Here is a 57098-nt window from a genome sequence, read left to right on the forward strand (position 1 = left end):
GATCGGACCCGCTCGACCAGCAGTCGCCTCCCGAAGACGGTCAGCCGGGCATTACGGTGGGACACGAAGACCTCCGTGTGTGGTGTGGAGCCTAGACACCTCCACCACATCGGAGGTCTTCGCTCTTGATCAACCCCCCACGAGTGTCAACAACGCTCATGGTCAGAACACCTAGGGGGCCGCCGTGCCCTACGCACGAGGTACCTGGCGTTCCCGTCCCGAGCAGCACAAAGGCCCACGGCGAATACACCGGAGCCATCGATGGGGTACAGTTTGCGGCGGTAAGACGCCGAGGCGCCTTATTGCGCGGGTGTAGTTTAATGGTAGAACATGAGCTTCCCAAGCTCAGAGCGCGGGTTCGATTCCCGTCACCCGCTCCACGACGAAGCTCCAGGTCAGCAGCCTGGTGCTTGTTTATTGTCTAGACCTATCGGTCACGGGAGACATCGGCTGGGCGAATGCCTTCGGCCCGTAGGGCGGCGAAGACCTTCCCGAGGACCTGCGAGGTCTCCCGCCCGAGACGACTTTGTGGCTCGTCCCTGCGGTATCCCAGTCGACTGAGCTCAACGCAGTGGGTCCGGTACTGCCACTCTGTTGTGAGGTTCAGCTCGTGAAGGCGGTGAGCCAGTGCCATTGCGGCGACCTTCCAACGTCGCTTCGCCTGCAGGATCCAGTTGGTGCTTGGGTTACGCGGTGCGTACGCGAGTACGTCAGCAGCCGGCATCAACAAGGCAGCAGCGAATCGGTGGGCTTCCCCCTCTGCCTGAGGGCCATGCGGTACTTGCTCTTCACCATGCATGACCAGGTGACCGAGCTCGTGAGCCGCATCGAAGCGTCCCCGCTCCGCGGTTTTCTCCGTGCTCAGCAGGATGAACGGGATGCCTCGATCCCGGAATGAGAAGGCGTCGACCTCTGGGCAGTCCCGAGAGAGCGAGAACACTCGAACCCCGTGGGCCTCCAGGAGGCCACGGGTGGTCCGCCAGGCGCGTATGAGAAGCACGAGCTGAACGACGCACCAGGCGAGCCCGGCTATGCCGAACCACATCAGGACCGACGGTCCGATGCCTGTGGTGAAGGACTCCTGCAGACCCTTGGTCAAGGTGAACGAGCCGACGCCCAGGAAGAGCAGGGACGGCAGCATCAGTACGAGCGGGATGGCCAGGAGCGGCCAGCGGCGCCGCCACGGTCGGCTGTGGCGGGTTGCCTTGAGATGGGCACGTATTCGCCCCGAATTCCATACGCCCTCGCGGTCCGCTGCGTCGATCCGTGCCGCAGTATCCGCCACGGCCTGGTGCAGCAGTTCAAGACGCTCGGGGTCGGTTCGCCCGGCGGCGTAGAGGAGAGCCCTGCGCATACGGGCGAAGCGCAGCGCGATCACCGCCGTCCACGGCAGACACCGGCCGCCGAACCCCGCGAGCGCCCCGGTTCCCGTGCGACCGGCCCGCTCGGCATCCAGCAAGACCGTCGGCATGCCTCGCTTGCTGCGCTGCAATTGACCGAAGTCCAGCGCAATGGCTATGAGCAGGCACACCAGTGGCACGTAGGCGACCAGGTCGTCGGCGGTGCCGCGCAGCGACGTGGCCCAGCCGGGCGGTTCGGCATCACGCCTCCCGGTGTAGTTGACCAGCGTGTGATGGCCGATCGAGTAGCCCATCGGCAACAGGCCGAGCAGGCGCCGCCAGCCTCGGCCACGCAGCACAAGCCCGGCACCCAGTGCTCCGACAGCGCCCCAGGCGAGATGCTGGACCGGCAGCCGCGCCCGCCTCCATGACACGCAACGGGGTCGGAAGCGTGTTGCGGGTGATCGGCGGTCCACGTCCATGCGGTCGACGTGCCGTGTCACGGGCCAGTGGTGCCCGGCGTCTTCACACCCGCCCTGGGCCGTGTCATCCGCCCGCGGCGTCCTCGGTCTCCCAGCGCAGCAGGTCGCCCGGCTGACACTTGAGCACCTCGCAGAGCGCGTCGAGCGTCGCGAAGCGCACCGCCTTGGCGCGGCCGTTCTTGAGCACCGCCAGGTTGGCGGGCGTGATCCCTACGCGGTCCGCCAGCTCGCCCACGGACATCTTCCGCCTGGCGAGCATTACATCGATGTCGACGGCGATCGGCATCAGATCACCTCGTCCAACTCGGCCTGCATCTGCGCCGCTTCGAGGTCGCGCGCGACAGCCTGGGCAAGCAGCATCCGTAGCACGAACACGATGAGCGCGACCCCCAGGATGGCCACGCCAACCCCGCCCATGATGACGGTGACGCCTGGGTCGGCCCGCTGGCCCGGCGCATTGAGGACCGTGATCGCGAACCACACGAGGGCAGCCGCCACGATCGCGCCGATCACGACGTCCACGTACCGGAAGGCGGCGTGGGAGAACACGGTTCCGCGTCGCACCATGGTCACCAGCCGCCATACGCAAACCACGGCGACCTGGACCGACACCATGCCCAGGATCGTGACCACGCGCAGCGGGGTCAGCGGGAGCGACCCGTCCTCCGGGTCGCTCCCGCTGACCAAAGCCCACAGCATCCCTGCCTGTACGAACACGGTGCCGGTGAGCACCACCACGAGCACCGCGCGCAGCGCACGCACTGTCAGCTTTCCCATGGCCCATCCCTCCACCGAGTCACGATGGAAATCTATCGACTTTCGATAGGTGACGCAAGGGCTGGGTCCGAGAACGGGCGGCGGTTTCGCACCGCGACGGGATGCTGCCGCCCCCTCCCACGGCATGGCGTTCGCGCGGTGTGTGTGGTTCGCCGTAAAGGAGGGCCGCATGATGTTGCGCCTCCGCCGTTACGGCCTCCCGGCCCCGGGGCTTGTGGTCAACAACGTCCGGGTCGGACGCCTCAACCGGTCCGACAGGCGGACCCGGCACCAGGTGCCGGTCATCGAGTTCTTCGACCAGCACGGCCACCGCGTGGAGTTCTCCCCGAAGATGCATGGAAAGGGAATGGGAATCCCCACCGGCCGCAGGGTCGCGATGCTCTATCTGCCCGACCGGCCGCAGAAGGCCCGGGTGCACGCCTTCCGCCACACGCTGGTGCCCCCGATCATCCAGATGATCGTCGGCCTGGTCTTCACCTACGTCGGGATCATGGTCGCCCTCCATGCCTGAGGCACGGCCGGCCCACGACGCCCGAAGTCCCGCTACGCTTCCCGCCGTACGAGGTCGCAGGAGCACGTGAACCGAACGCGTACACCTGGATCTCAGGCCGACGCGGCCGAGGCCAGCAGCTCATCCAGCTTGTTGAGACTCTGGGCCCAGCCTTCCTCGTGAAGGGTTCGGCGCCGTTCAGTGGCGAAGTCGCCCTGGTTGAAAACCAACTTGGCCGATGAATTGCCGAGTTCGTGAAACGACAGCGTCACGACCGTCTCCCGATCCTCGGGATCGGGATCCTCCCACCGGAAGGTGTAGGACAGGCGTTCCGGAGGGTCGACCTCGAGGAATTCCCCCACTAGACAGAACACATCGCCATCCGGAGGCTGCATCGCGATCCGATAGGCACCGCCTGGCCGAAGGTCACTTTCCACACTCGGGATCGCGAACCCATCCGGCCCCCACCACTTGGCCACTTCTCGGGGTTCGGTGAACGTCCGGAAGACGACCGAGCGCGGTGCGCGGAAGACATGCTGCAGGTGCAGCCTCAGCCCGCCATCGTGTGTCAACGCGAAACCTCCTCCATCCGAAGGTGTCGAGCCTGAACACAAGGCTTATTCTATACTTTGCAGCTGTTTGCCACGATCTCACTGCTCTTCCAACGGTGACGGGCGACGGCGGATCGGATCGGACCCGCGGTTCAGCTTCCAACGAGTGAATCCAGCCGCTCGGTGAGTGGCGGCCGACGCGATAGCGGGAAGGCCATCGTCGTACCGGACAAGCAAATGGTCAGGGAGCCTCCCCATGCCGAAGTTCCTCATCCAGGCCAGCTACACAACCGAGGGCACGAAGGGTCTGCTCAAAGAGGGCGGGAGTGGCCGCCGCGCTGCCGTCGACCAGATCGTCACCGACCTCGGCGGAACTGTGGAGGCTATGTACTTCGCCTTCGGCGAGGACGACGTCGTGCTCATCGTCGACTTCCCCGACGCGGTCTCCATGGCCGCCGTCAGCCTCACGGTCAAGGCCAGCGGCGCTCTCCACACCCGTGCCACCCCCCTCCTCACCCTCGACCAGGTCGACGAGGCCGCCCGTCGAAAGGTCGCCTTTCGCGACCCCGGCGCGTGAATCTGCGAAACCAGAAGTCGTTCGGAAGCCGGGACGGCCCGCGATTCCCAGGTCCGCGGCGCGGGTTCGATTTCCCGCCACCCGCTCCACAGCAAGCCCCAGGCCCACGGGCCTGGGGCTTGTGGGTTGTCCGGACCGCGTCCGCGTCGTTGGTTCCCCGCAGTCCTGGGGAATGCCTCGTGGACGCAGGTCCTGGGCGCGGCTAGCAGCGGCGGGTCTGATAGGGAACGGGGGCGGGTGCCGGTTCGGGCGGTGTCGGGCAACGGCGCAGGGCGACGAAGAAGGTCAGCACGATTCCGCCGGACACGACGAAGAGCGTGGTGCTGATCCCGTCGGCGGTGGCGATGCGAAGCCGTTCACCGGAAAGGCCGTCAAGGCGGGCGGTCGCGATCAGTACGAGGATGGCGAGGCCGACAGCTGCGCCCACGCCTGAGCCGGTGGAGGCGATGCCGGAGGCAATGCCCTGTTGCCGGTCGGGGACTCCGGTAGCGGCGGCGATGAACATGGTGGTGAAGACCACCCCGTCGCCGATGCTCAGCACCACAAGGCCGGGGATGAGCTCGATGTACGTGCCGTTCGGCGAGATCGCGAGGCCGAGTGCGACCGCACCGAGCGCACCAACGGCGAGCGCCGCGGCCGACGTGCGCCGGAGGCCGAACCGCGTTACGAGCCGGCCCGCGGATGTCGAACCGGCCACCACCACTGCCGTGGGGATGAGGAAGCCGGCGCCCGCCTGCAGAGCGTCGTAGCCCAGAATCTCCTGGAAGTAGATGGACAGGAAGTAGAGCACGGAACCGAATGTCGCCATGAACATGAACGCGATGACGACGCCCGTGATCAGATTGGGGTTGGAGAGCAGCCCGGGCGGCATGAGTGGGTCGTAGCTGCGCCGCTCGATGATGGCGAAGGCTCCGATCAGCAGGAGACCCGCCGCAGCGCTCAGCAGGATGCCCGGCGAAAGCCAGCCGAGCCCGGGGCCTTGCACCAGGGCGAACACGACGAGCGTGACTCCGAGGGTGACGCTGAGCGCCCCGGGCAGATCGAATCTGCGGCCCTTTTCGCGTTCACCGTCCCGTGGGATCACCACGAAAGCGAGCAGCAGCGCGGGGCCGGCAAGCGCGACGTTGACGAGGAAGACCGCTTCCCAGCCGAACGCCTGCGTCAGAAGTCCGCCGAGCAGCACACCGATGACGAGTCCTGCCGCGCCTGACCCTCCCCAGATTCCCAAAGCGCGGTTTCGGGCGCGGCCTTCGACGAATGCGGTGTTGATGAGTGCCAGGGTGGTCGGGAATACGAGGGCTCCGCCGAGGCCCTGGAATGCGCGAGCGGCGAGGAGTATTCCGGCGCTGGTCGCAAGTCCTCCCGCGAGCGCGGCCCCAGCATAGAGTGCGAGGCCGGTTGCCAGGATGCGGCGTCGCCCGAGGAGGTCGGCGGCTCGTCCGCCGAACAGGAGGAAGCCGGCCGAAGCCACGGCATAGGCGCTGATGACCGCCTGGAGCGTCCGCGCCGAATAGCCGAGGTCACGTGCGATGTCGGGCAGTGCCACGACCACGATGTACTGGTCGAGCGAAACGACCAGCATGGCGAAGGAGAGGAGCGCCAGCGTCGCTGTCTCGCGGTTCCGGCCGAGGCTGCCGGGCGCAGATGATGGCTCTCGGGGTCGCACGGCTGTACTCCTGGTGATCGGCCGCGTCTGTGCTCACGGCCTGCCGGGGAATTCCGTCCGACGGGTGGCGGACTTCGCGGAGAAGAGAGAAGGACGGTTGGGAAAACCCTATCCAGCTCGCCCCCACCCATGCCGTCAACGACCCATGCTCGGCCGTCGACGACCCATGCTCGTCGGACTATTCGGCGCTGGTGCGGACCAGTGCCGTTCGTGGGCGGTGATCGATGGCCCGGAGCCCACCCGTGACCCGGCGGGGCGGGCGAAGAGCGCACCCGAGCCGGCGCCGGGTACGTGCTTGATGCCCCGGGGCTCGAAGCCGAGGCCCCGGTAGTAGGAGTGGAGGCGCCGGTTGGTCTTCCAGACATCGATCCGGAGCCAGGACTTTCCGGCCTTCTGGGCCTGCTCCCCCGACCAGTCGAGGAGCGAGACGCCCAGTCCGGTACCCCTTGGAATCACGACCAGACGATGTACGAACAGGGCGTCGGTGCATTCAGCCGGCCAGAACGGAGTTCCCTCCTTGTTGAGTGTGACGGTCGCGACCTCGCCGACCCCGTCGTCGACGAGGTAGGTCTCCTGTCTTCGGATGCTCGGCAGTATGAGGTCATCCGGCATGGGGAGAGACCATTGACCGAAGCCCAGGGGCCGTAGTCGCCGTTCGGACATGGCGAGGAGCTCCCGCACCGTTTCCAGGTCGCTTTCTCGAGCTGTTCGGATGGTGAACAAGGCCACCGTGACTCCTTGCGTGGTGATGCGTGGTGAAGGGGTGGCGCAGAGGATCGCGAGGGCCCTCCGGGGGCGGTCCTCTCCGGGGGTGCTGGAGTCGGGGACCAGGCTTCTTCCGAGCGCCGGTTCGCCGACCGTACGGCACGGGTCTGACAACACGCGTCTGACACTGGACGGCGGCGAGGCGATGCTCCCCAGTCCGGTTCCCCCGTCCCCGGGCCGGGCCGTATGGGCATGAATCCGAAGCAGCGGGCGAGAACCCGGCGGACCCACATGCGAATTGGATGATCCGGTACTCATGGAACGAGGAAGATCACGCTGAATCGAGACCGTCATGACGGCCTCGTCGGCGAGTTCCGTCGGCTCGAGGAGCCCGGCGACGTTCGCTCCGCACCAGGGGAAGTCTTTCCGTGGCTCGGCAGTTCTGCGACGTGGGCCTCGTCGGCCGGCTGGGCCTGACGAGGTTTTCCTTGCTCGTGGGAGAATCGGGCCGCGAGCCGTTCTTCTCCGACGTGCGGGCGAAGAAACGGCTGCCGTCGGCCGGGGTCCAAACTTCTTTGCGGGAGCGGCACATGACCGCCTCGTACCTGGTCCGGTTGCACAACGGCCTGGCGGCACCCGGCCGGGGCGGCACGGGTGGCACCCGCCTGCGGCGCCACCCGGTCCGGCAGCGTCAGTCGCCCCGCCAGATGTTGTCGAAGGCCGCCTGCTCGATGTCGTGTCGCTGCCGTACGGCCTCGAGTTCGAGCAGCGCGTCATTGACCCCGGCGAGCACCTCTTCCGCCGCGTCGTCGGTCTCGCTCAGTGCGCCGTCGGGCCCCGCCTCGCCGCGGAGGCCGAGGGCCGTCCCGAGCGCGGCGAGGACGGGCTCGTCAGCTGTCCAACGCTCCTTCGCCGTGCGGCGGTCGGGCGAGTCGGTCAGCTCCGTCCGGCCGGTACGGAAAGGCAGTCGGCGGCGGCGCCGCCGGGCGACCTGTCCTTCCCTTTCGAGGGCGGCCAGATAGGCGGAGGACAGGTTGCGGCCCCGCCGCCAGAGCCAGTCGGCGACCGATTCGTACGGGGATTCGCGTACGAGTGACTCCTCGGCCTCGTTCAGCAGGCGGTCCGACAGGGGCACCCGGAGGCCGGGCACGATCCGGTCGCCGTCCAGCGTCACGGTCTCGGCCGCCAGGAGGTCGATCAGCTCGGCGCCCGCGAGGGCGAGCGAGAGCCTGCCCCGCTCGAGGGGGTGGCCGGGCGCCACGTCCATGGCGGTGATCATCAAGTCCCGGGATGTGGTCATGTAGGGCTCCGCGTCAGCGACATCGGCACACGCCGCGACACCGTAAGCGGCCGGTCCGTCGGGCCCGTGGGCCGGTGGCTCGGGGCGAAGGGCGGCGCAGGACGAGTGCTCCCGCTTACGAGCCTACGGAGCGACACCGACGGCTGCACGACCTGCCCTCTCACCGGCTCCGGCACGAGGAGACCCCGGATCGATGCATTCCGGACATGGTGCCCGCGAACCGGCCCCCTCCCGACCCCCTATGAGAAACGCCACGCCCTTACTTATTGCTAGTGAAACCTCTGAGAAACCTCAGATCCATTTCCGCGTGACGTTCACCACTGCCAAAATCCCAGGGATGCCGTGACTATGGCCCCCGGGCGCCCCTGCCCTCCCCCGGTCTCTCGCGGTGATCGCCTTCCTCGCCGTGGAAGGCCGCCGGCCGCCGGCCGGATACCGCACATCCCCTCACGAAGGTGAACAGCCCCATGAGTGACCGCACCATGACTGCGGCCGACAAGCCTGCTGCCGGGGTCCCGGCAGCGAGGTCCCCCCACGTGGACGCCGGTGACGCCGGGTACCGCAAGGACCTCAAGTCGCGTCACATCAACATGATCGCGATCGGGGGTGCCATCGGTACGGGCCTGTTCCTGGGTGCCGGTGGCCGCATGGCCGACGCCGGGCCGTCGCTCTTCATCGCGTACGCCGTCTGCGGTGTCTTCGCCTTCTTCGTCGTGCGAGCGCTCGGCGAGCTGGTGCTCCACCGGCCGTCCTCCGGTGCCTTCGTCAGTTACGCCCGCGAGTTCACGGGCGAGAAGGGCGCCTACGCCGCCGGCTGGCTGTACTTCCTCAACTGGTCCACGACCGCCGTCGCCGACATCACCGCGGCAGCCACCTACGCGCACTTCTGGGGCATGTTCAGCGACATCCCGCAGTGGGTGCTGGCCCTCATTGCGCTCGGCGTGGTCCTCACAACCAACCTGATCTCGGTGAAGTACTTCGGCGAGATGGAGTTCTGGTTCGCGATCATCAAGGTGGCGGCGCTGGTCGCCTTCATGCTGGTCGGGATCTACCTCGTCGTCACGCATCACGAGATCGACGGCCACACTCCCGGGCTGTCCACGATCTCGAGCAACGGCGGCATCTTCCCCAGCGGCGTCATGCCGATGCTGCTGCTGATCCAGGGCGTCGTCTTCGCCTACGCCTCCGTCGAGCTGTGCGGTGTCGCCGCCGGTGAGACCGAGAACCCCGAGAAGATCATGCCGAGGGCGATCAACTCGATCATGTGGCGCGTGGGCCTCTTCTACGTCGGCTCCGTCGTGCTGCTGGCGCTGCTGCTGCCGTACACCGCCTACAGCGGCGACGAGAGCCCCTTCGTGACCGTCTTCGACAAGCTCGGCGTCCCCGGTGCGGCCGGCGTGATGAACCTGGTCGTGCTCACCGCCGCGCTCTCCAGCCTGAACTCGGGGCTCTACTCCACCGGCCGGATTCTGCGCTCCATGTCGCTGTCCGGCTCCGCGCCGAAGTTCACGGGCGTCATGAACAAGCGCGGCGTGCCCTTCGGCGGCATCCTGCTGACCGCGGCCTTCGGTGTCGTGGGCGTGTTCCTCAACTTCGTCATGCCCGAGGATGCCTTCGAGCTGGTGCTGAACTTCGCCTCGATCGGCATCATCGGCACCTGGTCGATGATCATGATCTGCTCGCTGCTGTTCTGGACCCGCTCCAAGGAGGGCCGCGTCACTCGGCCCGACTACCGGCTGCCCTGGGCCCCCTACACCCAGCTCGTCACCCTCGCGTTCCTCGCCGCCGTCCTCGTGCTGATGTGGATGGACGGCGGCGTCGGCCGAACGACGGTGAACAGCCTTCCGCTGATCGCGCTCGCGTTGGTCGGGGGCTGGTACCTGGTCCGGAAGCGGGTCAAGCAGATCGACGAGGAGCGCTCCGAGATCTGACGACCGCCCCCGTCGGGCCCGTCGTGAACCGGCCCCACGAAAGGCGGAAGAGGGTCCCCGTGGGATGTCCCGCGGGGACCTTCGTAAGCGGCAACGCAAACGGAAATGGGCAGGGCCCGGGCTGTTCGCCCGGGCCCTGCCCGCCCCTTCCTTCGTTCGGCCGGTGGCCTCAGCCCGCCAGGGCCGGGGATTGCTCCCTGGCCCGTCCGCCCGCGGTCGTACGGGACTTCTTCCGCACGCCCACCGCCGTCGCCAGCGGGAAGGGGGCCGGGACCAGGAGTTCCGCGTTCCGGTCGGCCACTTCGCCGCGGCGGGTCTCGTCGAGCTGGATGTCGTTGACCGCCAGTTCCCGCGCCAGCGATGCCAGCGCCTTGGGGCTGCCGAGGTCGCCGCCGTTGGACAGGGGTGCGTCGATGTCCAGGATCGTCGTGAAGATGGAGATGCTCTCCTGGCCCGACGCGTCCTTGCCGGCCGTCATCTCGATCACCCGGCTCTGGATCGGCCAGTCGATGTGGGCCGCCGCGGACACCTCCCAGAATCCGCCCGGCTTGGCGTGGTTCGCGGGACGGGCGTGCGGCCGGATCTCATTGCGGTGGGTATGGCCGTTGGCCATCAGGACGACATTCGGGAATCGGAGCAGCAGGGCTTCGACTTCCTCGCCCGAGAGGTGGTCGTCGTGGGTGTTCGTCATCGTGCGCAGCGGGTGGTGGCAGAAGATGACGATGAGTTTGTCCTTGACGTCGCGCTGGTTCACGACGTTTCCATCCTCGTCGAAGTACGTGCTGCTGCATTCCTTGAGACGTTCCTCGAGCCAGACGAACTGGTCCTCGTCGATGCCGCCGTCGTTGTTGTTCTGGATGTTGGTCAGCCCGCCGGGATTCGTCGAGTCGAGGGTGATGTACTGGATCGGGTCGTCGGCTCCGGCGGGTATCGCGTAGTACGCCTTGTCGCTGCCCTCGGTGAAGCCGTGGCCGACCGGCAGCCCGCTGGTCCTGTGGTGCTCCGCGATGAATTCCGCGGGGCTGAGCGGCCGGCGGTTGGCGTCGGCAGTGACGTCCTCGGAGTCGATCCCCGCGAAGACGGCCTTGATCACGTCGAAGAGATCGATGTCCTCCATCTTGCCGGGGAGTTCCGGGCCTTCGGACCACTTCTCCGCATTGACCGTGTGGTACTTCAGCGAGTGGAAGAAGGGGAGATCCGTGTCGGTCCGGATGTTTCCCTGGACCATCACGTCGTGGTTTCCGTACACCGCGTACCAGGGCATGCCGAGTCCCGCGGCGTCGAACGGCGTACGGGCCGCCCCCAGCAGGCCCTGGATCTGCGGGAATCCCCGCTCGCTGTACTTGTTGCCGGGCTGCGGGGGTTCCTCGGGACGCCAGTAGTGCTCGGCCGGGCCGAAGACCCCGTTCGAAACACTCTCGTCCTTGTCGGGAGAGCCGGAGTCGGCCTGCACCGACGCGCCGCCGTCGAGCAGATCGATGTACCAACGGGTCTCATTGAGCTGGGCGTTGTCCACGGCGTCGCCGGTCACCACCGTGAATGCCAGCGGCAGGCCGGTCTTCGGGCCCTTGCCCAGTTCCCTCAAGGAACGGCACATCGCGTCGACGACTTGCAGCGACAGGAATTCGTGCGCGCGGTACGCCGCGGCGAAGGGGTAGCCGGATTCCGGGTCGTCGTTGTACCGGTCGAGGAATTCGACGCGTGACGGCGACTGGTCGTCGATGACATGCAGATCGCTGAGATGCCCGAACGCCACCAGGGGTTTCGGGTTCTCGGCGCGCGAGGAGGTGATGTCGGTACGGAGCGTGTGCCCTTCGCCGTTCGCCTCGACGAGCTTCCGGTAGCCCTTGGCATCCGGTGGGCCGGGCACAACCGTCTTGGTCAGCGTCGTACCGGCGCCGAAGGCCGATGTCGAGGGTGCCTTTCTGGGACCGGCGAGAGCGGCGCGTGCCACTCCCCCCGGATCGATGGCCGCCGCGGCCACTCCAGCCGCGGCGAACGTCAGCATCCTCCGACGTGAAACCGACACGTGGTCACCATTCCTCACTCGATCCGGTAGCCGCGGCTACGGCGTCGAATCCACCGCCGCCCGGCATGGACTCCGCATTCGCCCCCCGCTGTCACCCGTCGACCGGCATGGCTCTCGCACGTATGGAGATGTAGGCCCGCGCGAGGCGCTCCGCCGCCGTTCCACCCCCTGCATTCACCCGTACTTGGACATACATGGACGGACGCGGACGGGCGTGAACTTCCCCGACGCCTTCGGAACGCGCGGTGCGGTCGTGGCGCCGGGCACGGTCAACGCCCTTCTGCGACCGGCAATGGATTCTCGAACGTGTCCCGGGCCGCGGACATGAGTAATGGCTACTGCCTTGGCGTCGCCCGGACCTCCGAGGAGGATGCGGTTCACGGTTTCCGACCCTTACCGCTGAACGAAAGCCGTGGTCGAGCCGTACAGACATCGGCGGCCCCGGCCTCCCGAGCCGGTTCGCCGCACCGCACCGGGCTTCGCACGGAAGGACCTTCGGGTGTCCCTCTTCACACGCTCCCATCAGCGAACGAATGCTGACAAAGCGCCCATCGATGAGGGTGGTTCGGCCAACGGTCCGGAGGAAGGCGGCCGTGACGGCGCCACCGGCACCGACGCTTCCGCCCCCGGACGCGACACTGCCGACGCCACCGACGCCCCGGGACCCGACGCCCCGGACACCCCCGACGCCCCGGGGCCCGACACTGCCGACGCCACCGACGCTTCCGTTCCCCACGGCTGGCGTGCCAAGTACCCCGTCATCGCAGGGATCCTGGCCTGGGGGGCCTCCCTCGTCGCCGGCGGGCTCATATTCGCCGCGCTCCTTCTGCCGAGTTCGCTACCGGCCCTCGCCCCTGAGACGTTCCTGCACCTGCCCGTCGAGCCGATATTCGGAGCCGCCGTACTGATCGTCCTGCCGCGCAGGGCGCGGTGGGTGGCCACGGTGACGGCCGGGGTGGGCCTCGGCCTGCTGGTCATCGTGAAACTGCTCGACATGGGCTTCAACGAGACGCTCGGCCGCGGGTTCAATCTCGTACTGGACTGGCCCCTGCTCGACGACGGCCTGTCGTTCCTGAAGGACTCGATCGGGGAGGGCGGCGCCGACGGCGTCGTCATCGGGGCCGTGGTCCTCGTCCTCGCCCTGTTCGTGCTCATGACGCTGTCGGTTCGGCGGCTCAGCAGCCTCATGTCCCGGCACAGCGTCGTCGCGACGCGTACGGTGCTCGCGCTCGGGACCGTCTGGGTCCTCTGCGCCCTCCTGGGCCTGCAAGCGGCGGGCGGAACGTTCGCCACCCGCAGTACGGCCGCGCTCGTGCACGACCGCTACAAGCGCGTGAAGGCGACGCTCGAGGACGAGCGGGAGTTCGCCAAGGACGCCCGCGTCGATGCCTTCGGCGACGTCCCCGGCGACCGGCTGCTGACCGGACTGCGCGGGAAGGACGTCATGTTCACGTTCATCGAGAGCTATGGGCGCAGCGCGATCGAGAACCCGGAGAGCGCCCAAGGGGTCGGTGAGGAGCTGGCGAAGGGGACCGAGCAGCTGCGCAAGGCGGGTTTCTCCTCGCGCAGCGCCTGGCTGACCTCGGCGACGTACGGCGGCAGCAGCTGGCTCGGCCACTCCACCTTCCTGTCCGGCCTGTGGATCGACAACCAGCAGCGCTACCGCACCGTCACGGCAGGCGATCACCTGACCCTGACCGGCGCGTTCAAGCGCACGGGCGCCTGGCGGACGGTCGGCATCATGCCGGGCGTCACCAAGGACTGGCCGGAGGGGAAGTTCTACGGACTGGACAAGGTCTACGACTCCCGCGATCTCGGCTACCAGGGCCCAAAATTCAGCTGGTCGACCATGCCGGACCAGTACACGCTGAAGGCGTATCAGCGCCTGGAGCACGGCAAGCCCGGCGACAAGCCGCTGATGTCGGAGATCATCCTGACCTCCAGCCACAACCCTTGGGCGCCCCTGCCCAGGACGCTCGGCTGGAACGATATCGGCGACGGGTCCGTGTACCGCCCGATCGAGAAGGCGGGCAGGGATCCGGTGGAGGTATGGAAGGACACCTCGCAGGTGCGGCGGGAGTACGGCCGTTCCATCCAGTACTCGCTGCGCAGCCTCATCTCGTACGTCGAGAAGTACGGCAACAAGAACACCGTGCTGGTCTTCCTCGGCGACCACCAGCCCGTCCCCAAAGTCAGCGGCGAACACGCGAACCGGGATGTGCCGGTCGCGATCGTCGCCCACGACAAGGACGTTCTGGACCGGATCTCGACGTGGGGCTGGGCGGACGGTCTCAACCCCGGGGCAAAGGCCCCGGTCTGGAAGATGGACAGCTTCCGCGACCGCTTCCTGACGGCCTATGGCCCGCAGCCGGGCGCGGCCGCGCCGCCGTCATCGTCGAAGCGGTAGGCGGACATCGCGGCAGACCGGACACAGGCCCTCTCACCCCCGTGAAGAGGGCCTCCGTCCGAAGCGGCTCCATCGTTGCCAAACGCCGGGACCTCATCAAGAGCGATGTTCTGTACGATCGGTAAGTGGCATTTACCGAACTGGCGGAGATCGAGGCCTTCCTGACTCTCGCCGACGAGCTGCATTTCGCCAGGGCCGCCGAGCGTCTGGGGCTGTCCCGGCCGCGGGTGAGTCAGCTCATCCAGTCGCTGGAGCGGCGCATCGGGGGCAGGCTGTTCGACCGTACGAGCCGCAGGGTGGCGCTCACACCCACCGGGCAGTTCCTGCTGGCGCGCGTGAAGCCGAGCTTCGAGGGCCTGCAGCGGTCCATCGATGAGACCCGGGCGTTCGCACGCGAGCTGCGCATCGGATTCCTCGGACCTTTCGCGGGTGCGGTGAACGCGTCGGTGGCCAACTTCCGCCGTACGCACCCCGAGTGGTCGATCAGCATGAGCGAGACCCGGTGGGGCGACTACTTCGGGCCGCTACGGAGGGCCGAAGTGGACATGCAGGTGACCATCTGGCCGGTGTGCGAACCCGACCTGACGACGGGACCGGTGATCGCCGAGTATCCGCGGGTTCTCGCCGTCGCCGCCGACAACCCGCTCGCGACGCGGAGTTCGGTCGATGCGGAGGAGCTGGCCGAGCACACCATGGTCGAGATGCCGCAGGCGGCCCCGAAGGAGATCCGCGAGGGCTTCCTGCCGCGGCTGACACCCGCCGGACGGCCGATCCGCCGGGGCAGGCTGGTCAAGACCCAGCACGAGATGCTCAGCCGGGTCGCGACCAGCAGCGAGGTCTGCGCGACGTCCACGGCGCTGACGCAGTACTACCGCCATCCGGACGTGGTGTTCGTACCGCTGGAGGGGCTGCCGCCGGCCCGTGCGGTGGTGAGCTGGCGCACCGTCAACGAGAACGCGAAGATCCAGGGTTTCGCCGCGTCGCTGCCGTCGCTGGCGTCGTAGCCGGGTGCCTCGCGCCGGGGCCCGGTGCCTCGCGCCGTAGCCCGGTGCCTCGCGCCGGGGCCCGGTGCCTCGCGCCGTAGCCCGGTGCCTCGCGCCGGGGCCCGGTGCCTCGCGTCGTAGCCCGGTGCCTCGCGCCGGGGCCCGGTGCCTCGCGTCGTAGCCCGGTGCCTCGCGCCGGGGCCCTGCGGGCCCTCGCCTCGTGGCCCTGCGGTGGCTCTCAGTACCTCAGTACCAGTACCTCAGTACGGCATCCGGATGTCCATCAGCACGACGTCGGGGCCGCTCCGCCTGACCTGGGCGACCGCGTCGAGCCCGTCGACGGCCCGAGTCGCCGAGCGTGTCAACCGCCCCGTGAGGAGCATGCCCCCGCGACTCCCCCGTGGACGTGGTGGCGTGCTCCCCAACGGGGCGGCTGTGTGCGGCTGTGTCGCGTAGGAAGGACGTTAGACGCCATACGGGGGTGCGGCGAGGTTCCTTCCGCACAGTGCGGGGGCCGGGCGGTTTCACTTCGCACAGTGCCGGCACCGCGTGGCCCGCTCAGAGCTCTCCCAGCGCCGTCATGGCCAGCCACAGTTCGTATTTGGCGCTCGGCGCGTGCAGCAACGAGCGGCCAAGCGTCTCCTCGATCCGGGTCAGCCGCTTGCGGGCGCCGGGCAGTGAGATGCCGAGACCGGCCGCCGTCGCAGGGAGCCTGGCGTCCGCACGCAGCCAGGCCCGTACGGTGTCCCCGGCGGCGCCGAGCGGGGCGATCCGGGCCTTGGCCCACGTCTGGGCGGCCGGGGCGGCCAGCAGGGTCAGCAGATCGGCCGGGTGGCCCGAGCCCAGCGGGTGCTGGGCGCGCAGGCGCAGCGCGAGCCACGCCGTCGACTGGTCGGCGAGGCTGCCGGTGAGGTCGAGGCCCAGCAAGTCGAGGGCCGGTGGGAATGCGGAGCCGTCTCAGGGTCCGCATCAGCACGCGCGTGTGCGGCTGGACTGCCGTCCGGCGCGGCTACCGGTCCGCTTCGAGATGCGGCACGGTTCGACTTTCGGCCCGGACACATGGCCGATCGGCGGATGACGGCCTCCGTCGCGGGCGGACAGTGTGGGGCCCACGAAGTGGTGTCCCACGACCCCGCATACTCGCCGCCCGCCCAGTGGAAGGAAACCCGCGCATGAGCACTGCCGCAAAGATCGGCCTGGGTTTTCTCGGCCTGGTCATGGCCTGGTTCCTGGTGGGTCCCACCGCAGTCGTTCTGGTCGAGGCGTGGACGACGCCGGAGATGAGTCCGCAGGAGTTCGACGAGGCGCGCCTCGGCCAGGAACGCTCCGGTGCGCAGCGCCGGGTGCGCGACAGCGACGACGCGGCGGCGAGCGCCGTCCGAGGCCGGGAACCATCACGCCCCGAGGGGTCGGACTGCACGTACCGGTTCTCCGCCCAGCCCCAGCCCGGCGACCGGAAGATGATCTACCGGTTCTGCTTCCAGGACGCTGAACTGGTGGAGAAGAAGCAGATCAGGATGGGCGCCGGGGAGTCGTAGGAAGCCCGGCACACGGGCAGCGCCGGCTCAATCGCCCGGCGTATCGGCGGCCTCGGCGGGAGTCTGCAGACGGTTCACCACGCCCGCCGCGATATCGGCGAGGCAGTTGAGCTGTTCACGCGTGAGCGAGTCGATCAGCAGGCGGCGTACGCGGGCCACATGCAGCGGAGCCGCCCTGCGGATGGCTGCCAGTCCCTCGGGCGTGATGATGGCGAAAGCGCCGCGCGCATCCGTCGAGCACTCCTCTCGACGCACCAGCCCGCGGGCCTCCATGCGGCGGATCTGGTGCGACAACCGGCTCTTCTCGTAGTGGGCCTCGGCCGCCAGGTCCTGCATGCGCAGCCGGTGGCCCTCGACCTCGGAGAGCGGTACGAGCACCCGGTAGTCGGACATCGAAAGGTCGGAGTCCTGCTTCAATCCGCGATTGATCTCGGCCTCGAGGAGCTGGCTCATGGCGATGTATCCCCGCCATGCGCGGCTCTCCAGGTCGTCCAGCCACCGGGGATCGCTCATGCCCCGAGGATAGCCAGCGGTCCGCGCCCGCTCCCCCACGGGAACGAAGAACCCTGCGGAGGGGCATGGATCAGCCGGTGACCTCGCTGATCTCGAAAAGATGCCCGTCGGGGTCGCGGAAGAAGGCCCGTACCTCGTGGCCCCGGTCGACCGGCGGCGTCAGGAACTCCGCTCCACGCCCCCGCAGCGTCTCGTACGCCTCCCGGCAGTCGGGCACGCGGAAGATCAGCTCCGAGCCGACCCGCCCGGGGTCGGCCGGCGGCTCGAACGTCACCCCGGGCTTGTCCTCGGTCGGCCCTCCGCCGGTCACCAGCAGCAGCCAGGTGCCGAGCAGGCGCAGCACGCAGGAGTCGCCGCCGTACGTGCGGTACAGGTCGGCCCCGAGCACGTATCCGTACCACGTGCGTGACCGGTCCATGTCGGAGACGACAAGGAGCCGGGTGATCTCAACACCTTCGGTCGGGAACGTCACCGCAAGACCCTTCTCAGTCGTCGTGCCTCTTCGGTAACACGAGGTCCTCGTGGACGCCGGAGCAGACGCGGTCAGCGCTGCCGTCCGCAACGGCCCCGAACCGGACAGCGCCATCGCACGACGCCTCCCCGGGACCGGGAGCGGGCTGGTGGGCCTGGAGGAGCGCGTCGGGCTGCTGGGCGGCGGATTCGATGCGGGACCCGAACCGGGAGGCGGCTTCTCCGTCGTCGCCGAACTCCCCGCGCGCCTGCGGGCGACGGACGCCGTGTCGGCCGCGGCAGGGACGGCGGCGAAGGTCACGGCGTAGGGCGCGGCCGCCGGCGCCCGGACGACCCGCGTGCAGCCTCCCGTCCGTCAACCCCGCTGTGACGGACGGAGGTTGACGGACAGAGGTTGACGGGACGGGAGACTGATGGACCGGAGGCTGACGGTCGGGAGGTTGACGGTCGGGAGGCGGGAGCACACCCCCGCGACGCCCCGTGCCAGCGACGCCCCTACGCCCCGCGACGCCTCATGGCCGTACGCCGAAAGGCCCCAGAACGCCGTAGTCGATCCGCAGCGCCTCGAACATCGCGAACGCGTTGTCGTAGGTGAAGACATCGGCCGCGCCGAGCCGCCCCGTCCAGGCGGGCACCATCCGGTCGGTGGCGTGCTGGGTGACGGCGTCCATGTACGTCTTGAAGACCGCCCACGGGTTGTCCGGGTACTGGGCGAACATCGGCGTCGGGTCCACCTCGGCGATGGCCCGCCGCGCGCTCCCTTCGAGGTCGCGCATGTACTCCCGCTGGATCTCCACGTCTTGACGGGTGCCCAGCCGCGTGAGATGCCCGCCGACGTACGTCGTGAAGGGGAAGTCGAGTGCCTCGTCGTGAGCGTCGATCCAGGCGGGGATGTCCGTGGACATCGCGAGGTTCTTGAACGGGACCCAGCCCGGGAAGACGACGTCGACGAGCATCAGGACGCGCTGCCGGGGCGCGTAGATGTAGATGTTGTCCGGGCTGTGGTTGGGGCCCTTGTACGTCAGCTTCAGGGTCTGGTCGCCGACCTGGAGCCAGTAGGAGTCGGAGAAGACCCGGGTGGGCAGCGGCCTGTTGGAGTCGGGTACCTCGCACAGCAGGCGGCGGGTCCGCTCGTGCGCGATGCGCACGGCGTTGCGGGGGTAGATCCCCGCGGCGCCGATGTGGTCGGCGTGGTGGTGCGAGTAGACGACGTGCGTGATCGGCTCGGAGGTCACCTCGGCTATCGCGCGCAGGATGTTGTGGCCGAGCGTCGGCGGTGCGTCGACGACCACGACGCCCTCGCCGGTGACCAGGAAGATCATCTGGTACGTGCCGTCGGTGAGCCAGTACAGCCGGTCCCGGACCTCCTGGACCACGTATCCCTTCTCGGGGATCTCAGGGCCGCGCGCGGTCGGCGGGACGGGCGCGTACGTGGCTTCACTCGCGGCGGCCGTCGCCGGTCGGGCGAACTGGTCGAGCAGGACGCCCGCGGCGGGGACCGAGGCGGCGAGGGCCGAGTACTTGAGGATCGACCGGCGGTCCGGGGACCGGGCAGGCTCGGGTGGCTGGTTGGTCGTCGGCATTGTTCTGTCTCCCTCGACGTGCGCACCGGTTGGGGGTCGTGCGCGCGGGCCGGACCGTGAGCAGGAGCAGCTGGGAAGCCCGCACGCCACCCTTTAGATGACGTGTCAACTAAGTCGAGGCCAACCTAGACGCCTGCCGTTGACGTGTCAATCATGTCCCGACTTGTCCCCGCGCAGGCAGTGGCCCTGTCCCTGCCAAGCGGTGCCGCCGCCCGCCTCCCGGCTTCGGGGGGCCGGCGGCGGCAGGATGGCGTGTGCGGCCCGCCGCCCGCCGGACCGCACCAGTCACAGCTGCGACCGCCCCCACCAGGAGCCGCGCCATGACCGTGTCGGTCGTCCTTTTCACCTCCGACCTGCGGCTGCACGACCATCCGCCGCTGCTCGCGGCGTTGCGGTCGTCCGACGACGTCGTGCCGCTGTTCGTCCGGGACGACGGGATCGCGGCAACCGGGTTCGACGCACCGAACCGCCGCGCCTTCCTCGCCGATTGCCTGGCGGATCTCGACAGGGGGCTGCGCGACCGCGGCGGCCGGCTGGTCGTACGGTCCGGGGATGTCGTGGACCAGGTCGGCAAGGTCGCCGCGGAGACCGGAGCCCGCGATGTGCACATCGCGGCCGGAGTCAGCGGCTACGCCCAGCGGCGCGAGACGCGGCTGCGCGAGGCGCTGGACCCGGAGGGGCTGCGGCTGCACGTCCACGACGCGGTGATCACAGCGCTCGCGGCCGGTGCGGTGACCCCGGCCGGTTCGCACCATTTCGCAATGTTCACCCCGTACTTCCGGCGCTGGTCGCAGGAGCGGCTGCGCGATCCACTCGGCGCCCCGCGCACGGTACGGGTGCCGGACGGCATCGGCTCCGATCCCCTGCCGTCCCGCGCGGAGGTCTCCGGGACCTCGGAGGGGCCGGCCACCGGAGGCGAGACCGAGGGCCGCCGCCGGCTGACCGCCTGGAAGCGCGCGCACCTCGCGCACTATGAGGACATGCAGGACGTTCCGGCCGCCGACGCGACCTCGCGACTCTCCCCCCATCTGCACTTCGGCACCCTGTCGCCCACCGAAGTCGTGCACCGGGTACGCAAGGAGGAGGGGCCGGGCACCGAGGCATTCGTACGCCAGATCTGCTGGCGCGACTTCCACCACCAGGTCCTGGCCGCCCGCCCCGACGCGTCACGCGCCGACTACCGCACACGCCACGACCGCTGGCGCTCAGGACGTCGGGCCGCGGAGGAGGCCGAGGCGTGGAAGGAGGGCCGCACCGGCTACCCCGTGGTCGACGCGGCGATGCGGCAACTGCGCCACGAGGGCTGGATGCACAACCGGTGCCGCCTGCTGGTGGCGAGCTTCCTGACCAAGACGCTGTACGTGGACTGGCGGGTCGGCGCCCGCCACTTCATGGACCTGCTCGTCGACGGGGACGTCGCCAACAACCAGCTCAACTGGCAGTGGACGGCCGGGACGGGCACGGACACACGGCCGGGCCGGGTGCTCAATCCGGTCGTCCAGGCCAGACGCTTCGACCCGGACGGGTCGTACGTACGCCGCTGGGTGCCCGAACTGGAGGGGATCCCGGGGAAAGCGGTGCACGAGCCGTGGAAACTGCCGGGCTCCGAGCGCGCCCGCGGCTACCCCGAGCCACTGGTCGACCTGGCCGACGGCCTGGCCCGATTCAGGCGGGCGCGAGGACGGGACTGAGCGTGGCCGAAGGGCCCCGCTCGGACCAAATGGTGGTCCGCACGGGTCGGAGTTCGAGACAACCTCCTGAAATCCGCGCACCAAATCATGATGAACCGCCCGTCCCGTGGCCTAGTACGTGTTCCATGTGCGAGACCGGGTAGGCGCCGAGCGTCCACTCGACATATGGAGGACGACGTGAGCAGCACGACATCCGCGGTTCCATACGATCTGTCAGCGGGGGAGTTGGCGCGAGCGAGTGGCGCTCAGGAGACCGGTCTGCCCGTCATCGAAGATCCGTTGAGCGTGGAGCCCAAAGACGCGCGCTCCCTCACCAGGATCTTCCTCGACCGGCTCGCCGTGCTCGAAGAAGGCACGCACGAGTACCAGTACGCACGCAACACCCTGATCGAGTTGAACCTGTCTCTCGTCCGGTACGCGGCACGGCGCTTCCGCAACCGTTCCGAGGACATGGAGGACATTGTCCAGGTCGGCACGATCGGCCTCATCAAGGCCATCGACCGGTTCGATCTGACGCGGGAAGTCGAGTTCACCACCTTCGCCGTCCCCTACATCGTCGGCGAGATCAAGCGTTTCTTCCGGGACACGAGCTGGTCGGTCCACGTACCGCGGCGCCTGCAGGAGCTGCGCATCGACCTGGCGAAGGCCAATGAGAAGCTTTTCCAGCGCCTGAACCGCGCTCCCACGACGACGGAGCTCGCGGAGCATCTGCATCTGAGCGAGGACGAGGTCATCGACGGACTGATGGCCAGCAACGGCTACACGGCCGCATCGCTGGACGCACCCCTCGACGAGGACGCCGACCAGGCAGGTGCGACGACCGTCGCCGACCGTATGGGCGACGTCGATCCCGCCCTGGAGACCGTGGAGAACCTGCACGCCCTCAAGCCCCTGCTGGAAGAGCTCGGTGAACGGGACCGCAGAATCCTGCGCATGCGCTTCGGTGCGAACATGACGCAGTCCGAGATCGGTGCCGAACTCGGAGTTTCCCAGATGCATGTCTCCCGCCTGCTGGCCCGCGCCATGGACAAGCTGCGCCGCGGTCTGCTCACCGAGCAGTGATCCGCAAAGGCCCACCCGTCCGACGGCGGCCACGACGAACAGTGTCGTGGCCGCCACTCGTTGGCCCACCATTCGTAGTGGCCGCCGCTTGTAGTGGCGCCCGCTCGTAGTGCCCGCCCCTCGTAGTGCCCGCCCCTCGTTGTGCCCGCCGCTCGTTGTGCCCGCCCCTCGTTGTGCCCGCCGCTCGTTGTGCCCGCCCCTCGTTGTGCCCGCCGCGTGCTCGGAGAACCTGCCCGTGCCGCCGCACGGCTGCGACGGCGGGAGAGCGAGCGCTGAGTCCGGCGGCGCTCTGAGCCCCCACGGCGGGCCGACCCGGCAGCGGGCTCAGCGAGGCGCCCACGCCGCGCCGGTGGCGCCCCGTGCCGTGACACATGCCGTACGTGGGCCGCTGGTCCGCGCCCGGGGAACCTACGCTCGCGGCTCGGCCGCCGCGGGAAGCGCCAGCAGTTCGTCGCTCCCCGCCGCCGGCCGGTACACCGTCAGGGCCCGCGTCCACTTCCCCAGCACCAGCCCGTCCACCGGCCCCCGCGAGACCTCACCGTCGTACGCGTAGTGCGGCGCCTCGGCCAGGCCGTCCAGCCGCAGCCGGCGCATCTGGGTGGCGAGGAGAACGCGGGAGCTGTGCAGGGTGCCGCTGAGCACCGCCAGCAGCAGCCGCGTCCGGGCGAAGGGCGTACTGCCGTCCACCGCGCGGATGTCGAGCAGCCCGTCGTCCAGGCGGGCGCGGTAGGTCGGTGCGAAACCGGCCGGGTGGTACACCCCGTTGCCCGCGAACAGCAGCCACAGCCTGCGTGGCCTGCCGTTGACGGCGACATCGATGGGGCGGGTCCCGGCGAGGACCCGCGTCAGCCCGACGGCCAGCGCCGGCCACTTGCCGATGCGGTTCTCCAGCTTCTCCCGCGCCCGCACGAGTTCGGGATAGACGCCGAGGCTGAAGGTGTTCAGGAACACCTGCTCCTGGCCGTCGTTCGGCGAGGACGCGCGGGCGAGGTCGACCGAGACGGCGTCTCCTTCCTCGACCGCGCGGGCGACCTCCTCCAGCGACTCGACGCCGAGGTCCGCGGCGAAGTGGTTGAACGTGCCGCCCGGGAAGGCCGCGAGCGGCACACCATGGCGTACGGCCGCCCCGGCCGCGGCGTTGAGGGTGCCGTCGCCGCCGCACACGCCGAGCGCCCCGCCGCAACCGGCCGCGCGGCTCGCCGCCTTGTCCAGGAGCGCGCCCAGATCGTCCTCGGGTTCCAGCTCCGTAATCCCGGCCTCCGGCAGCAGGGCGCGCAGCCGTTCGGCCGGGGCGGCCGAGTCGCCCGTACGCAACGCGACCCCCGACCCGGGGTTGACCACCACGTAGAGCCCTGCCCCGCCGGGGAGGGCCGGGGCCGGCAGGCGCGGCGGGACCGCGCCCGCGGGTTTCTCCGGCTTCACGGGCCACCAGTGACAGGTCAGCGCCGCCGCGAAACCGCCGATCACCAGCCCGGCGAGGACCTCCCCGGCACCGCTCGCGCCGGCGCGCAGCCGCGAGGCCGCGATGGCCGCGCAGACCGGCGCGGCGCCGAGACCGAAGCGCGGCGCCTCCAACGCGGCGCCCACGGCGAACGCGGCAGCCGACGCCGAGCTGCCGAACGGGACGACCCCCGCTTCACCGCGGCCGGTTGAGCGCCGCGTGATCGTGCGCGTGATCGCCTTGGCGATGGCCAGGGACCCCGCACCGCGCAGCGCCGCCCTGCGGGCCGTGCGTCCGCCCATGGCGCCCATCGCGGCGGCGGCCCCGGCCCACATCAGGCCCTCGCCGGCGCCGGCGCCGCGCGACGGCAGCGAGCGGAGCGAACGCATCGTGCCCTGGCGCAGGGGCGTCCTCCGCGGCGAACTCCACACTCCGGGGCGACGCCTGGGGACCACTCGCCTACGTCTCATGCGGGTCCGTCTACCCCCGTTCCGCCGACGGCAGGCTTGTGCCCGCGGGCTCGGGGCACGCGCAGCGCCAGGCGACCGGCTCAGCGGTCGCACGAACTTGTGGGGTGACATCCTGATGCCGCGCACCGGCATTCTCGGCACGATGGCATGGAAGGGGCCCGGCACCGCGCGCACGAGCACAAGCAGGAAACGCTCGGGAACGGCCGGCAACAAGGCCGGGGGAAAGGCCGACAACAAGGCCCGCGGCAAAGCCCGCGGCAAGGCCGGGAACCCGGCCCGTAGTGCGGCCTCCCGGGCCGCGAAAAAGGCGAGCCCGGTCGGCGCGGCCGCGAAGTCCCGCCGTTCCGGCCCCGCGAAGAAGTCGGGCGGCACCCCGCGCAAGCAGTCGACGTCGGCGCATCAGCGGCCGTGGTCCGCCGCCTTGTGGCGCTCCCTGGCCATGGTCGTCGCCTTCGTCGGCATGGTCGCCTTCGCCGTGGTGCTCGCCCGGCTGACGCTCGCCCCCTCCTCCGCGTCCGAGTCCCTGGTGCACAGCAACCTGCGCCCCGGCGACTCGATCCGCGCCTACCTGGAACAGCCCGCACTGCGCGACGCGTTCAAACAGATCGGCGGCAACATCCTGCTCGGTGTGCCGTTCGGGCTGCTGCTGCCGGTGCTGCTCCCCAAGGCACGGGGGCCGGTACGGGTCGCCATCGTCACCACCGTGGTGATGATGCTGGTCGAGCTCGTCCAAGGCGCGATCGTCGAGGGTCGTGCGTTCGACATAGACGACGTCCTCCTCAACGTCTCGGGTGCCCTACTGGGTTACCTGATCGCCGGGCGCCGCGCCGGGCGGGCGCTCCACCCCCGGCGTCACCACTAGTGGCAGCGCAAACGCCGGGCCTAGTCCACCGGCCACCGCAGACTTCACCGTCGTCCTCCCCGGCCCCGGGCTCGCGTAGCCCTGGAGCGGCCGGGGCAGGCGGTCAACAGGAGGTATCCACTGATGGAAGTAGTCCTGGATTCCCGGAAGGGAGACATCTCGCGGGCCCGGGAGGTCACCGCCACCTATGTGGCCCGGTCGTGCCCATGGGCGAATACGGACGATGTGGTGCTCGTCGTCTCCGAGCTCGTCACCAACGCCGTCCGCCACACCACCGGTTGGTGGCGCCTCCGGATCCGCCGGATGCGCGGGAGACGCCGAGGGCTGGTCGTCGATGTGGACGACACGAGTGGCAAGGAGCCAACTGTCCGCGCGCCCGACCTCACCGGCGGCGGCGGGGGCCATGGATGGCACATCGTCCGCCGCCTCGCCACGGCCGTGGAGGTCGTACCGCGACCGTACGGGAAGACCGTACGCGCGACGTGGGCCTCGCTCTCCCGCAGCGAGTCCCGCCGTACGAAGCACCGCAAGCGCCGCACGCGCCGTAGCGCGCCGGGTCTGCCGGGGCCGAGCCGAAGCTGGGCCTGAGCACGCGCCGTCGCCGCATAGGGTGGCGGGGGTGGTGTTGTCGGAAGAGATGCCTCAACGGGAGCCCCGGCTCTTGCTCTTGCTCACACCTCCGCCTTTGATCGACCTGCTCTTCTTGAATCCCCCACGACGGATGCTGTCTCGGCACACGTCGGAGTCGCTGAGGCCGTGGCCCTCGGCCCGCTGATGACTCTGTTGGGTGTCCACGCACCTCTCCCCATCATCGATGCTTTGCAGGTAGACGAACGACGCGATGACGGCGACAGGGAGCAGCAACCAGAGCACGCTTCCCCCCTTCCGGCTCTTGACCTGGCGGTTCTCCACCCTCTCGATGCGGATCACGGATCCCCCTTCTTCGTCATGCACGGATCAGACCCAGTGCATCGTAAGTGCCGCCGAAAACGTTTACTCAGGCGGGGGCCGACTCGGCGGTCGCCACCTCATCCGCCCCGGTCACCGCACTTCCTCCGGCGGCCCGGCCGTCCCGGATGACACCGGCAACCGCGAACTGCGACTGTCGCCGTGGAGCTGTACGACTCGAAGCCGAACCCCTGTCCGGCCCGGGTGTGCCGCGGTCCAGGTTCCTCGGTGCGCTCGTGCCACCGGGACGCCGGATGCTACGCTGCGCGTGAAGCGTTGAGTGCGCCGCGGGTTCTATGCCCGTGCCGTTTCGTTCCACCGGATTCCTGTCGCCCGCCTTCTTCGGCCGGCGCACGGTGGAGGCATCACCCGCGATGTGTTGTCGCGACGTCACCTTTTTTCCAGGCAGTTGACCTCGCGTCTCGGGCGCCGTCCACCGGCCGCGGCCTCGCCGACGGCACGCTCCGACCGCGTTGCCGCCCCGGCCCCGCGCGCGACTCCCCCGAGGCCACGGCTCCCCTTCCTGGGCACAGTCACCAGCACCACGGCGTGCCAGGCCGCCCCGGTCCGCCTCCCGCCGCGGCCCCCGCGGGGCGCTTCTCCCATCACCCCATCCGCAGAAGGACATTCCATGACTACGACCGCAGAACGACCCTCCCGGCCGGGCGCGACCCGCGACCACCGCACGACCTCGCGAGCAGGTGGCGACGCCACCGCCGACGAAGTGCTCGTACCGGTGCGCGGGATCGTCGACCTCGCCGGACACCACGGCCTCCTCCGCACCGACGGCTACCTGGCGGGCCCGCACGACCTGTACGTACCGGCGGCGCAGATGCGCGGACTCGGCCTGCGCAAGGGGGACTTCGTCGAAGGCGCGGCCCCCGAGCCCGGCGGCAGGTCCGGGCCGCGCGACAAGGGCCGTCCGCTGGTCCGCGTCGAACGGGTCAACGGCCGCGAGCCCGGGGGCCTCGCGGCCCGCCCCCGCTTCGCCGACCTCACGCCCCTCCACCCGCAGGAGCGCCTGCGGCTGGAAACCGGACCCGGTGACCTGACGACAAGGGTCATCGACCTGATCGCGCCGGTGGGCAAGGGCCAGCGCGGGCTCATCGTGGCCCCGCCCAGGACGGGAAAGACGATGCTCCTGCAGAGCCTCGCCCGCGCCGTAGCCCGCAACCACCCCGAAAGCCGTCTGATGATGGTGCTGCTCGACGAACGGCCCGAAGAAGTCACGGACATGCGACGCTCCGTACGGGGCGAAATCGTCTCCTCCACCTTCGACCGCCCGGCCGGTGACCACACCGCGCTCGCCGATCTGGCCGTCGAACGGGCCAAGCGGCTGGTCGAGCTCGGTCACGACGTGGTCATCCTGCTCGACTCGCTCACCCGACTCTGCCGCGCCCACAACAACAACGCACCCGGCAACGGCCGGATCCTGACCGGCGGCGTGGACTCGTCAGCACTGCACGGGCCCAAGCGGCTGTTCGGCGCGGCGCGGAACATCGAGAACGGCGGCTCGCTGACGATCCTCGCGACGGTTCTCGTCGAGACCGGATCCCGCGCCGACGACTACTACTTCGAGGAGCTGAAGAGCACCGGCAACATGGAGTTGCGACTCGACCGGACCCTCTCCGACAAGCGCATCTTTCCCGCGGTGGCCGTCGCCCCCTCCGGCACGCGCCGCGAGGAACTCCTCATCGCGCCGGAGGAGCTGGCCGTCGTCCGCAGGCTGCGGCGGGCCCTGCACGAGCGGGACGCCCACCAGGGCATCGAACTGCTGCTGGAGAGGATGAAGCGCACCGGCAGCAACGCCGAGTTCCTGCGCGACATCGACCTCACCTTGGCACGCAACCGGAGGCCCGGCCACGGCGACGAACACGCCTCGGCCGCCTAGGGGAGTTCGCCTCCGCCCAGGGGCGATTGTTGCCTCCGCCCAGGGGCGTTTGTTGCCTCCCGTGGCCGTCTGCGCCCCCTACGGCCGCCTGTTGCCGCTCACCGTTTGTCGGCGAGCAGCCGCTCCACACGGTCGAAACGCTCGTGCAGGGCACGCAGTTCGGAGTCCATGGCGCCCTCGCCCTCCTTTGCGTACCGGCGTACTTCCGAGCCAAGACGGTGGGCGTCCTGCTCGGCCTTGCCGACGAACCAGGTGGCGATGGCCGCCGTGACCATCCCGAACGTCGTGATCCCGGCCAGCATCAGCACCGAGGCGATGACCCGGCCCCCGAGGGTCACCGGATACAGGTCGCCGTATCCCACCGTCGTCGCCGTCTCGATCGCCCACCAGACGGCCTTGGGGAACGAGGTGATGTTGGCGTCCGGCGCGCCCTCCTCGGCGGGGACGACCAGCGCCGAACCCACGAGCAGGATGACGACCGTTGCCAGGGACACCCACAGCGCGGCCCGCACATGGAGCTTCCGCCACCAGCGCTTGCCCGCCAGCCTGCCCATGAGGATCACGAGAAACGACTGCTGCACGGGCATCCTCACATCCGACGGGCACGATTCCGTACGACGCTACTGCGGGTGGCGGCACCGAAGGGCCTGACACACACGCTCGTTACCGGGCCCTTGTCCGCCTTCGCCCGTACGGGGCCGGGTAGTTGAACCGCCGCCCGCCACACGGCTCGCCGCCCGCCGCATGCCTCGCCGCCCGCCACACGGCTCGCCGCCCGCCGCACGGCCGCGGCTTGGTACGACCGTGGCGTCCCGCCGTGCCGCCGCACGCTCGCGGTGTCCGTCCGGAGAGAGCACCGGTGCACAGCGGCAGGCCACCGAGAAGCTGCCGTCCTCGGGGCGACCGGTGGCGCACTCCCCTCCTGCCGCGCCGCGGCCGCCCGGCAGGCGTCCGCGCGCCTCGCTACGGAGCGCACGTTTCTCCGCTCATGTCGGGCACCTTCTCGCGTCGGTTGAGTAGATGCGGAGAATCCGGATCCGGTTGTGCCGCTCCCCGAATCGGCGCGGGCATGCCGGGCATGGACAGCGGTACCTGCTCGCGACGAAGGTCGCGATCACCGCGCGGCCGCCCCGGTCCCTCCACCCGCTCCTCGTAGGCTGGAGCCGTGACACGGTTGATCGTGGCTGCCGGGGGAGGAGGCGACGCTGTCGCCGCCGCGATGCTCGACACCGCCCTCCACGGGGACGACCCCGCCCTGCATGGGGAGAAGGCGGAGAGGGCCGGCCCGGCGGTGATCCTCACCTACGCCTGGGACCGGCTCCTGGTGGACCCGGTCGCCGGTCCGCGGGCGCCTTCGGACTTCACCGGACTGCGCGAGCTCGCCTCCGGGGTCCTGGCCGTTCCCGCCACTGCCGCCCCCGTGCCTCCGGCGGGCTCGACCCTCCCCCGGCTGGCCGCCGAACTCCCCCACACCTTCGTCCTCATCGACGCTTCCCGCGGGGTCGAGGGCGTCACGGCCGGCATCCGGGACCTCGTCGCGCACCTGGCACCCGAGTCGATCGACCTGCTCGACGTGGGCGGCGACATCCTCGCCCGTGGCGACGAGCCCACGCTCCAGAGCCCGCTGGCGGACGCCCTGACCCTGGCGGCCTGCAGCAGGATCGACGCACCCGTCCGCCTTCTCGTCGCGGGGCCCGGCCTGGACGGCGAGATCCCCGTCGACGACCTCCGCCCCCGCCTGGGCGAGCGGGTGCTGACCTTCGGCCCGGCACAGGTCGCGGCTGCGGACCGGGTACTGGAATGGCACCCCTCCGAGGCCGCGGCCATGCTCGCGGCCACGGCCCGCGGGGAGCGCGGCGTCTGCGAGGTACGGGGCTCAGGGCTGCAGGTCCCCCTCAGCGACGGGAGCCCCGGCGTCCACGAGGCCGACCTCGGCGCAGCGCTGCACAGGAACGAGCTCGCCCGCGCCCTTCTCACCTCGGCGAGTCTGGACGAGGCCGAGCGGCACAGCCGGGAGATCTGCGGCTACTCCGAGATCGACTACGAGCGGGAGCGGTCGGCGGCGGCGCTGCGCGCGGAAAGTACGGCCTTCGAGCTGGACCGCGATGCGGTGCTGGAGGGGCTCGACCGGTTCGAGAGCGCAGCGCGTGCGCGGGGCGTCACACACACCTCGTTCCGGCGGATCACCGAGGTGCTGGGCGTTCCCGGTTCCGCACGCCTGGCGCTGCGGGATCTGCTGATCGAGGCCCGCCCGGAGCAGTACGCGGCTCCGCTGTGGCGTCTGCGGCGGCCTGCCTGACCACCGCTGTCCACAGCCCTTGACACCCGGCTCCCCTTGCTGGATTACTGGCCCCACCCGAACGGTCGGTCGGGAGCAAGGTGGTGGAACGGCATGACGATCTCTTCGGCAGGGTCAGGAGCGGGGGCACGACGCGGGGCAGCGCCGGATGCCGACGAGCTGGATGCCGCGGAGCGCATGAGTGCCGACGAGCTCCGGAGCCGGCAACTCACCAGGCTCCAGGCCACGTTGCGTCATGCCTATGATCATGTGGAGCTGTACCGGCGGAAGTTCGACGAGGCCGGGGTCCGGCCCGAGGACTGCCGCACGCTTGCCGACCTCGCCCGCTTCCCCTTCACCACCAAGGCCGACCTGCGGGACACCTACCCCTTCGGCATGTTCGCCGTGCCGGAGACCGAGGTCCGGCGCATCCACGCCTCCAGCGGCACCACCGGCCGACCCACCGTCGTCGGCTACACCGAGCGGGATCTGGCGGTGTGGGCCGAGGTGGTGGCCCGTTCCATCCGCGCGGCCGGTGGCCGCCCCGGCCACAAGGTCCACATCTCGTACGGCTACGGCCTGTTCACCGGCGGACTCGGGGCGCACTACGGCGCCGAGCGCCTCGGTTGCACCGTCGTCCCCGCCTCCGGCGGCATGACCGCCCGCCAGGTGCAGATCATCCAGGACTTCAGGCCCGAGATCATCATGGTCACGCCCTCCTACATGCTCACGCTCCTCGACGAGTTCGAGCGCCAGGGCATCGACCCGCGTTCCACCTCCCTGCGCGTCGGCATCTTCGGTGCGGAGCCGTGGACCGAGGAGATGCGGCGCGAGATCGAGGAGCGGCTCGACCTGCACGCGGTGGACATCTACGGCCTGTCCGAGGTCATCGGCCCCGGCGTCGCGCAGGAGTGCGTGGAGACCAAGGACGGCCTGCACGTGTGGGAGGACCACTTCTTCCCCGAGGTCGTCGACCCGGTGACGGACGAGGTGATGGCCGAGGGGGAGATGGGCGAACTGCTCTTCACCTCCCTCACCAAGGAAGCCATGCCGGTCGTCCGTTACCGCACGCGCGACCTCACGCGGCTGCTGCCCGGCACGGCCAGGCCCGCGTTCCGGCGGATCGAGAAGATCACCGGTCGCTGCGACGACATGATCATTCTGCGCGGCGTGAATCTCTTCCCCAGCCAGATCGAGGAGATCATCCTCCGTACGCCCGGGGTCGCCCCGCACTTCCAGCTCCATCTGACGCGCCGGGGGCGGCTGGACCACATGACCGTACGGGCCGAGGCACGGCCCGGTGCCAGACCCGAGCAGCGGGCGGCGGCGACGGCCGCGATCGTGCAGGCCGTCAAGGACGGGATCGGGGTGAGTGTCGAGGTCGAGGTGGTCGAACCGGAGTCCTTGGAGCGGTCGGTGGGCAAGATCCGCCGTATCGTCGACACCCGCGGAGACTGACGGCGGGGTGTTCCACCGGGCGCGACCGCACGCGCGCACGGACCGATCACGCGGGAGCGCACCGGCGACGCGCGCGGAGGCGGTCCGTGCGGAAGCCTCGCCGCGCGGTATCCGGCAACGGCGGGGGGTGGTCGGCCCAGCCACCAAAGCGAGCGTCCCCGGTCCTACGGCACACGGACACGCGGACACGCGGACACATAGGCACACGGGCACACGGGCACACGGGCACACGGGCCAGAACGACGGGCGGCGGATCGTAGGGGGGCGGAGCCCGCGGCGGTCGGTTCAGTCGTCCGCCGCGGCGTCCGACTCCGCCTTCCCGACCGCCGATTCGGCGTCGTCCACGAGCTTCTGCATTCGCGAGAGGTCCGAAGAGCCGGTGGCCGGAGTCGTATCACTGCCGGCGGACGCGGACGGGCCGTCGTCCGCCCCCGACCGCTCGCCCCCGCCGCAGCCCGTGACGAGCACCACGGCCGCGGCCAGGGAGGGCAGGACGAGGGCGGACATACAGTGCGTCCGCATCAACTCGCGCTCCCGTCGCTCCCGTTGCCCTCGCTCTTGCCCACGTCCGCCTGCTTCCCGTTGTCGTTGGCGGCGCACCACTCCCGGACCTCCTTCAGGTCCTTCCGGCGCTGTTGGAGAGTGCTGACGAGCGAACGGCGGAAGGTGAGCCTGTGGTTGAGGAAGGTCTTGATCTCGCTGTGACCCGCCTTTTCGGCGTTGGCGACACGCTTCTCCAGCCGGGCGATCGAACCGCGCCGTGCCTCACCGGCGCGCAGCCGGTCCAGCGCCCGTTCGATACGCTTGTCGATCTTCGAGGCGCGCTTGCACAGCCGCTTGGCACCGTCGCCCTTGGGCGCGGACCGGTGGGCGCGCTTGCCGTGGTCGCCGCCCCCGGAGCTCCCCTCGGAACCCGCCTCGGCGATCCCGGCTCCGGCGATCAGCACACCGGTCACGGCGGCGGTGACGGCGACCGCAAGTGCCTTCTTCCTCTTCCCGTTGCGCGGCTCACCGCTCCGCGGATGCCCGTTGTGCGGGGCGTTCGATGTGCCGGGCGTGTCCGGGGTGTTGGGTGTCGTGGGCATGGCGGTCCCTCCCGGTCCGGTGGGTCTGTTGTCCATCGCCCGGAAGGCTAGGAACCGTCTTTGTGGAAACCTTGTGGCCGTCCGGCGGGCCGCCGCCCGGCCACCGTAAGCCCGCCCCATCAACCGGCCCCGCCGGGGCACCCCGCCGATCAACCGGCCCCGCAGACCCGCCGCGACGATCAATCGGTCCCGTGGGCCGCCGTGCCGATCATCCAGTCCCGCCGCAGCGGCAGCGTCGCCTCCGCCGCCGACGGCCCGTCGCGCAGCGGCAGCCGCACCTCGATACGGGTTCCCGCTCCGCACGACGGGTCCAGCACCCGTATCCGCCCCCGGTGCAGGGCGATCTGCTGGGCGACCAGGGTGAGTCCGAGGCCGGAGCCGGGGCTGTCCGGCCGCCGCCGGAACCGCTCGAACACCGCATCCCGCGTTTGCGGCGGGATGCCGGGGCCGCGGTCGTCCACGGTCAGTACCGCGACGCGCCCACCGGGGGTGGACGCGTCCGGTTGCTCGACCGCCGTGCGCAGCACCGCGTCGACCTCGGCCGGACGCCCGTCCCGGCGGCCGTGCACCAGGGCGTTGGTGAGGAGGTTGTCCACAACGCTGCGCAGCCCGGGTTCCCAGCCGTGCACCAGTACCCCGGGCACGCCGTCGACGCCGATCCGCGCCTCGGGGTGCCGGCGGCGCAGGCCACCGGCCGACGCGTCGAGCACCTCGGCCAAGTCCACCGGGCCGAACGCCTCGGCCTCGACCAGGTCGCCGCGTCCCAGTTCGCGCAGCATCACCAACAGGCCGAGCAGACGAGCGTGTTCGCGCCGGAGATCGGCCAGCACCTCGTCCCGCTCCTGCGCCTCCAGACCCGGGTGGTCGGCGAGGATCTCCAGGTTGGTCTGCATGCTCATCAGCGGGGTACGCATCTCGTGGGACGCCGCGGCCGAGAAGGACCGTGCGGTGGCGAGTGCCTCCCCCGTACGAGCCGCCTGCTCGTCGTACCGGGCCAGTACGGTCCGCAGCGTGGCCGCCAGGTCGTCGACCTCCCCGACACCCGTGGGCGCGTGCACCGGCCGCGTCGCGGACGAGCGGGGGTCGAGTCCGCTGGTGCGCTGCTGGAGCAGGCGCAGCGGGCGGGCGGCACGCGAGGCGACCGCCCAGGCCAGGACCCCGGAGAGGGGCGCGGCGAGCAGCGCAACGGTGACCACGCGCCTGCGGACGAGGCCGAGTTGGGCCTCACCCGCGGTGTCCGGGGAGAACAGCCACAGCGTTCCCGCGATGCTCTTCTGCCGCCCCCCGGTGATCCCGACGGACATGACCCGCCAGCTCGTGTCCCCCGCGCGCAGGGTGAGGGGTGCGGGCGCGGCCTCGGGCAGGGCCACGGACGGTTCGGGCTGCGGCCCACCGGACGACGTGCCCTCGGGACCGACGAGCCGGATGCCGACGTCGAGCGCGGAGGTGTAGAGGCGGCGCTCGCGGGACTGCAGAGCCGCCGACGGCCGGTCGTTGGCGGCGGCCCGCAGCAGCCGCCGGGCGTCCTGGGCGACGGCCGCGGCGCGCTCGCGCAGATGGGCGTCCTGCTGTCCGTGCAGGTCGGCGGCGACGAGCCGGAGCAGCAGCCAGCCGGAGGCCAGTACCAGCAGGGGTACGGCGACGCCCACGGCGAGCGCGATCCGCGTGGAGAGCTTCACGGGCCCTCCCCGCGCACCGCGGCGTCGACCGGCCCGCCCGGGTCCCCGTCGCGCAGGACGAAGCCGACACCTCGCACCGTATGGATGATCCGGGGGCGCCCGCCGGCTTCGAGCTTGCGGCGCAGATAGCTGACGAAGGTGTCGACGGCGTCGGTGCGCACCTCGAAGTCGTAGCCCCAGACGCGGTCGAGGAGCTGGTCGCGGGTGAGCACGATCCCGGCGTTGCGCGCGAGGACCTCCAACAGCTCGAACTCGCGCCGGGTGAGGTTGAGTTCCTCGTCGTCCAGGCGTGCCCGCCGGGCCGCCGGGTCCATGGCCAGACCGCCGACCCGTACCCCGTCGGTGGTCCGGGGCGGACGGCGGCGGAGCAGGGCTTGCAGCCGCAGCACCAGCTCCTGGAGCGCGAAGGGCTTGACGAGGTAGTCATCGCCGCCCGCCTGGAGCCCTGCGATCCGGTCGCCGGTCTCGTCGAGCGCCGACAGCATCAGCACCGGCACGTCGTTGGAGTCCTCGCGCAGTGCGCGGCACACCTCGATCCCGCTGAGGCCGGGCATCGAGATGTCGAGCACGATCACATCGGGGGGCTGCGCCCGTGCGCTGTTCAGCGCCGCCCGGCCGCCGTCGGCCAGGGCCACCGAGAAGCCGCGCAGTCGCAGCCCGCGCTCCAGCGATCTGCGGATCGCGGCGTCGTCGTCGACCACCAGGACGCGCCCCTGGACCTCGCTCTCGGCCATACGGTCCTCCCTCCACGGCTGCCCGGGCGCACCATCGTGCACCAGAGGGCTGTGCCCGGGGCAGGGAGGAGCCGGGTACCGGTCGCGGCGGCTCAGCTCTTCTCGAGTTCGGCGGCACCGAACGAGACGTCGAAGCGGTCGCACCAGATGGACACGCTCTGGTACTTGTTCAGGTCGGTGCCGTCCGGGATGCGGTAGTTCTGGTCGCCCTTGTTGCCCTTGAGGTCGCCCAGATTCTCGTAAGCGCCGTCGTCGAAGACGTGCCAGCCCGATGAGCCCTTCTTCACCGGGGCGTCGGTGAGCCAGACGTGCAGGGCAGGTCCGTCACTGGTGTCGAGCTCCTCCAGCCGCAGGAACCGTTCCCCGCCAGCGCTCTCCAGGATCTTCACGGTTCCGCTCGTCGGGTGCTCGTGACTGATCAGCTTGCCGGTGGCCAGCGTCTTCAGGCGCTGCGGACGTGGTGACTCCTCGCCGGGCCGGGGCGCGACCTGCGTGGGCAGATCCTCCTCGACGGTCTCGTTCGTCCACAGCTTCCACGGCTGGAACCAGTACAGCCCGAACCCCGCTCCGGCCGCTCCGATGAGCAGGACGCCGATGACCACGGGGTTGCGCAGCAGCCGATACAGGCGATGCATGAAGTCTCTCCAGTCTCCTCGGGCACCGGGCTCCGGCCCACCTCACAGGTACGTAGCGCACGGCGAGCACCGCCGACCGACGACGAACCGCCCACGATCGTCCTGACCATGACACCGTGTGAGGCCCTGCTACGGTTCGCGGACGGCGGCCGCGCCCGCGGTCCCTCCGGCGTCCCCCGCCGCCTCCAGCCTGTTGTTGGGCTGGACGTCGACCGCGAAGTGATGACGAGCACCGCCACGAACAGCGCGAGTGCGGCCACGGTCCACCGCCGTGGAGCACGCCCGTCCCCGGGGATGTGCAGCGCCGCGGCCGCGGGGGTGGCGCAGCAGCGCGCAGGCGAAGGCGAGGGCGAACCGGCCCGATGGCGGTCATGTGCGTGCAAAGGTCGCGGGGGTCACTCCGCCCCCTCCGCCTGCACGCGCGGCAGGGCCTTGTCCAGCCAGTGCGGCATCCACCACGCGCTCCGGCCCAGCAGCGTCATGACGGCGGGTACGAGCAGCAGACGGACGATCGTGGCGTCGACGAGTACGCTGACGGCGAGGCCCAGACCGAGCATCTTCACCACGATGTTGGTGCTGATGATGAACGCCGCGAAGACGCTGACCATGATCAGCGCGGCGCAGGTGATCACCCGCGCGGTGATCTCCAGCGCGTGCGCGACGCTGCCCCGGCTGTCCCCGGTCCTCACCCACGCCTCGTGCACGCGCGAGAGCAGGAACACCTCGTAGTCCATGCTGAGCCCGAAGATGATCGCGAACATCATCATGGGCACATAGCTCTCGATCGGCACCGTGCCGGAAACCCCCAGTTCGGGCCCGCCCCACCCCCACTGGAAAACCGCGACCACGACGCCGTACGAGGCGCCGATCGAGAGCAGATTGAGCACGGCGGCCTTCAGCGCCACCAGAAGCCCGCGGAAGACGATCAGGATGATGATGAAGGCCAGGCCGACGACGACCGCGATGATGAGCGGGAGCCGGTCCGCGATGATGTTGCGGAAGTCGACCTGCGCGGCGGTGGTCCCGGTGACGTAGCCCTTGGCGTCGGTGCCCGAAACGGCCTGCGGCAGCACATCGTCGGCGAGGTGGTTGATGAGGTCGGTCGTCGCGGCGTCCTGCGGGCGCTGGGCCGGGATGACGGTGCTGAGCAGCACGTCGCCGTCGCCGGGGGTCTGGAGCGGGGAGAAGCTCGCGCTGCCGGGGACACCGGTCAGCGCCTTCTGGACGCTGTCGGCCAGGGCGGCGCGGTCCGCGTTGGGGACCTTCGTCTGATCGACGACGACGGTCACCGGGCCGTTGGCACCGACGCCGAAGCCGTCCGTGATCAGGTCGAAGGCGCGCCGGTCGGTGAAGCTGGTCGGGTCGGCGCCGTCGTCGATGTGCCCGAGCTGGATGGAGAACAGCGGGACGGTGAGGACGGCCAGCACGGCGAGTCCGCCGCCCAGGAACCACCAGGGGCCCCGCTCGACGCGCTGGGCGTACCGGTGCCAGGTGCCCTGGGCCTCGGCAGCGCCCGTCCCCGTACCGCCGCCTCCCGCCGCGGCCCCGGGCGTCGCGGCCGCCGGCGCGCCGGACTCGGCGACGGGTGTCCGTACCCGGAAACGGTCGATGTGACGACCGATCAGCCCGAGCAGCGCCGGTACGAGTGTGAGAGCCCCGAGGACGGCGGTGACCACCGTGATCGCGGCGGCCACGCCCAGCTTGCTGATGAAGCTGACGCCCGAGACGGCCAGTCCGGCCAGCGCGACGATGACGGTGCAGCCCGAGACCACCACAGCGTGGCCGCTCGTGGCCACGGCCCGGCCGGCGCTCTGCACCGGATCGGCTCCGTCCATGACCTGCTGACGGTGGCGGGTCAGGAGGAACAGGGAGTAGTCGATGCCGACGCCGAGCCCGATCATCGTCGCCAGCGTCGGTGAGACGGAGGCGAAGGTCCACGCCGCCGCGACGAGGCCGAGGCAGCTCACACCGACGATGACGCTGAGCAGCGCGGAGAGCAGCGGCACCCCGGCGGCAATGAGACTGCCGAACCCGATGAGGAGCACCACGACCGCCACCCCGAACCCGATCCCCTCGCTCAGCAGATCGTTGGCCTTGGGCCGGGCGAGTTCGCCGAGGCTGCCCCCGTACTCGACGTCGACATCGGCCTCGCGCAGCGGCTCGACCGCGCTGTCGACCCGGTCGAGGTACGACGTCCCCAGGGCCTGGGGATTGGTGTCCCAGCGCACCGTGATGTACGCGATCTTGCCGTCCTTCGAGAGCGGCGAGGAGGGCTTGGGGCCGTTGGCGGAAGGGCTCGGCTGCGGCGGCGGGGGCTGCGAGGAGGACGGCAGCGGGTTCTGCGCGGCGATGACGTGCGGAAGCTTGGAGAGGTTGTCGACCACCTGGTCGACCTGACCGCGGTCGTCGGTGAGCGGCTTGGCCGAGTCGTGGAGTACGACCGTGGCGCTCTGCCCGCCCAGTTGGGGCGCGTGGTCGTCCAGGACGTCGACGCCCTCCTGGGACTGGGTCCCGGGCAGGGAGAAGTTGTCGGCGTACGTTCCGCCCCAGGTGTCGTTCGCGGCGTGCACACCGCCCAGCGCGATCAGCCAGAGGACGATGACGATGTAGTGATGGCGTGCGCACCACTCGCCGAGCGGCCTGAGCAGCCCCCGACGTGGCGTGTCCGGCGCCGTGGCGGCGCTGTTGTTCCTGCGCGACGGCATGGGGGCTCCCGGGGCTCGGTCATCCGTTTTGTGACGATAAGTCAGCTACGGACGCCCGGGGCGGCGCGACACAGCCGCCGGCGCTGTTCGCCCGGCCCGAAGGAGCCCCGCGGTTCCGAGCCGTGTCCGGGGCGGGTCTTGAGCGGGGGCTCAGCGGGGCCGAAGGACGCGGAGATGGGACACCTCGTACGACATGGTGGTGGCGGAGGGGTCCGGCGCCGGGTGGTGTTCGCCCGCGCAGACGGAGAGATTCACGATGAGGTACGCGCTCCAGCCGCGGCCCACACCCGTACCGTCCGCAAACACCCGTGAGTCGTTGACCCACCAGATGACGGAGTCGGCCCCGAAGACGACCCGCAGAGCGACGCTGGCGCCGGGCCGGATATCCGGGGCGGCGTGGTGGTGACCGCCACCGCGCACATGGTTCGACAACTCCAGCACGTGCGGGTTGTCGGGGTGGTACTCGAAGACATCGATCTCGTTGCCGCCGTCCCGCCAGGTCCAGATCGCGGGCCACGCCCCCGCCTCGACCGGCAGCCGGACTTCGGCCTCCAGCACGTCTCCGGTGCGGACGGCGAACTCCTCGGCGCTGCCCTCCGTGGTCAGCAGGCCGGTGCTCCAGGAGCCTTCGGGACGGCGAGTGGCGAGGAAGACGCCGTCGCGGGAGTAGGACGGATCGCAGACGAGGTGGTCGAGCTTGTTGTCGCCGGGATTGGTCGGACCGCCGCCCGGATAGGCCCAGGAACGGCCGGCGACCCACTGTTCCTTCGAAGCGAAGTCGGCGGTGAGGACGGCCCGGTGGCCGCGGTGCCGGCCGTGATCGCGGTGCATGGCGCGACCCTAGTGCCGTCCCCGCGGGGGACGGAGGAGGAACGGCGGGCGCCGCGCGGACGGAGCGGCAGAGTGTCGGGGGATAGCGCGACACATACCCCTGGGTGGTATGTTCGCCGTCGACCCTCGAGTGAGGCGGCACGGTGCGCGTACGCGATACGGCGAGACGAGCCGGTGTCCTCGGACACCTGCTGCTCGTCGTCGTGCTCGCCTTCTCCGTCTTCGTCATGCACACCCTCGGCCATCCTGACGAGGGGTCCGGTCCGCACGAGGGACCCCAGGCCGCGCATGCGGCGGCGGCTGCCGGTTCCATGGCGGTGGACGCGCGTGGGAGCGGTGAGTCGTACGATGCCCGGCCCCATCTCGCCGGGGTCATGGGTGCCCGGCACGCCGGGACCATGGGTGCCCACCACTCCGGGGTCATGGGCGCCCACCACTCCGGAGCCATGGGTGCCCACCACTCCGGCGTCATGGGTGCCGCCGTGACCGGTCCCCACCACGCCGCCGTGACCGGTGCTCACCGCGCCGCGATCAGGAGTGCTGCCCCCGCGGCCGTGCAGGCTCCGCCCCTCGCCGGGTCGGCCGGCGTCGCGGCGCCCCCTGAGGCGAACGGTCCTGCCGGGCACGGGATGGACCCGTCCTCGGTGTGCGTGGCCGTCCTCGGGTCGCTGCTGATCGCCGGGTTCGTACGGGTGCTGCTCGCCCGCCGGCGACCGTCGCGTACGGCCGGCCCGGTCCGCTCCGCGGCGACCTCGCCCGCACCCCGCTCGCCGCCCCCTCGCGCACCCAGTCTCGCGGAACTGTCCGTCCTGCGGATGTAGGCCGGCCCGGCCACGCGGACGCCCGTACGCGGCATGACCTTCCGCGTACCCCGTGCTCAGGTACGGCCGACGGCGCTCGGCAGCCGTCAACGCCCGGCTTCGGCCTGCCCGGTGACACCGGAGGGCCCGGCCAAGCCGCGTCCGCGTACCCCGAAGTGCCGTTCATCGCACACCGGACAGACACCACGAGGTGCACCACCATGCATGGATTCCTTCGCACAACCCGCCGTGCCCGGCGCGGCCGCATCGCCCTCGCGAGCGCTGCCGCCGCAGTGCTCCTGCTCGCCGCGTGCGGCGATGCCGGGGACGACGCGTCGCACGGCGCCCGGCACGGCGCCGGCCCGTCCGCCACGGCCACGACGGGCGGCTCCGGCACCGCCTCCGGCGGTTTCAACGACGCCGACGTGACGTTCGCGCAGCAGATGATTCCGCACCACCGGCAGGCGCTGGAGATGGCGCGACTGGCCGAACGGCGCTCCTCCGACCCGGAGATCCGGAAACTGGCCGGACAGATCGAGGTCGCCCAGGACCCCGAGATCGAGATCCTGCGGTCCTGGCTCAAGGCGTGGGGCAAGCCCGAGTCGCCCGGCAGCGGCACGGAGCACGGAGCCACCGGCCACGGGAACATGGACCACGGGGGTGGCCACGGGGCCTCAGGCATGATGTCCGCGGACGAGATGTCCCGGCTGGAGAAGGCCGAAGGTGCCGACGCCGACCGTGAGTTCGCGCGGCTGATGATCCGTCATCACGAGGGCGCCGTCGCGATGGCCGAGGAGGAGCGGCGGAACGGCCGCCATACGAAGGCCAAGGCGCTGGCCGCCGCTGTCGTCAAGGGCCAGTCGGCCGAGATCGTACGGATGAAGCGGTTCCTCGACAGCCGCTGACCTCCACCGCCGACCCGCCTCTGCGCCCGCCCCCCCGTGGGTTCCGGGAATCCACGGGGGGACAGCACAGGTGCCCACCGCACTGACGCCGAGTTGTAAACGGCGCCGTCGGCACCGCGAGGTCGATTCCGTCGACGACGCGCGTCTCGCCGAAGGTCTTCACCAGTCCCTCGGTCTCGATCGCGGGCCCGGACGTGCGCTTGCTCATGGCGTTCCCGTCCTTCCGCTCCTCCGTTTGAACACAGAAGACCGGATGAACACAGAAGCCGGAGCGAAGGGTCATCGCTCCCGGCGCGAAGTCTCCCCGGCTCTCTCCCGCTGCCGCCGCGCGGAGTCCAGGAGATAGGGCACGTCGGTGACCATGACGCCCGGCATGAACAGCAGCCTGGCCTTCAGCCGCAGGGCGCTCTGGTTGTGCAGGAACTGCTCCCACCAGTGGCCCAGCACGTACTCCGGGATGAAGACGGTGATCACGTCGCGTGGGCTCTCCCTGCGGATCCCGCGCACGTACGCGAGTACGGGGCGGGAGATCTCGCGGTACGGGGAGTCCAGGACGATCAGTGGCACACCCATGTCATGGGCCTCCCACTCCCGCCGCAGCTCCTCGGCCTCCTCCCGGTCGACCCCGACGGTGAGCGCCTCCACGCTCTGGGCGTGGATGGACAGCGCGTAGCCGACCGCGCGCAGCGTCGGCGCGTGGATCCGGGAGACGAGAATGATCGCGTGGTTGCGGGCGGGCGGCTCCGGCCCGGCGTCCGGTGCCACGCTCAGCTCCTCGGCCACGTTGTCGTAGTGCCGCCGTACGCCCCGCATGCCGAGGATGAGCAGCGGCATCGCGATGACCACGAGGTAGGCGCCGTGGGTGAATTTGGTGACCACGACGATCACCAGGACGATGCCCGTGAACGTGGCACCGACCGCGTTGATCGTCTGGGAGCGGCGGATCCGGCGCCGGGCCGCACGGCCGGTGGTTGTCAGCAGCTCCTTCTGCCAGTGCCGCACCATGCCGGTCTGGGACAGCGTGAACGAGACGAAGACACCGACGATGTAGAGCTGGATGATCGCGGTGACGCTGGCGTCGAACGCCACGATCAGACCAATGGCCGCGAGGGCCAGCAGGACGATGCCGTTGGAGAACACCAGGCGGTCGCCGCGGTGGTGCAACTGCCGTGGCAGATAACGGTCCTGGGCGAGGATCGAGGCGAGCATCGGGAAGCCGTTGAAGGCCGTGTTGGCGGCCAGGATCAGGATCGCGGCGGTGGCCGCCTGCACGTAGTAGAAGAACACCTCGGCGCCGCCGAAGGACGCCCGGGCGATCTGGGCGAGCGCGGTGGGCTGGTCGCTGCCGGCAGGCAGTCCGAGTTCAGTGGGATCGGCGGCCACGTGCACGTGGTAGGTGAGGGCCAGGGCGGTGATGCCGACGAACATGGTCACCGAGAGCAGGCCCATGATCGCCAGGGTCGTGGCCGCGTTACGGCTCTTGGGCTTGGCGAACGCGGGCACGCCGTTGCTGATCGCCTCCACGCCCGTCAGGGCCGTGCATCCGGAGGCGAAGGCGCGCATCCCCAGCAGAACCAGGCCGAGCCCCGCGAACGTCCCCGTGGCGTGGATGGTCAGATCGGCCGACTCGGCGCGGACGGTCTCGCCAGTCGCCAGGCGCACCGCGGCGAAGGCGAACATCAGGCCGACGCCGGCCACGAAGCCGTAGGTGGGGAACGCGAAGGCGCGGCCCGACTCGCGGATGCCCCGCAGATTCAGCAGGGTCAGCAGCGCCACGAACCCGGTTGACATGCTCACCGCGTGGTCGGCCAGCCCGGGCGCTGCCGAGGTGATCGCGGCGACACCGGCCACCACGGAGACGGAGACGGTGAGGACGTAGTCGACGAGCAGCGCGCTGGCGGCCGTCAGAGCGGCGCCCTGCCCGAGGTTCTCCGAGCTGACCACGTACGCCCCACCGCCGTTCGGATACGCGTGGCAGGTCTGCCGGTAGGAGGCGACGACGACGATCAGCAGGGCCACGATGCCGGCGCCGACGTACCAGGCGAGGTGGAGCAGGGAGAGCCCGCCGAGCGCGAGGATCAGCAGGATCTCCTCCGTCGCGTACGCCACGGACGAGAGCGGGTCGCTGCAGAAGAGCGGCAGGGCCAGCCGCTTGGGCAACAGGGTCTCGCCCATCCGCGTCGTGGGCAGCGGACGACCCAGAAGGACGCTTTTGCGAAGGGCGTTCACACTGAAGGAGATTACGGACAGTGCGCACCGCCCCGGGTCCGCCTATGGGCCGAATGGTCGAGCAGCCGCCACATGACGGGGTTGCGGACGGCACCCGCGAAGGCGTACGGGAGCGGGTCAGAGCCAGTCGCGGCGTTTGAAGACCTGGTAGAGGCCGACACAGACCGCGGCCATCAGCAGCAGGGCCAAGGGGTAGCCGTACACCCAGCTCAGTTCGGGCATGTGCCGGAAATTCATGCCGTAGATCGTCCCGACGAGGGTCGGTGCGAAGAGAATGGCCGCCCAGGCAGAGATCTTCTTGATCTCCTCGTTCTGTGCATGGCCCGCTTCGGCCAGCAGCTTCATCTCGGCGTTCTGCTGCTGCGTCACCAGTGTGCCGTTGACGACGAGGATGTCGCCGAGCATCTGACGGAAGCCGTCCACCCGCTCAACCACGGTCGTGGCGTGGTCGGCGACATCGCGCAGATACCGCTGCAGCTCCTCGTCCGTCCTGTACTTGGCGAAACCGGCCGAGAGCCCCTGGAGCATCTGGAGCAGGGGCCGGGTCGCGCGCTGGAACTCCACGACCTCGCGGGACAGCTCGTAGATACGTCGGGAGACCCGCGGGTCGCCGCCGAAGACCTCGGTCTCGATCTCGTCGATGTCGTTCTGCAGACCGGCGACCACGGGCGCGTAGCCGTCCACGACGGCGTCCAGGATCGCGTAGAGGACCGCCTCGGTCCCCAGGCGCAGCAGATCGGGGTCGGCCTCCATACGGCGGCGCACCGCTGACAGGTCGGGGGCCTCGCTGTGGCGCACGGTCAGGACGAAGTCCGGGTTGACGAACACATGCAGCTCGCCGAAGTCGACGTCCTCGGTCTCGTCCCGGTAGCGGGCGGCGCGCAACACGACGAACAGGGTTTCACCGTAGCGCTCGAGCTTGGGCCGCTGGTGGGCGACGATCGCGTCCTCCACGGCCAGCTCGTGCAGTCCGAAGACCTCGGCCGCGGCGAGGAGCTGCTCCTCCGCGGGCCGGTACATCCCGATCCAGGCCATGGCGTCCGGCTCGTCGGGCAGCTTGTTGTACGCCTCGGCGAGCGAGGAGGGGGTACTCACGCGGCGTCCGTCGCGGTAGACCGCCGCGTCGACGACGCTGGACTCCGCGGGCGGCACCGGCTCCTCACGGTGCCGGGGCTCCAGCGAGTGCTCCGGCGCCGGCTCTGGACGGCGGCCGTTGCGGGACTGTGTGGCGCGCTTGTACGGGCGGAGCGCGCGGGAACGCCAGTCGCTCATCGACATGGCGGGCCCCCTTCCGGGCGGGACGGGGCCGACCGGCGAAGGTGCGGAGGCCGGTCAGCGCGGGCAGGGACTGGGAGGCTGGCTACTCATGGCGGCCCCACCTCCTGCTGTCCCTGTTGCCTGACCGGGGTCGCTGCCAGCGTAGCCCCCCGCCCCCGCGGTGCGCCTCCGGGCGCAGCCAGTCGGCACCCCTGCCGGACTGCCCCCGCGCGCCTCACGCCCGCCCGGGACCACCGGCACAATGCCGCCCCGGATGCAGGCGGGGGCACTAGAGATCGAAGATCTCGCCTTCCGGCGGGGGCGGCCCGGCCATGGGGTAGGCGGGCAGCCTCTCGTCCTCGAGCATGGCGCGGATCTCCTCGCGCAACTCCGGGCTGTCCGCGCGCCCGTGGGCCGAGACCGCGTGCCCGGCGGCGGCGCGGACGACCTCGTTCTCTTCTCCGGAGATGGTGAGCGTGCAGTTCATGGCGCAGGGCGACCTGCGGCAGTCGGCGACCTTCCTGACCATCACGACCTCCTCCTGGACCTCTGAGGACGGCTTCACGGCCTCTCCCCCAGGCTAAACCCGTACGTAACCAAGCAAATCTCCGCATCGAGGACCTGTCCGGGTCGGGCCGGTCAGACCACGCCCGGTTCCGTCGACCGCAGAAGCAGCAGCGCGATGTCGTCCGTGCGGTGCCGGGCCGCGTGCGCGCGGGCGATGAGGACGTCCGCGAGATCCTCCAGCGGCAGGCTCACGTCGTGCGACAGCTCGTCGGCCAGGGCCGACAGCGCCTCGTCCATGTCGATGCCCGGGGTCTCGATCAGGCCGTCGGTGTAGAGGGCGACGGTGGTGCCGACGGATATCGGGGTGTCGGCCTGCGGGAAGTCGCCCCCCTTCTCGATGCCGAGCAGCAGTCCGCCGGGGGCGTCCAGCGGCCGCACCCCGCCCCCCGGCGTGCACACCAGCGGCCGGGGGTGACCGGCCCGGGCCAGGGAGGCCCGCTGGTGGCGCAGGTCCAGACGCAGGCACGCGCAGCTCGCGAACAGGCCGGGCTCGAGGTCGGAGAGCAGCCGGTTGGTGGCCGCGAGGATCCGGCCCGGGTCCGCGTCCGCCGTGGCATAGGCGTGGACGGCCGTACGGATCTGGCCCATGAGCGCGGCGGCCGTGACGTTGTGGCCCTGTACGTCGCCGATGACGGCCGCGACGCTGTCCGGCCCAAGGCGTATCAGGTCGTAGAAGTCGCCGCCGATGTCCATGCCCTCCGTACCGGGCAGATAGCGCGCCGCCGTCGCCAGCCCCGGCACCCTCGGGAGGGCGTGCGGGAGGAGGCCCGCCTGCAGACCATGGGCGACCGCCACCTTCTTGTCGTAGAGCATCGCGCGCTCCAGGGCCTGGGCGATCAGACCGCCCAGGGAGGTCAGCACGGCGCGCTCCGTGGTGGAGAAGTGATGCGGCCGAATGTAGCCGAGGACGCAGGTGCCGAAGGTCCGGCCGGAGGCGATCATCGGCAGGAAGACCCAGGAGGCCATGCCGTCGTGCTGCCCGGCACGGTGCGGGAAGGCCCGGTCGAGCTGCTCCCTCGACTCGTAGAAGCCGGGCTGCCCCGCGGCCAGGGCACGGGCCCCGGCCGTGAAGGAGAACCGGGGGCTGTAGCGGTACCGGGCGATCACCTCGGGCGGGTAGCCGCGGTGTCCGACCAGGCGCAGTCTCCCCCGGTCCACGGTGAGGATGGCAACGGCCTGGGCGCCGTATGCGGGCGCGATCTCGTCGGCCACCAGGGCCACCACGTCGTCGACGGTGATCGCCTCGGTCAGCGCCGTGGCCAGATGCAGGACGTGGTACAGCGCCCCGGTACGGGTGAGCTGCGGCAGCTCCGCGCTCACCTCCGCCCGCACACTGCCCGCCGCGGGCGCCTCGGCCGGAGTGATGCGGACACTGATGCCCGAGGCGTCCGGGTAGAGGTCGAAGGCCAGCCATTGGTCCGGCGGGCGCAGGCCGGTGTCCGAGGTGGGCCGGCCGCTGATCACGGCGGCCCGGTAGCGGTCGTAGAGGGGATCGTGCAGCCAGGGCAGCGCCTCCCAGAGCCGGCGGCCGATCAGCCCGTCGGCCGGTACGCCGAGCAGCCGTGCCGCCGCCGGGGTCACCGCCGTGACACGGCCGTGGATGTCCAGCGCGCAGACCCCCTCGGGCAGGCGTGCGGCCATCAGCTCGCCGGCCGACGGCGTTCCGGGGTCGGGGCTGGGGGCGTTGCGGATGAGCACCTCGCCTCCGGAGCCGGGCGAGCGGAGGCGCCCGGCCGAGGCCGCCCGTTCCATGGCGTTCCCCACCTCGCCCGCGAGGTGCCCGAGGCCCTCGCGCAGCGCGCCGGGCATGTGGTCCGGCTGCGCGCCCGGCCAGAGCACGAACATCGCCCCGTGCACACCGGTCGACCCGTCCGAGGAACCGGGTCGGGGGATGGGGAAGGCGGCGAGCGCGAACTCGTACGGCACGGCGAGGGCGATGCGCGGATAGCTCCGCATCATCACTTCCTCGCTGCAGACCCAGACCATCTCGCTGCTGCGCACGGCGTCCGCCACCGGGATGGGAGCCACGAGGCCCACCCGCTCCCACGGGCCGATGAACTCGCGCGGCAGGCCGACCATGACGACGAGTTCCAGCACGCTCTCGGACCGGTTCAGCAGATAGAGCGCAGCGGCATGCGCACCCAGCCCGGACAGCTCCCGGTGCAGGCCCTCGGCCAGGCTCTCCAGGACGTCGTCACCCAGGTCGTCGTCGCCCGATACGCCCGGGATTCGTCCCCGGCCGGCGGGCGCGAACTCCCCGCCGCTCATATGGGGACGATACGCCTCTGGCCGCCGACTGGCACCCCGCGCCGTCACAGGGTGGTGGGAGGGGGGCGGGCGTCGTGCCGGCACGTACGGGGGTGGAGTGGGGCGCCCGGCGGTACAGGGGATGGCGCCAGTTGCCCGGCCGTACGGGATGCCCGCCCGGCCCGTACGGGATGCCCGCCCGGCCCGTACCGGGTGCCCGCCCGGCCCGTACCGGGTGCCCGCCCGGTGCCGTCGTGACGCGCGACCAGGGCTTGATACGACCCAGCGCCGTCGGCCCCGGGTCCGGATCCGGTCACCGCCCTGTCCCGGCCCCGTCCCGGTCACCGCCCTGTCCCGGTCACCGCCCTGTCCCGGTCACCGCCCCGCCCGGTTCCCAACAGCCGTGCCTGACATGACGGTTCGGCCTTGCAGCCCGCCGCGCCACCGCCCGTCTCTTCCGGCCCGGGGCGGGGAGGACGCGGCCGCTCGCACGACATGCCGGGCAACCGGCACGCGCGTAGCGTGACGCACGTGGACACTGCAGCCCTCGCCGGTCTGCGTGACAGCTTCGCGGGCAGCCTCCTCACGCCCGGTGACCCCTCGTACGAAGTCGCCCGCACGATCTTCAACGCCATGATCGACCTCCGCCCCTCGGTGATCGCTCAGTGCGAGAACCCCGAGGACATCGCGCGGTCCATCCGCTTCGCACGCGAACAGGACCTGGAGATCTCGGTCCGCGGCGGCGGGCACAGCGTCTCCGGTATGGCTCTCACGGACGGCGGGATCATGATCGATCTGCGCCGGATGCACGCGGCCGTCGTCGACCCGGACGCCCGTACGGTGCGGATCGCGGGCGGCGCCACGATGAGCCATCTCGACCGGGCGAGCGAGCCGTACGGTCTCGCGACGACCGGAGGGCGGGTCTCGACGACCGGCGTCGGCGGGTTCACGCTGGGCGGCGGATCGGGCTGGCTGGACCGCAAGCTCGGGCTCGCCGCCGACAATCTGCTCTCCGTCAGCCTGGTGACCGCGGACGGCAGCACGGTCGACGCCGACGAAGAGGAGAATCCGGAGCTGTTCTGGGCGCTCCACGGCGGGGGCGGCAACTTCGGTGTGGCCACGTCGTTCACCTTCCGCCTGCATCCGCTGCACGTCGTCACGGCCATGCTCCTGCTGTGGCCGCCGGACGCCGGACCCGAAGTCACGCGCGCCTACCGGGACTTCCTCCAGTCGGCCCCCGACGAGATCGGCGGCGGGCTCATCCACCTCACCGGCCCGGACGAGGACTGGGTGCCCCCGCATCTGGTCAATCGACTGGTCTGCGCCGTCCTCGTGGTCTACGCGGGCGCGGAGCCGGAGGCCCGGACGATGGCCCAGCCGCTGCTGAGCCTCGACCACCACGCCTCGATGATCGACGAAATACCGTACGCCGATCTGCAGTGCATGCTCGACGACCCCCCTGGCTACCGCAATTACTGGACCGCGGAGCATCTGAGCAGCCTGCCGGACGAGGCGATCGACCTCTTCTGCGCGAGGGCCCACGACATGATCGTTCCGTCGCCGTCCCAGCACGTCCTGTTCCCCCAGGGCGGCGCAACGGCCCGCGGAAACCGGGACTTCCCCCTCCCCTGGAGAGGAGCGGCTTGGGTGGCCCATCCCTTCGGCCTCTGGGAGGCCCCGGCGGACGACGCGCGGGGCAAGCAGTGGGCACGCGACACCAGGACCGACCTCAAGCCCTGGTCCACGGGTGCGGTCTTCCTCAACTTCATCGGGGACGAGGGGCGGGAGCGGGTCGTCGCCGGACTCGGCGCGGACCACGTCGACCGCCTTGCGGCGGTGAAGGCCCGCTACGACCCGGACAACGTCTTCCACCGCAACCACAACATCAAGCCGCACGCGGCTTGATGACTGCCTGTCGGCACACGCGCCATGCGCACTGGGGACAGGAGGTCCCGCCGGGGGGTGGGACGTTCACTCCCGGGGCGGCGTCGGGCCGCCGTCGCCGCCTCCGCCGCTCGGGCCACCGCCCGTCGGGCCGGTAGGGCCGCCGCCCGTCGCGCCGTCGGAGCCGTCCGGTGGCGAACCGCCCGATGAAGCGACCGGTGCCGGGACCCCGGCTGCCGCACCCTGCAGACGCTCCAGGTCCGAGGCCCGCACCTGGATGACGACGAGGGCGATCACGGCCGCCAAGGCGCTCAGTGCCGCGGCGACGATGAATGCCGTGGTGACGCCCGCGGTCAGCACCTGGTCGGCCCAGGGTGGTGGCAACTGCCCGGTTTGCCGGAAGAATTCACGCTGCCCCGGATTCGCCTCGCGCAAGAACTGCGGTACGACATCGGTCGCCTCGTTGCGACTGGCCGTACCGAAGGCGGTGACCAGGATCGACAGGCCGAGCGAACCACCCACCTGCTGCGTGGCGTTGAGCACGCCGGTCGCGGCGCCCGACTCCTCCGGCGCGACACCGGAGACCGCCATCAGCATCAGCGAGACGAACTCCATGCCCATCCCGAAGCCGAAGACCAGGATCGGCCCGAAGATGCTCCCGAGATACGTGCTGTGGATGTCGGTGAGTGTCAGCCACGCCAGCCCGCCCGCGGCGAAGATCCCGCCGGTCACCATGAACGGCTTGGGTCCGAATCTCGGCAGGAGCCGGGACGCGAGCCCCGCGCCGACCGCGATGACCGCGCTCACCGGCAGGAAGGCGAGTCCCGCCCGCAACGGGCTGAAGTCCAGCACGTTCTGGACGAACAGCGTCAGGAAGAAGAACATCCCGAAGATCGCCGCGGCGAGGCTGAGCATCATCCCGTACGTGCCCGCGCGGTTGCGGTCGCGGAACATCTTCAGCGGGGTGATGGGCTGCCGCGAGTTCCGCTCGATGAGCAGGAAGGTGGTCAGCAGAACGAGAGCCACCGCGAACGCCGTCAGGGTCAGGCTGTCCCGCCAGCCGTCCTCGGACGCGCGGATGAACCCGTAGACAAGACACACCATCCCCAGCGTGGACGTGATCGCGCCCAGGAGGTCGAAGTTGCCCGGGTGGCGTTCCGACTCGCGGATGTAGCGGGGCGCGGCGAGGGCGATCAGCACGCCGATCGGCACATTGACGAAGAAGATCCAGCGCCAGTCGAGCCACTCGACGAGGACGCCGCCCATCAGCAGTCCGATCGCGCCACCGCCCGCCGATACGGCGGCGAAGACCCCGAACGCCCGGTTGCGCTCCGGCCCTTCGCGGAATGTGGTGGTGATCAGTGCGAGAGCGGTGGGCGACGCGATGGCGCCGCCGACGCCTTGGAGCGAGCGGGCGGCCAGGAGCTGGCCCGCGTTCTGGGCGAGCCCGCCGAGCAGTGAGGCCAGCACGAACAGCAGCACGCCGATCATGAACATCCGTCTGCGGCCGAGGATGTCACCGGATCGTCCGCCGAGCAGCAGGAGGCCGCCGAAGGTCAGGGTGTAGGCGTTGATCACCCACGACAGGTTCTCGGTCGAGAAATCGAGCGAGGTCTGGATGTGCGGGAGCGCGATGTTCACGATGGTGATGTCGAGCACCACCATCAGCTGGCACGAGGCGATGACGAGTAGGGCTATCCAGCTGCCCGAGCTCCGTTCCGCGGAACGGGCAGTGGGTGAAGGGGTCGGCTGGGAACTCGTCATAGTCGGCCTGCGCTCACCGCGGCGTTCACCCCGCGCGGCGTGTGTGAACAGCGAGGTTCACATTCCGACCCTAAGACCGGCCGTCAGGCGTCACCAGTCGATCTACGAACCGCCCGGCCGGGCACGGCGATTCCCTGCCGGCGGGCGCCCGTCCGCGTTCCACGCCGCTCCGTTGCGCCCCTGGCGCGCGCCCCGGTCACGCAGTCCCCTCACCGTGTCGCGGACCGTGACACAGCGGACGGTGACACATGAGCACGGTAGGAATGCAGACCGCCCAGCCGCGGCAGGCTCACCGTGCGCCAGCCACGGGCGTACGGCGGTGCGGCCCCGTCGCCTGCGACCAGGACCGCGACCGGTTTCGTACGCGCCATGGCGGCGAGTCCGGCCCCCGTGACGGACCCGTCGTGGCCACCCGCCTGACGTGAGGAGCAGCCGGCGCGGTAGGCGATGCGCACCGCCTCCGCCCCGGTCACCACGCACGGCGGCCGCACTCCTTCTCTTTGCAGTTCCGCGGCGATCCGTCCGACCGCGCCCCGCGCCTCGCGGCTGCGCGCGACGACCCCGTGCAGCACGGCGTACTGGAGGGAGAGGTGCCCGAGGATCACGAGCGCGACGGCCGCCGCGGCGATCGGCATGAGCAGCCGCTGCCGCAACCCCGTGACCAGCCAGACCACGCAGACCGCGACCGGTAGTGCCAGCAGCGCGTAGGAGGGGAGCAGGAAGCGTGGAGCGGCGTAGTCGAGCATCAGCACATACGGGACCGCGAGTGACAGCGCGGTCAGCGTCGGCACCAGCAGCGTGGCCAGGCGCCGGGCGCGGGACGCGGCCAGCAGCCCGCCCGAGGTGAGCAGCGGCAGCATGAACCACCAGGCCCCCGCGGCCGGATGTCCCCGCCTCACATCGCACGGGCGGCACAGCGTCCGCCCCTCGAGCGCCCGCAGATGGTCGTCGAAGGCGAGGTGCCAGCCCATGCCGCCCTGGATCTCGCTCGCCCGTTCCAGCCGGGCGGCGAGCCCGCCGTAGCGGACGTATGCCTCGACGACCCACTCCGCGCATCCGGCGGCCGCGCCCAGCACCAGCGCCACCAGAAGGGCGGGCCTGCGCCAGTCCCGTACGAACAGGGCGGCCCCGGCCAGCGGTAGCGCCAGCCACAAGGCGTCGGAGAACCGCATGAGCGCTGCGAAGGCGACACCCGCGGCGAGGCCGAGCAGCGCCCGGCGGTCGGTGCGGTCGCCGGCGGCCCGCAGGAAGCAGCCGGTGGCGAGCAGCGCGGCGTAGGCCACCCACAGGTTGGGCATGACCTGCGGACCGTAGAAGAGGGTCACCCAGAGCCCGGCGAACAGAGCCCCGGCGAGCGCGAGCACCGGGGCCGGGATGAGCCGTCGCCACACCCGGAGGGCGAGGAAGAGCCCTGCGCCGGAGAGAACCGCGAGGTAGACGCGCAGGACGGTCGTGGACGCGGTCAGGACCGTGACGGGTGCGACGAGGAAGGAGATGCCGCGGGCGCGCGGGGCGCTGAAGAAGGCGGTCGGGGCGTACGGGCTGACCTGGCTGACGTACACCGTCTCGTCCCAGCCGAGTCCCTCACCCGGCACCACCAGGACGAGCTGGAGGACGGTGAAGACGACGGCGACCCCCGCGAGCCACGGCAGCGGGCGGCCGAAGGGGCCGACCCGCCCCCGGATCCTGCGGGACCGCTGCCGGCGCGCGGTGGGAGCGACTCGTGCTGACTGCATGCCGCCACGCTCGGGCGCCCGGGTCCGCCCCACCACGCGAGAGCGGCACTCGGCCGAACGATCTCCCCGAACGGGCGGCGCGGCCACCGCCGATGCCGGTCATGCGCGGGTTTGCGGGCGGGCGCGCGAGGCTACTCGTACGGGATGAGCGAGCAGCGCGGCATGCGGGCCGGGGGGCGTACGATCGCCCTCCACCGGCCGGACAAGGTTCTGTTCCCGGACGACGGATTCACCAAGGCCGACCTCGCCGAGCACTATCGGGCCGCAGCCCGGCGCATGCTGCCCCACCTGCGCGACCGCCCGCTGATGATGGTCCGCCACCCCGACGGCATCGGGGAGCAGACCGTCGTCCAGAAGAACGTCCCGGCCCATTTTCCCGGCTGGATCCGCCGCGCCGAACTCCCCAGGAGGGGCGAGCGGGGCCCCGGCGGATCCGGCACCCGGCGCGGCTCCACGGTCACGCACGTTGTCTGCAACGACACGGCCACCCTCGTCTACCTCGCCGACCAGGCCTGCATCACCCCGCACCGCTGGCTTGCGCGCACGGACCGTCCCGACCACCCCGACCGGCTGGTCTTCGACCTCGACCCCAGCGAGGGGACGGACTTCGAGGACGTGCGGTGGACGGCCCACCGGGTGTGCGAGCTGCTGGACGAACTGGGGCTGCCCGTCCTGCTGATGACGACGGGTTCGAGCGGTACGCACGCCCTGGTGCCGCTCGACCGGTCCGCCTCGTTCGACGGCGTCCGGGCTTTCGCCGCCTCCGCGGCGGGTCTGCTGGCGGAGCGTCACCCCGACCGCCTCACCACGGAGCAGCGCAAGGCCGACCGGAAGGACCGGGTCTACCTGGACGTCCAGCGGAACGCGTACGCGCAGACGGCCGTGGTGCCGTATGCCGTACGAGCCCTGCCGGGCGCGCCCGTGGCCATGCCCTTCGCGCGCGAGGAGCTGGACGATCCCGAACTGTCCGCGCGCCGGTGGACGATGGCGACGGCGGCCGACCGGCTCACCGGCGACGATCCGTGGTCCCCGGCGCCGCGCGGCCGCTCGCTGCGCGTGGCGGAGCGCCGGCTGTCCCGCATGCGGTGAGGGGCGCGGAGGGGCACTGTCTCCCGTGTGCGGTGAGACGCGGAGATGTGCTCGTCCCGCATGCGGTGAGGCGTGGAGACGCAGGGACGTGAGGCGCGGAGCTGTGAGGCGGGGGGACGTGAGGCGGGGACGTGAGGAACGGGAAGGGTGCGCGGCACGGATGAGGCACAGGGAGGCGAGGCACCGGGCCGTATGAGACACGGGAAGCCCGCCCCCCATGAGACGGACTTCCCGTGGCCGGTGTACCGGTGCGCCCCGGCGGCTGCCGGCGCGGTCAGACGCCGATGTCGCGACCGTCCTCGCGCCAGACGCCGACGACCGACGGCCGGACGATCCTCCCCGGCCCGTCGGGCCAGGTCGAAGCGGGCTTCTCCACACTCGCGCCGTCGACCTCGCCGGGGTGCTGCACGGAGACCAGCACGCGCCGGCCCTGGACGATCGGCCCGCAGGTCTCCGCGCCCTTGGGAACGGTGAGGAACTGCTTGACCTCACCGCGGCGAGGGCCCGCGGTCGCGACACCGAACAGACCGTCGTGCGAGCCCAGCGCATTGCCGTCCGTGGAGATCCACAGGTTGCCGTGCGGGTCGAACGTGACGTTGTCCGGGCAGGAGATCGGACTGACCTCGTCCTTGGGGAACCCGGCGAAGTACGTGCCCGGGTCCTCCGGGTCACCGGCGACCAGGAACAGCCGCCAGGCGAAGCGGTCCGCGGACGGGTCGTCGAAGAACTCGGCCAGTTCGAGGATCTGGCCGTGCTTGTTGAGGTTGCGCGGGTTGGCCTCGTCGGCAGCCGCCTTGCCCGACTTGCCGCGGTCGGTGTTGTTGGTGAGGGCGATGTAGACGCGGCCGGTGCGCGGGCTGGGCTCGACGTCCTCGGGGCGGTCCATCTTCGTGGCACCGGCCTTGTCGGCGGCGAGCCGGGTGAAGACGTAGACCTCCTCGGCGGTCATGCCGTCGACGTGCGAGGTGTCGCCGGTCGCCAGCGGAATCCACTCGCCGCTGCCGTCGAACTCGCCGTCGGCAGGCAGCTTGCCGGTGCCGTCGATCTGGTCGGCCGGGCTGTCGCCGGTCAGCCTGGCGACGTAGAGCGTCCCCTCGTCGAGCAGGGTGAGGTTGTGCTCGCGGGCGGCCCGGCTCGTGCCCTTCATCATCCGCTTCGAGGAGACGAACTTGTAGAAGTAGTCGAAGCGCTCGTCGTCACCCATGTAGACGACGGGTCGGCCGTCGGCGGTGAGGCGCGGCTGCGCGGCCTCGTGCTTGAAACGGCCGAGCGCGGTGTGCTTCCGCGGGGTCGACTCGGGGTCGTACGGGTCGAGTTCGACGACCCAGCCGAAGCGGTGCGACTCGTTGGGCTCCCTGGCCGCGTCGAAGCGCCGGTCGAACCGCTCCCACTTGCGCTCGGTGGGGCCGGTGGACAGGCCGTACCGCTTGTCCGTGGCGGAGCTGCCGCCCGCGAAGTACTGGTTGAAGTTCTCCTCGCCGTGGAGCGTGGTGCCCCACGGGGTGGTGCCGCCCGCGCAGTTGTTGAGCGTGCCCAGCACCTTGGTGCCGGTCGGGTCGGCCGAGGTCTTCAGCAGGGCGCTGCCCGCGGCCGGACCGGTGAGACGGAACTCGCTGGTCGCGGTGAGGCGGCGGTTGAGCCGGTGGCGGGTGACCGCGGTGAGCCGGCCGCTCTTCGGCTCCTCCTGGACGACGACGACGGACAGACCGTGCGCGGCCCAAGCGATCTCGGCCTGCTCACGGGTGGGGTTCTCGGGGTCGTAGCCCTTGAACATCAGGACTTCGTCCGTGTACTCGTGATTGGCCACGAGCACTTGGCGACCCGGCTCGCCGCGCAGCGGCAGCAGGCTCAGGAAGTCGTTGTTGTAGCCGAACTGCCCGGCCTGGGCCTTCGCGGTCTGCCGGTCGGGGTCGAACGCGGGCGCTCCGCGCAGGATCGGTTCTCCCCAGCGGATGACCACATCCTGGGCGTAGCCCTCGGGGACGGTGACGGCGTCGGTGGTGTTGGGCTCGACGGAGCCGAAGCGCAGGCCGCGGGCGGCCGTGCCGCTGGCGCCGCCGCCCTGAAGGGCCGTCGGGACGCCTCCCGGCACGGCTGCCTGAGCCCGGGGGGCGCGGTCGACGGCGGCGGCACCGGTCGCGGTTGCCACGGTCACGACCGCACTGGCGCGCAGCACATTGCGGCGGGAGAGCGCACCGGCTATGACATCACCGGCGTAGGGGTTGTCGCTGGTGTTCGGGACCTCGTGGAAACACGCGTCGCCGCAGCGGTAGCGGCAGGTCATCGCGGAACGTCCGCCCGGGTGCGAGCTGATCAACGGCAGCAGTCTGCGCACGTCTTCCCCTCCGTATGGGCTCCACCGGCCAGCCTGCGCCGACACGATGTCGGAATATGTCCGCGGTGACGCTATGGGGGTCGTTGCGCCGGGTGGAGGACTCCAGGTGAACGGAGCATGAATCCCAGGCCGACTCCGCAAGTTTCAACTTCCGTACGGTCCTTGGCGAGCGAGCCCTCCACGGCTTACTCCGGGTGGCGGCAGGCGCCCACCACCTCCCTGACGTCCCCGAGATGAGGGACTAGCATCCGGGCCCATGGCCGATGACTTGGTGGTCGATCTGCGCGGCCGCGACCTGGCGGACCTTGACGCCTTCTGGGACGCGGTCGCGGAACCGTGCGGCCTGCCTGGCTGGTTCGGCCGGAACCTCGACGCATGGTGGGACACGGTGGAGAGCCGCGGCGTGTCACCGCTGATCGACGCGCACGGCGCCCTCGTCGTACGGGCCGAGGCGGCCGGCGTCTTCGCGCCGGGGAACGAGGACGGCGAGAGACTCGCCCGGCTCTTTACGGAGGCCACGCGCGCCCGGCTCGAACTGTCTCAGTAGCCTTACGTGTCCGCGCCGGTCAGGAACGATTCCCCCACCTCGGACATTCATCGCACCGATAGCACCGATACGTGAAGGACCTCTCCCATGGGCATCCGGAGTCTGCTGCGGAATGTATTCGGCCGGTCGCGGGCGGATCGGAACGAACCGACCGTGCCCGAGGCGCGCGTCGCCGAACCGGAGGCGCGGACCGAAGGGTCGGAGGCTGCCGCGTCCGGCCCGGCGGACGAAACCGCCGCCGCTGCGCCGGTCCCCGCCCAGCCGGCCGGGAAGACCGGCACACGGAAGGCGGCGGGGAAGCAGGAGCCGTCGAAGGACGCGAAGCAGCCGGAGCCGAAGACGAGGAGGGCCGCCAAGGACACGGAGGCCGAGGCGGAGTCGCTGCTCGCCGCGTTCGACGCCGCGGCGGCCAAGCCGGTGCAGAAGCAGGACCTCGCGCCGCCTGAGCAGGCGAAGGGCGGCGCCGCGGACGTCCGTCCGACTCCGTCCTGGGCGGCCGAGCCGACGGCGGGGACGGCAGCCGCGGCCGACGGAGGGGCAGGCGCGGGCGCCGGATCCGGTGCGGCGTCCGGTGCGGACGAGGGCACGGGCGCCGGCAGGAGCACGGGCAAGGACACGGCGACCG

At 70.7% G+C, this 57098-nt stretch carries 48 protein-coding genes, 1 tRNA gene and 3 pseudogenes (1 of these 52 running past the window's edge); 21 read left to right on the plus strand and 31 right to left on the minus strand.

The genetic code is table 11. The features are described from left to right. On the minus strand, nucleotides 1-65 hold a 65-nt coding region (locus tag AB0M26_RS02040; protein WP_365253761.1), incomplete at its 3' end, for a leucine zipper domain-containing protein. 241 nt (nucleotides 66-306) lie between these two features. Between AB0M26_RS02040 and AB0M26_RS02045 the strand changes: the two genes are divergently transcribed. Continuing rightward, a tRNA-Gly gene (locus AB0M26_RS02045) sits at nucleotides 307-380 on the plus strand. 47 nt (nucleotides 381-427) lie between these two features. Here AB0M26_RS02045 and AB0M26_RS02050 read toward each other — a convergent pair. From AB0M26_RS02050 to AB0M26_RS02060, 3 genes are all read right to left on the minus strand, one after another. Then, nucleotides 428-1699: an ImmA/IrrE family metallo-endopeptidase gene (locus AB0M26_RS02050; RefSeq protein ID WP_365253046.1), complete on the minus strand. Its 1272-nt coding sequence runs from the start codon at nucleotides 1697-1699 to the stop codon at nucleotides 428-430. Nucleotides 1700-1886: 187 nt separating this feature from the next. Then, on the minus strand, nucleotides 1887-2108 hold the full coding sequence (locus AB0M26_RS02055) for a helix-turn-helix transcriptional regulator (RefSeq protein ID WP_365253049.1): 222 nt from the start codon (nucleotides 2106-2108) through the stop codon (nucleotides 1887-1889). After that, complete coding sequence (locus tag AB0M26_RS02060) at nucleotides 2108-2599, minus strand: DUF2975 domain-containing protein (protein ID WP_365253052.1); 492 nt, start codon at nucleotides 2597-2599, stop codon at nucleotides 2108-2110. Before AB0M26_RS02060 ends, AB0M26_RS02055 begins: the two co-directional genes overlap by 1 nt. A gap of 169 nt (nucleotides 2600-2768) precedes the next feature. Here AB0M26_RS02060 and AB0M26_RS02065 point away from each other — a divergent pair, with 169 nt between their 5' ends. After that, on the plus strand, nucleotides 2769-3110 hold the full coding sequence (locus AB0M26_RS02065; RefSeq protein WP_365253055.1) for a DUF3592 domain-containing protein: 342 nt from the start codon (nucleotides 2769-2771) through the stop codon (nucleotides 3108-3110). Nucleotides 3111-3202: 92 nt separating this feature from the next. On the opposite strand, the gene AB0M26_RS02070 is transcribed toward AB0M26_RS02065, so the two are convergent. Further along, nucleotides 3203-3661, minus strand: coding sequence for an SRPBCC domain-containing protein (locus tag AB0M26_RS02070; protein WP_365253058.1), 459 nt, complete (start codon nucleotides 3659-3661; stop codon nucleotides 3203-3205). Nucleotides 3662-3896: 235 nt separating this feature from the next. Here AB0M26_RS02070 and AB0M26_RS02075 point away from each other — a divergent pair, with 235 nt between their 5' ends. Beyond that, a complete protein-coding gene (locus tag AB0M26_RS02075) occupies nucleotides 3897-4217 on the plus strand; it encodes a GYD domain-containing protein (RefSeq protein ID WP_365253061.1) in 321 nt (106 codons plus the stop codon). 202 nt (nucleotides 4218-4419) lie between these two features. Here the strand turns inward: AB0M26_RS02075 and AB0M26_RS02080 are convergent, their stop codons facing one another. The 3 genes from AB0M26_RS02080 to AB0M26_RS02090 all read right to left on the minus strand — a co-directional run bounded on the left by AB0M26_RS02080 (nucleotide 4420) and on the right by AB0M26_RS02090 (nucleotide 7888). Beyond that, on the minus strand, nucleotides 4420-5883 hold the full coding sequence (locus AB0M26_RS02080) for an MFS transporter (RefSeq protein ID WP_365253064.1): 1464 nt from the start codon (nucleotides 5881-5883) through the stop codon (nucleotides 4420-4422). Between the two features lie 135 nt (nucleotides 5884-6018). Next, nucleotides 6019-6612, minus strand: coding sequence for a GNAT family N-acetyltransferase (locus AB0M26_RS02085; RefSeq protein WP_365253067.1), 594 nt, complete (start codon nucleotides 6610-6612; stop codon nucleotides 6019-6021). A 667-nt stretch (nucleotides 6613-7279) separates the two neighbouring features. Beyond that, nucleotides 7280-7888 carry a GPP34 family phosphoprotein gene (locus AB0M26_RS02090; protein WP_365253070.1) on the minus strand — a complete coding sequence of 203 codons (609 nt, stop codon included), beginning with the start codon at nucleotides 7886-7888 and terminating at the stop codon, nucleotides 7280-7282. Nucleotides 7889-8355: 467 nt separating this feature from the next. On the opposite strand from AB0M26_RS02090, the gene AB0M26_RS02095 reads away from it, so the two are divergent. Beyond that, the gene (locus AB0M26_RS02095) at nucleotides 8356-9819 is read left to right on the plus strand and encodes an amino acid permease (protein ID WP_365253073.1); all 1464 of its coding nucleotides are present in this window, start codon (nucleotides 8356-8358) and stop codon (nucleotides 9817-9819) included. A gap of 169 nt (nucleotides 9820-9988) precedes the next feature. Here the strand turns inward: AB0M26_RS02095 and AB0M26_RS02100 are convergent, their stop codons facing one another. After that, complete coding sequence (locus tag AB0M26_RS02100; protein ID WP_365253076.1) at nucleotides 9989-11848, minus strand: TIGR03767 family metallophosphoesterase; 1860 nt, start codon at nucleotides 11846-11848, stop codon at nucleotides 9989-9991. A gap of 499 nt (nucleotides 11849-12347) precedes the next feature. Here AB0M26_RS02100 and AB0M26_RS02105 point away from each other — a divergent pair, with 499 nt between their 5' ends. Next, the gene (locus tag AB0M26_RS02105; RefSeq protein ID WP_365253079.1) at nucleotides 12348-14255 is read left to right on the plus strand and encodes a sulfatase; all 1908 of its coding nucleotides are present in this window, start codon (nucleotides 12348-12350) and stop codon (nucleotides 14253-14255) included. 125 nt (nucleotides 14256-14380) lie between these two features. Then, nucleotides 14381-15259: a LysR family transcriptional regulator gene (locus tag AB0M26_RS02110; protein ID WP_365253081.1), complete on the plus strand. Its 879-nt coding sequence runs from the start codon at nucleotides 14381-14383 to the stop codon at nucleotides 15257-15259. 245 nt (nucleotides 15260-15504) lie between these two features. On the opposite strand, the pseudogene AB0M26_RS02115 reads toward AB0M26_RS02110, so the two are convergent. Both AB0M26_RS02115 and AB0M26_RS02120 read right to left on the minus strand, forming a co-directional pair. Next, nucleotides 15505-15585: pseudogene (locus tag AB0M26_RS02115) on the minus strand (DNA-binding response regulator); the annotation flags it as partial. A gap of 211 nt (nucleotides 15586-15796) precedes the next feature. Next, a complete protein-coding gene (locus AB0M26_RS02120) occupies nucleotides 15797-16165 on the minus strand; it encodes a helix-turn-helix domain-containing protein (RefSeq protein WP_365253084.1) in 369 nt (122 codons plus the stop codon). A gap of 245 nt (nucleotides 16166-16410) precedes the next feature. Here AB0M26_RS02120 and AB0M26_RS02125 point away from each other — a divergent pair, with 245 nt between their 5' ends. Beyond that, nucleotides 16411-16776, plus strand: coding sequence for a hypothetical protein (locus AB0M26_RS02125; protein WP_365253087.1), 366 nt, complete (start codon nucleotides 16411-16413; stop codon nucleotides 16774-16776). Nucleotides 16777-16803: 27 nt separating this feature from the next. Here AB0M26_RS02125 and AB0M26_RS02130 read toward each other — a convergent pair whose 3' ends face one another. Next, entirely contained in the window at nucleotides 16804-17289 is a 486-nt protein-coding gene (locus tag AB0M26_RS02130) for a MarR family transcriptional regulator (RefSeq protein ID WP_365253090.1), read from the minus strand. 70 nt (nucleotides 17290-17359) lie between these two features. Further along, entirely contained in the window at nucleotides 17360-17761 is a 402-nt protein-coding gene (locus AB0M26_RS02135; RefSeq protein WP_365253093.1) for a VOC family protein, read from the minus strand. Nucleotides 17762-17876: 115 nt separating this feature from the next. Between AB0M26_RS02135 and AB0M26_RS02140 the strand changes: the two are divergent. Continuing rightward, nucleotides 17877-18068: pseudogene (locus tag AB0M26_RS02140) on the plus strand (hypothetical protein); the annotation flags it as partial. Nucleotides 18069-18272: 204 nt separating this feature from the next. Here AB0M26_RS02140 and AB0M26_RS02145 read toward each other — a convergent pair. Beyond that, on the minus strand, nucleotides 18273-19343 hold the full coding sequence (locus AB0M26_RS02145) for an MBL fold metallo-hydrolase (RefSeq protein ID WP_365253096.1): 1071 nt from the start codon (nucleotides 19341-19343) through the stop codon (nucleotides 18273-18275). 320 nt (nucleotides 19344-19663) lie between these two features. Here AB0M26_RS02145 and AB0M26_RS02150 point away from each other — a divergent pair, with 320 nt between their 5' ends. Next, the gene (locus AB0M26_RS02150; RefSeq protein WP_365253099.1) at nucleotides 19664-21034 is read left to right on the plus strand and encodes a deoxyribodipyrimidine photo-lyase; all 1371 of its coding nucleotides are present in this window, start codon (nucleotides 19664-19666) and stop codon (nucleotides 21032-21034) included. A gap of 210 nt (nucleotides 21035-21244) precedes the next feature. Beyond that, nucleotides 21245-22096, plus strand: coding sequence for an RNA polymerase sigma factor SigF (locus AB0M26_RS02155; protein ID WP_365253764.1), 852 nt, complete (start codon nucleotides 21245-21247; stop codon nucleotides 22094-22096). Nucleotides 22097-22504: 408 nt separating this feature from the next. Here the strand turns inward: AB0M26_RS02155 and AB0M26_RS02160 are convergent, their stop codons facing one another. Further along, nucleotides 22505-23926 carry a diacylglycerol kinase family protein gene (locus AB0M26_RS02160; RefSeq protein ID WP_365253102.1) on the minus strand — a complete coding sequence of 474 codons (1422 nt, stop codon included), beginning with the start codon at nucleotides 23924-23926 and terminating at the stop codon, nucleotides 22505-22507. Nucleotides 23927-24149: 223 nt separating this feature from the next. Here AB0M26_RS02160 and AB0M26_RS02165 point away from each other — a divergent pair, with 223 nt between their 5' ends. Further along, nucleotides 24150-24869 (plus strand): VanZ family protein, encoded by a 720-nt coding sequence (locus tag AB0M26_RS02165; protein WP_365253105.1) that lies wholly within the window; start codon nucleotides 24150-24152, stop codon nucleotides 24867-24869. 123 nt (nucleotides 24870-24992) lie between these two features. Further along, the gene (locus tag AB0M26_RS02170) at nucleotides 24993-25457 is read left to right on the plus strand and encodes an ATP-binding protein (RefSeq protein ID WP_365253108.1); all 465 of its coding nucleotides are present in this window, start codon (nucleotides 24993-24995) and stop codon (nucleotides 25455-25457) included. A gap of 54 nt (nucleotides 25458-25511) precedes the next feature. Here the strand turns inward: AB0M26_RS02170 and AB0M26_RS02175 are convergent, their stop codons facing one another. Further along, nucleotides 25512-25799, minus strand: a complete 288-nt coding sequence (locus AB0M26_RS02175; RefSeq protein ID WP_365253111.1) for a hypothetical protein — start codon at nucleotides 25797-25799, stop codon at nucleotides 25512-25514. A gap of 736 nt (nucleotides 25800-26535) precedes the next feature. On the opposite strand from AB0M26_RS02175, the pseudogene rho reads away from it, so the two are divergent. Next, nucleotides 26536-27708, plus strand: a pseudogene (rho, locus tag AB0M26_RS02180) (transcription termination factor Rho); the annotation flags it as partial. Between the two features lie 98 nt (nucleotides 27709-27806). On the opposite strand, the gene AB0M26_RS02185 reads toward rho, so the two are convergent. Next, nucleotides 27807-28262, minus strand: coding sequence for a potassium channel family protein (locus AB0M26_RS02185; RefSeq protein ID WP_365253767.1), 456 nt, complete (start codon nucleotides 28260-28262; stop codon nucleotides 27807-27809). 611 nt (nucleotides 28263-28873) lie between these two features. On the opposite strand from AB0M26_RS02185, the gene AB0M26_RS02190 reads away from it, so the two are divergent. Then, complete coding sequence (locus AB0M26_RS02190; RefSeq protein WP_365253114.1) at nucleotides 28874-30007, plus strand: DUF1152 domain-containing protein; 1134 nt, start codon at nucleotides 28874-28876, stop codon at nucleotides 30005-30007. Between the two features lie 93 nt (nucleotides 30008-30100). Then, nucleotides 30101-31444 carry a phenylacetate--CoA ligase PaaK gene (gene paaK, locus AB0M26_RS02195; protein ID WP_365253117.1) on the plus strand — a complete coding sequence of 448 codons (1344 nt, stop codon included), beginning with the start codon at nucleotides 30101-30103 and terminating at the stop codon, nucleotides 31442-31444. Nucleotides 31445-31729: 285 nt separating this feature from the next. On the opposite strand, the gene AB0M26_RS02200 is transcribed toward paaK, so the two are convergent. The 7 genes from AB0M26_RS02200 to AB0M26_RS02230 form a co-directional block, all read right to left on the minus strand. Then, nucleotides 31730-31951, minus strand: a complete 222-nt coding sequence (locus AB0M26_RS02200) for a hypothetical protein (RefSeq protein ID WP_365253120.1) — start codon at nucleotides 31949-31951, stop codon at nucleotides 31730-31732. 14 nt (nucleotides 31952-31965) lie between these two features. Next, the gene (locus AB0M26_RS02205) at nucleotides 31966-32529 is read right to left on the minus strand and encodes a hypothetical protein (protein ID WP_365253123.1); all 564 of its coding nucleotides are present in this window, start codon (nucleotides 32527-32529) and stop codon (nucleotides 31966-31968) included. 179 nt (nucleotides 32530-32708) lie between these two features. Continuing rightward, a complete protein-coding gene (locus AB0M26_RS02210) occupies nucleotides 32709-34208 on the minus strand; it encodes a HAMP domain-containing sensor histidine kinase (RefSeq protein ID WP_365253126.1) in 1500 nt (499 codons plus the stop codon). Next, on the minus strand, nucleotides 34205-34942 hold the full coding sequence (locus AB0M26_RS02215) for a response regulator transcription factor (protein WP_365253129.1): 738 nt from the start codon (nucleotides 34940-34942) through the stop codon (nucleotides 34205-34207). The genes AB0M26_RS02210 and AB0M26_RS02215 overlap by 4 nt, the downstream gene beginning before the upstream one ends. 92 nt (nucleotides 34943-35034) lie before the next feature. Further along, nucleotides 35035-35577: a DM13 domain-containing protein gene (locus AB0M26_RS02220; protein WP_365253132.1), complete on the minus strand. Its 543-nt coding sequence runs from the start codon at nucleotides 35575-35577 to the stop codon at nucleotides 35035-35037. Between the two features lie 395 nt (nucleotides 35578-35972). Further along, the gene (locus AB0M26_RS02225; protein ID WP_365253135.1) at nucleotides 35973-38282 is read right to left on the minus strand and encodes an MMPL family transporter; all 2310 of its coding nucleotides are present in this window, start codon (nucleotides 38280-38282) and stop codon (nucleotides 35973-35975) included. Between the two features lie 150 nt (nucleotides 38283-38432). Further along, the gene (locus tag AB0M26_RS02230; RefSeq protein WP_365253137.1) at nucleotides 38433-39113 is read right to left on the minus strand and encodes a beta-glucanase; all 681 of its coding nucleotides are present in this window, start codon (nucleotides 39111-39113) and stop codon (nucleotides 38433-38435) included. Nucleotides 39114-39256: 143 nt separating this feature from the next. Between AB0M26_RS02230 and AB0M26_RS02235 the strand changes: the two genes are divergently transcribed. Next, nucleotides 39257-39934 (plus strand): hypothetical protein, encoded by a 678-nt coding sequence (locus tag AB0M26_RS02235; RefSeq protein WP_365253140.1) that lies wholly within the window; start codon nucleotides 39257-39259, stop codon nucleotides 39932-39934. A 200-nt stretch (nucleotides 39935-40134) separates the two neighbouring features. Then, nucleotides 40135-40818 carry a DUF305 domain-containing protein gene (locus tag AB0M26_RS02240; RefSeq protein ID WP_365253143.1) on the plus strand — a complete coding sequence of 228 codons (684 nt, stop codon included), beginning with the start codon at nucleotides 40135-40137 and terminating at the stop codon, nucleotides 40816-40818. A gap of 279 nt (nucleotides 40819-41097) precedes the next feature. Here the strand turns inward: AB0M26_RS02240 and AB0M26_RS02245 are convergent, their stop codons facing one another. The 4 genes from AB0M26_RS02245 to AB0M26_RS02260 form a co-directional block, all read right to left on the minus strand. After that, on the minus strand, nucleotides 41098-42993 hold the full coding sequence (locus AB0M26_RS02245) for an APC family permease (protein WP_365253770.1): 1896 nt from the start codon (nucleotides 42991-42993) through the stop codon (nucleotides 41098-41100). Nucleotides 42994-43164: 171 nt separating this feature from the next. Continuing rightward, nucleotides 43165-44319, minus strand: a complete 1155-nt coding sequence (locus tag AB0M26_RS02250; RefSeq protein ID WP_365253773.1) for a magnesium and cobalt transport protein CorA — start codon at nucleotides 44317-44319, stop codon at nucleotides 43165-43167. A 274-nt stretch (nucleotides 44320-44593) separates the two neighbouring features. After that, entirely contained in the window at nucleotides 44594-44833 is a 240-nt protein-coding gene (locus AB0M26_RS02255) for a DUF1059 domain-containing protein (RefSeq protein ID WP_365253776.1), read from the minus strand. Nucleotides 44834-44943: 110 nt separating this feature from the next. Next, a complete protein-coding gene (locus AB0M26_RS02260) occupies nucleotides 44944-47139 on the minus strand; it encodes a SpoIIE family protein phosphatase (protein ID WP_365253146.1) in 2196 nt (731 codons plus the stop codon). A gap of 474 nt (nucleotides 47140-47613) precedes the next feature. Here AB0M26_RS02260 and AB0M26_RS02265 point away from each other — a divergent pair, with 474 nt between their 5' ends. Next, nucleotides 47614-49023 carry an FAD-binding oxidoreductase gene (locus AB0M26_RS02265; protein ID WP_365253148.1) on the plus strand — a complete coding sequence of 470 codons (1410 nt, stop codon included), beginning with the start codon at nucleotides 47614-47616 and terminating at the stop codon, nucleotides 49021-49023. Nucleotides 49024-49089: 66 nt separating this feature from the next. Here the strand turns inward: AB0M26_RS02265 and AB0M26_RS02270 are convergent, their stop codons facing one another. Further along, entirely contained in the window at nucleotides 49090-50766 is a 1677-nt protein-coding gene (locus AB0M26_RS02270; RefSeq protein ID WP_365253151.1) for an MFS transporter, read from the minus strand. A gap of 209 nt (nucleotides 50767-50975) precedes the next feature. Next, nucleotides 50976-52502 (minus strand): hypothetical protein, encoded by a 1527-nt coding sequence (locus tag AB0M26_RS02275; RefSeq protein ID WP_365253154.1) that lies wholly within the window; start codon nucleotides 52500-52502, stop codon nucleotides 50976-50978. Between the two features lie 144 nt (nucleotides 52503-52646). On the opposite strand from AB0M26_RS02275, the gene ligD reads away from it, so the two are divergent. Further along, nucleotides 52647-53591, plus strand: a complete 945-nt coding sequence (gene ligD / locus AB0M26_RS02280) for a non-homologous end-joining DNA ligase (RefSeq protein WP_365253157.1) — start codon at nucleotides 52647-52649, stop codon at nucleotides 53589-53591. Between the two features lie 274 nt (nucleotides 53592-53865). Here ligD and AB0M26_RS02285 read toward each other — a convergent pair whose 3' ends face one another. Next, nucleotides 53866-55926 carry a PhoX family protein gene (locus tag AB0M26_RS02285; RefSeq protein ID WP_365253160.1) on the minus strand — a complete coding sequence of 687 codons (2061 nt, stop codon included), beginning with the start codon at nucleotides 55924-55926 and terminating at the stop codon, nucleotides 53866-53868. 256 nt (nucleotides 55927-56182) lie between these two features. On the opposite strand from AB0M26_RS02285, the gene AB0M26_RS02290 reads away from it, so the two are divergent. Beyond that, nucleotides 56183-56473: a barstar family protein gene (locus tag AB0M26_RS02290; protein WP_365253163.1), complete on the plus strand. Its 291-nt coding sequence runs from the start codon at nucleotides 56183-56185 to the stop codon at nucleotides 56471-56473. 87 nt (nucleotides 56474-56560) lie between these two features. Continuing rightward, nucleotides 56561-57098: the 5' portion of a VWA domain-containing protein gene (locus AB0M26_RS02295; RefSeq protein WP_365253166.1), read on the plus strand. The gene runs 1295 nt beyond the window's last position; only the first 538 of its 1833 coding nucleotides appear in the window; the start codon lies at nucleotides 56561-56563; the stop codon falls past the right edge of the window.

The organism is Streptomyces sp. NPDC051776 (genome assembly GCF_040681345.1).
Lineage (GTDB): Bacteria > Actinomycetota > Actinomycetes > Streptomycetales > Streptomycetaceae > Streptomyces.

Bases quoted from the DNA above. Each gene is read 5' to 3' on its own strand.
- AB0M26_RS02055 (WP_365253049.1), bottom strand. From the start codon at position 2,108: ATGCCGATCGCCGTCGACATCGATGTAATGCTCGCCAGGCGGAAGATG.
- AB0M26_RS02060 (WP_365253052.1), bottom strand. From the start codon at position 2,599: ATGGGAAAGCTGACAGTGCGTGCGCTGCGCGCGGTGCTCGTGGTGGTG.
- AB0M26_RS02065 (WP_365253055.1), top strand. From the start codon at position 2,769: ATGATGTTGCGCCTCCGCCGTTACGGCCTCCCGGCCCCGGGGCTTGTG.
- AB0M26_RS02075 (WP_365253061.1), top strand. From the start codon at position 3,897: ATGCCGAAGTTCCTCATCCAGGCCAGCTACACAACCGAGGGCACGAAG.
- AB0M26_RS02090 (WP_365253070.1), bottom strand. From the start codon at position 7,888: ATGACCACATCCCGGGACTTGATGATCACCGCCATGGACGTGGCGCCC.
- AB0M26_RS02095 (WP_365253073.1), top strand. From the start codon at position 8,356: ATGAGTGACCGCACCATGACTGCGGCCGACAAGCCTGCTGCCGGGGTC.
- AB0M26_RS02125 (WP_365253087.1), top strand. From the start codon at position 16,411: ATGAGCACTGCCGCAAAGATCGGCCTGGGTTTTCTCGGCCTGGTCATG.
- AB0M26_RS02130 (WP_365253090.1), bottom strand. From the start codon at position 17,289: ATGAGCGATCCCCGGTGGCTGGACGACCTGGAGAGCCGCGCATGGCGG.
- AB0M26_RS02145 (WP_365253096.1), bottom strand. From the start codon at position 19,343: ATGCCGACGACCAACCAGCCACCCGAGCCTGCCCGGTCCCCGGACCGC.
- AB0M26_RS02150 (WP_365253099.1), top strand. From the start codon at position 19,664: ATGACCGTGTCGGTCGTCCTTTTCACCTCCGACCTGCGGCTGCACGAC.
- AB0M26_RS02160 (WP_365253102.1), bottom strand. From the start codon at position 23,926: ATGCGTTCGCTCCGCTCGCTGCCGTCGCGCGGCGCCGGCGCCGGCGAG.
- AB0M26_RS02165 (WP_365253105.1), top strand. From the start codon at position 24,150: ATGGCATGGAAGGGGCCCGGCACCGCGCGCACGAGCACAAGCAGGAAA.
- AB0M26_RS02170 (WP_365253108.1), top strand. From the start codon at position 24,993: ATGGAAGTAGTCCTGGATTCCCGGAAGGGAGACATCTCGCGGGCCCGG.
- AB0M26_RS02185 (WP_365253767.1), bottom strand. From the start codon at position 28,262: ATGGGCAGGCTGGCGGGCAAGCGCTGGTGGCGGAAGCTCCATGTGCGG.
- paaK (WP_365253117.1), top strand. From the start codon at position 30,101: ATGACGATCTCTTCGGCAGGGTCAGGAGCGGGGGCACGACGCGGGGCA.
- AB0M26_RS02200 (WP_365253120.1), bottom strand. From the start codon at position 31,951: ATGTCCGCCCTCGTCCTGCCCTCCCTGGCCGCGGCCGTGGTGCTCGTC.
- AB0M26_RS02205 (WP_365253123.1), bottom strand. From the start codon at position 32,529: ATGCCCACGACACCCAACACCCCGGACACGCCCGGCACATCGAACGCC.
- AB0M26_RS02215 (WP_365253129.1), bottom strand. From the start codon at position 34,942: ATGGCCGAGAGCGAGGTCCAGGGGCGCGTCCTGGTGGTCGACGACGAC.
- AB0M26_RS02220 (WP_365253132.1), bottom strand. From the start codon at position 35,577: ATGCATCGCCTGTATCGGCTGCTGCGCAACCCCGTGGTCATCGGCGTC.
- AB0M26_RS02225 (WP_365253135.1), bottom strand. From the start codon at position 38,282: ATGCCGTCGCGCAGGAACAACAGCGCCGCCACGGCGCCGGACACGCCA.
- AB0M26_RS02230 (WP_365253137.1), bottom strand. From the start codon at position 39,113: ATGCACCGCGATCACGGCCGGCACCGCGGCCACCGGGCCGTCCTCACC.
- AB0M26_RS02240 (WP_365253143.1), top strand. From the start codon at position 40,135: ATGCATGGATTCCTTCGCACAACCCGCCGTGCCCGGCGCGGCCGCATC.
- AB0M26_RS02245 (WP_365253770.1), bottom strand. From the start codon at position 42,993: ATGGGCGAGACCCTGTTGCCCAAGCGGCTGGCCCTGCCGCTCTTCTGC.
- AB0M26_RS02250 (WP_365253773.1), bottom strand. From the start codon at position 44,319: ATGAGCGACTGGCGTTCCCGCGCGCTCCGCCCGTACAAGCGCGCCACA.
- AB0M26_RS02255 (WP_365253776.1), bottom strand. From the start codon at position 44,833: ATGGTCAGGAAGGTCGCCGACTGCCGCAGGTCGCCCTGCGCCATGAAC.
- AB0M26_RS02260 (WP_365253146.1), bottom strand. From the start codon at position 47,139: ATGAGCGGCGGGGAGTTCGCGCCCGCCGGCCGGGGACGAATCCCGGGC.
- AB0M26_RS02265 (WP_365253148.1), top strand. From the start codon at position 47,614: ATGCCGGGCAACCGGCACGCGCGTAGCGTGACGCACGTGGACACTGCA.
- AB0M26_RS02270 (WP_365253151.1), bottom strand. From the start codon at position 50,766: ATGACGAGTTCCCAGCCGACCCCTTCACCCACTGCCCGTTCCGCGGAA.
- AB0M26_RS02275 (WP_365253154.1), bottom strand. From the start codon at position 52,502: ATGCAGTCAGCACGAGTCGCTCCCACCGCGCGCCGGCAGCGGTCCCGC.
- ligD (WP_365253157.1), top strand. From the start codon at position 52,647: ATGAGCGAGCAGCGCGGCATGCGGGCCGGGGGGCGTACGATCGCCCTC.
- AB0M26_RS02290 (WP_365253163.1), top strand. From the start codon at position 56,183: ATGGCCGATGACTTGGTGGTCGATCTGCGCGGCCGCGACCTGGCGGAC.